The organism is Labedella populi (assembly GCF_004078655.1).
Taxonomy (GTDB): domain Bacteria; phylum Actinomycetota; class Actinomycetes; order Actinomycetales; family Microbacteriaceae; genus Labedella; species Labedella populi.
Window position 1 is genome coordinate 112,943 of record NZ_RZNC01000004.1, and the last position, 57,671, is coordinate 170,613.

The following is a 57,671-nucleotide window of genomic DNA, read 5'->3' on the forward strand; positions in this document are numbered from 1 at the left end:
CGGCCGTGAAGTCGTCGAACCGGACCGGGATCGGGCCTGTGGTGGTCGAGCCGGAGATGTAGCCGGTCGCACCGATCTGGCCGGCGGACTGGAGTGCCGCCGTCGAGTCGGTCGTACTCAACTGCCATGCCGTCGGCTCGGTCTCCCCCGACACCCAGGCCTTCGTCGTGATCGTCGTGGGCGAGGTTCCCGTCGCCTCGACCTTCAGTCGGAGGGTCGTGCTCGGAGTGACGGCGAGTCCCGGGACGTTCGACTGGGAGATCACGGTGCCGCTGCGCAGGATCTGGAGCAGGACCGCACCGTTCTGGATGCGCACTCGAGCCGAGTAGTACGCCGTGTTCACCTGGCGGGCGACGAGGGAGATGTACGCTCCGCCGCCGTTCGCGACGACCGGCGTCGCGACGTCGGCTGCGAGGGTCACATCGGTGACCGACACCTGGTTGAGGCGGGCGTTGCGGGTGTGACCGGCCGGCAGCGTCATGACGCCGTCGCCCCCCTGGACGGAGAAGGCGGACGCTCCACCCGTCACGGTCCACGGGCCTCCCGTGTCGGCGGTGCCCCACGCGCTCGTCCCGGTCCGCTCGAAGGCATCCGCGGCGATCGTCGATGAGACGGGCGGAGCGGCGACGGTCACGGACTTGGTGGTCTGCGCGGTCGCCCCCGTGTCGTCGGTCACCGTGAGGGTGACGGTGTAGTCGCCCGCGGCGGCGTAGGTGTGGTTCGCGGTCGCGCCGGTCGCTGTGCCCTCGTCGCCGAAGTCCCAGGCGTACGACGCGATCGTCCCGTCGGGGTCGTTCGACGCGGAACCGTCGACGCTCACCGTCAGGCCGGATCCGCTCGCCGTGAAGCTCGCGGTCGGATTCTGGTTCGCGGGAACCGTCGCCGAGACGATGCGGGTCGTCGTCGCGGTCCCCCCGCGGTTGTCCGTCACGGTGAGGGTCACGAGGTAGTCGCCGGCCGAACCGTAGGTGTGGGTGGTCGTCGCCCCCGTCGCGGTCTCGCCGTCACCGAAGTTCCAGGCGTAGGACGCGATGGTCCCGTCGGCGTCGCTCGAGGCCGAGGCGTCGAAGCTTCCCGCGAGGTCGTCCACGGTCGCCGTGAACGACGCGGTGGGCGCCGTGTTCGGAGCCGCCACGGCGACCTCGCGGGTCGTCGTCGCGGTGCCACCGCGATTGTCGGTCACGAGGAGGGACACCGTGTAGGTGCCGCCCTCGGCATACGAGTGGGTGATCGTCGATCCGGTACCCGTCGTCCCGTCGCCGAAGTCCCACATCGAGGACACGATCGTCCCGTCGGGGTCCGTCGACGCCGAGGCGTCGAGTGCGACGGAGAGGTCGGTCGCACCGGCCGTGAAGGACGCCGTGGGGGCGATGTTGGGCGCGATACCGAGGCCGAGTTCGTGGTGCTGCCCGACCTGCTCGGACGTGAGGGGCGCCGCGTAGACGGCCACCTCGTCGATGGCGCCCGCGAAGTACGGCGCGGTGCCGCCCCACGTGGTGTCGCCGCCGATCCGCCAGTAGCCGGTGTAGTCCTGCGCGCCGGTCTGCGGGTTGGTGCCGACGGAGGCGCCGTCGATGAACATGTTCATGCCCGCGTTGGACTGCTGCGCCACGACGTGGTGCCACTCACCGTCGTTGAACGCGGCGCTCGACGTGACCGTATTGGCCTGGCCCGTCCAGGTTCCGAAGGTCAGTCGACCGTCGTTCTCCATGTAGACGTGACGGTCGTAGCCGCCGGAGCCGCCGGTCGGGCTCGCTCCGAAGCCCACGATCTTGCCGCCGCGGGTCGTCGTGGTCTTGAACCAGGCCTCGACGGCATACGTCGTCGGGTTCGAGAACGTCGCGTTGCTCGCGACGCCGGCCTCGTTCCAGCCCCACCACTCCTCCGTCGGGGCGAAACGCGCCGCGGTGTCGGCGTTGCCGCGGAGCGCGCCCGTCACACCCTTCTCGACGAGTCCCGTGTACGTGCCCGGGTTGCCGAACGGACCGGAGTCGACGGCCTCCGAGCCGCTCGACTCGCCCAGCCGGTAGTAGAGCGTCGGGTCGAGGGCGAAGACGGAGGCGCCGTAGGCGTCCGTCGGGGCGACCGGGATCGTGGACGCGCGTCCCGAGGCCACGAAGTGCGCATCGATCTGCTGACGCGTCAGCACACTCGAGTACACCGCGACGTCGTCGATCGCACCGGCGAAGAACTTGCTCGCCGGCTGGTTCGGCCAGCCGCCGACGTTGTCGCCGCCCACCCGCCAGTAGCCGGTGAAGGCTTGGCCTGCCGTGGTGTCGGCACGCGATGCGACCTTCTTCGAGTCGACGTAGAGTTGCATCCCGGCGGGACCCATGCTCGCCACGACGTGGTGCCACTGATCGTCGTTGTAGCTCGCGCCGCTCGTCACGACCCGCGTGTTGCCCGTGTAGACACCGAAGTTGATGCGGCCGGAGTTGTCCATGTAGACGTGCCGGTCGTAGGAGGTCGAGTCGCCGGTGCGGTTGTTGCCGAACCCGATGATCTTTCCGCCGGACGTGCTCGTCGTCTTGATCCATGCCTCGGCCGTGAACGTGTTCGGGCCGGGCTGGACAGCCGTCGAGACGCCGAATGTGCCGTCCGTCCCGCCGAAGGTCGTCGCGGTGTTCGGCGATGATGCATCCTGACCGGCCGTGCCGCGCGTCGTGGTGCCGGAGAGCGTCACGTCGTCGCCGGCCGCCCAGTCGTATCCGACCGTGCCGGAGGACTCGCCGAGCGGCCAGAACGAGGCCGGGTTGTCGTCGAGCACCTCTTGCGCGTAGTCGCTGATCTCGCCGTCCTCGGCGATCGTGACGCTCACGAGGTTGCCTTGCGTCGCGTTGCCGTACGGGTCCGTCACCCGGATCCGATACGTATAGGTGGCGCCGGGAGTGAGCCCCGTGTCCGTGAAGGACATCAGCGGTCTGGTGTAGAAGTTCGACGACGCCGTGGTCGTGTAGACGGGGTTGTTCGTCTGGCTGTTGCGGATCACAGTGTACGTGAGTTCCGCGTTGTCACGATCGTGATTCGCCTGCCAGGCGATGCGGGCCGTGCCGCGGCTGAACGAGACGACGTTGGGGACGAAGTCGGCGCTGTTGAGGCGCGGACCGTCGTCGTTCGGCGCGATGTCCTTCGTGGCGAAGCGGACGAGGCCCTGCTGACGCACACCGTTCACGGTCGTGAACTCACCGCCGTAGAGAACGTACTTGCCGGCGACGAGGACATCCCATGGGCCCTGCGATGCACCGGAGGCCTGACCCGTGTTGAAGGTCGGGAACCAGTTGAGGAGCGTCGGGGACGGGGTGCCGTTGAAGTTGTAGTAGCCGTGGGGGTCGGCCGTGAGCGTCCCCGTCGTGGCCTTCGTGAAGGCGATGGCGCGGTAGAAGGACCACGGGTCGGTCTGGGGGAAACCCCCGACGTTGCCGCAGTAGTGGGCGTGACCGGCGGTGTAGACGACGTCGTCGGCCGGCGAGACCGAGTAGCTGTCACCGTGGCAGTCCTCCACCCACTGCAGCTCGCCGCCGTTCCAGTCGGCCTTGAAGGTGCCCTCGAGGTTTCCGCCGGAACCGAAGACGTAGCCGGTCCCGTAGACACTCGTGCCATCGGACGCGAGGGAGTTGATGTTCGCGTCCTCTCCGCCGTTGCGGATGAGGTTGTTGATGGCCCATGGCAGCAGGCCGCCGGTCGTCGTGTCGACGGCGGCGAGCCCGTAGCCGGGGTTGCTCGAGCCGTTGACCGTCGTGAACGCTCCACCCAGGACGATCTTCGATCCGTCGGGCGACATCGTCATGGCGGCGACGCTGCCGCCGACGGCCGCGGGGGCCCACGGTGTCATCGCCCCGTTCGAGGCGGCGAACGCCGCCGCCCCGAAGCGGTCCTGACTGTTGATGGCCGTGAACGCTCCACCCGTGTAGACCGTCGTGTCGGTCGCGACGATCGCGTTGACGCGGCGCGTGACGTTCGGCTTGAAGGTCGTCACGAGAGCGCCGGTCGCGATGTCGAATGCCGCGATGTACGTGCGCGTGACACCGTCGACCTGCGTGAAGAGACCCCCGACGTAGAGGCGCTTGCCATCCGGCGAGGCCGCGACGGTGCGTGCCTGCTGGTTGAACTGCGGCGCGAACGGCAGCAGGGCGCCCGTCGTCAGGTCGTAGGCCAGGAAGTTCTTGCGAGCCACCGTGTTGACGCCCGCGTTCGAGCCCGCGGGGCGCGCCGTCTCGAACTTGCCGACGACATAGACGGTGTTGCCGACGACGGTCTGGTCCCACACGACGCCATCGATCTGGGGCGCGGGGAGCGGGTCACTCGATACCGTTTCGGGCGTGCCGGCAGGCGGGCGGGTGTCCGCGACCGCTGGCTGGAGGGAGAGCATGCTCAGCACGATCGCGGACACCGTGACGCCGACGAGCGCGATCAGTCGCGCTCCCCGGCGGCTGCGGGGCTCGAATGTTGAGGCTTCAGGGACCGGCAACGATGGGGTCATGAAAATCTCGCGTCTCTGGATAAGCGGGTGCACCGACTAGCGGGGCGATGGCTCAGAGAACTGAGGGCCGCTCACATCGGGTGTGGCTAAATGCTAGCTTCCCTCACGTTTTTTCATCCCCCCCCATTCGGGGCTGAACACGGCCCCCGAGCGGGGACGGAGTACGTCCTGCGGCCACGGTCACCGCACCGCCGCCGCGCCGACTCCCGCCGGCCCCAACGGGCGACGACAAGGCTCGCAGCGAGGACGAAAGGGGCGGGTGCGTCGACGTCCGTCGACCCACCCGCCCCCGCTCACCCGGGTGCTCGTCCTATTGCGGTGCACTTCCCTCGAAGACGACGGCCGGCTCCGCCGCCGTGTAGTCGACCGTTATCCGTACGCGGTCGCGGTCCTCCGTCGGGACGTTGTAGACGAACGTGCCGGTGGCCGTCTCTCCGGGAGCAACCTCGGCGGGGAGCGCAACACCGCCGGGCTCGGCGAGCTCGATCGCGGGGATCTGCTCGTCTCCGTAGAACACGTTGGTGACGGCACTGATGAGCGGATACGCCTCGTCGCTGTCATTCGTGAACGTGACCGAGAATCGCAGCGACGGGCCGGCAATCTCGCCCGGCATTGACGCCTCACCCTCGACGGACTCGAGATCCGACATCGAGACGGTGACGCCGTCGTCGATGGGGGCCTCGTCGCCGAACTCGAGGATGTCGTCCGTCACCTCTCCATCGGCGGCGGGCTCCTCGGACGCATCCGTGTCCGCGCTCGCGCTCGCGCTCGGCCCGGGGTCGTCGGACGCCTCCTCGGAGGGCTCGGCCGACGCCGTGGGCGGCGCACCCGGAGCCGGGGAGTCCGCCGACGTGACCGACCAGACGACGAGCGCCGCGACGAGCGCGAGCACGACGACGGACACGAGGATGACGAGCGCCCGACGTCGAGAGCGCGCCTCGCCGTCCTCGGCGACCGGGCTCGGATCGATCGGATCGTTCACGGGGGTCTTGTCACTCATCGTGCATCTCCGATCTGGGGGGCGTCGAGCGCCACCATGTCTCTGAACCATTTGACTGCGGCGAGCAGGAGGAAGCCCGCGTTCGCCGCGAAGAGCAGCGTATAGACGCCGAAGAACACGAGGTGCGCCCCGAGCAGCGCGAACACGAGGCAGAGGAACCCGTAATCGGTCGGGATCACCAGGAATGATCGCAATCGCGATCCGCCACCCGTCTCGGCCGTCCCCTTTCGGCCGCGCACGTATTTCAACTGGTCGTTGAGGATCATCGCGAAGAATGTGACGTTCGCGACGATCGAGAACCCGATCGGGACGAGCAACCAGGCCTCGGACGAGAGGTCGAAGAACCGGAAGGCGGCGATGAGCACGGCGAGGTGCAGGCTCGAGATCTTGAGCGCGTCGACGACGTGGTCGAGCCACTCCCCCGCGGCGGAGCCGCCTCCGCGCAACCGGGCGACCTGGCCGTCGGCGGAATCGAAGGCGTAGCCGATGGCGAGGAGGAGCCAGACGAGCACGCCGGACCACCACGCGGGCGGGACCGTCGCGATGATCGCGATACCCGAGAACGTGAAGGCCGCGCTGACGGCCGTCACGGCGTTGGGCGTCATTCCCGCGAGATAGGCGCCGGCCGCGATGAGGCGGCCCACACGGCGGTTGACGTAGATGGAGTACGCCGGCGCCCCGCGCGCCGCGCCCTTCTGCGCGGAGGCCAGTCGCGCGACGGTCGCGCGGTATCCCTCCACGGGTCGCTCTGTCGTGGTCATCGATCACTCCCTCGTCCGCTCGGCGCACGGCGGTGCTCCGAGTCAGGCCAGACTACCCGCGCGAAAAGCCGTTTAACGAGGATCCCTCATTTCATACTCCCCCCAGTTCACGGGGTTTTCTGGCCCCGGCGCCGCCGAGTGGCTATCATCGTGAGTGTCCCTCACCTGAGGAACACTCGACTTCCCGGCGCCTCTTCGACGCGCCGTCATCTCACGAGAGCAGGGGGTGCAGCGTGGTCCGAATCGGATACGCGGCCGGTGCGTTCGACCTCTTCCACGTCGGCCACCTCAACATCTTGAAGCACGCCAAGAGCGCGTGCGACTACCTCATCGCGGGCGTCGTGAGTGACGAGCTCCTCATCTCCCGCAAGCGCGTCACTCCGGTCATCCCACTCGCCGAACGCATGGAGATCGTCGGCAACATCCGCTACGTCGACCAGGTCGTCGCCGAGGACCTCTCCTCGAAGATGGAGATGTGGGAGCGGCTGCGCTTCACGACGTTCTTCAAGGGCGACGACTGGCGCGGAACGCCTCAGGGCCTCGAACTCGAACGCCAGTTCGCCGAGGTCGGCGTCGAGGTCGTCTACTTCCCGTACACGATGTCCACGTCGAGCACGGCGCTGCGTCGCGCTCTCGCGTCGCTCGAAGCCGGCGCGGTCGTCGCGGAGCCGGTCGCCGCGCGAGGCTGATCGACTAGGAGCCGACGGCCCTCCGCTCCCGGTACGCGTTGACGTTCATGCGGTTGCCGCAGTTGCCGACGTCGCAGTAGCGCTTCGACCGATTGCGCGACAGATCGACGAGCACGGCGTCGCAGTCCGAGGCCGCGCATACTCGCATCCGCTGCCACTCATCGGCACGGACCACGTCGACGAACGCCATCGCCGCCTCGACCTGCAGCCGCGTCACGACCGGGGCCTCCGGCTCGGTCGCGTGGATGTGCCAGTCGAAGCCGTCGTGCCGCCGCAACTGCGGCAGCGCAGCCCCCTCCTTCAGGAGAGCATTGATCTCGTCGACCGCCTCGTCGCGCGCGCTCGTCCAGATCCCGCGCAGGCGAGGACGGAGGGCACGCACCGCATCGAGCTCCTCCGTCGAGCCCGACCGCGATCCGGTGAACTCCTGCTCGTCGAGGAAGGCGAAGAGGTCGGCGGGCGCTGCGAGTTCGTCGTCACCCGAGGACGACGCGCCCGGCACCGTGTTGACGAGCGCGGCCGCGCACGCGAGCGAGAGTTCCGTGTCATGGGTGAAGATCATGTTGACTCCTGACAGCCGGGGGTCGTAGTGTCAGGATCATCTTAGCCTTTCACTCCTGACAGGACTCCCATGCGCTCGACGACAGCACCCACGGCCGGCATCCTCGTCGGGCTCGTCTCGGCCCTCGCTTTCGGCGCGAGCGGCCCCTTCGTCAAGACCCTCCTCGAGGCCGGGTGGTCGCCCGGATCGGCGGTGTTCCTCCGGACGCTGGGTGCGGCGATCGTGCTGCTCCCGGCCGGGCTCGTCGCCCTCAGGGGCCGGCTCGCACTCGTCCTCAGGGAGTGGCGGCTCATCGTGGGATTCGGCATCATCGCCGTCGCGGGAGCGCAACTCTGCTACTTCGCTGCGGTCTCCCGCATGCCGGTCGGCATCTCACTGCTCATCGAGTACCTCGCTCCAGTGCTCCTCGTGATCGCGGCTTGGGCGCGCAGCCGGCGGGCGCCGTCGCGACTCACGGCGATCGGGTCGATCGTGAGCATCGGTGGGCTCGTGCTCGTCATCGACATCGCCGGCGCCACACCGGATCTCCTCGGCGTGCTCTTCGCCCTCGGCGCGGCCGTGTGCCTTGGCGGCTATTTCGTGCTCTCGGCGCGCCCGACAGAGTTGCCGCCGGTCGCGCTCGCAGCCGGCGGCCTGCTCGTCGCGTCGGTCGCCCTGGGTGCGGCCCTCCTGATCGGGGTGCTGCCCGTGTCAGCCCCCCTCGTCGACGTCCGACTCCTCGGCGCGATCGTGCCGTGGTGGGTCCCGATGCTCGTCATCGTACTCGTCGCCACGGCGTTCGGCTACGTGTCGGGAATCGTCGCGGCGAGCCGAATGGGCGAGCGTCTCGCATCCTTCGTCGGTCTCTCCGAGGTGCTGTTCGCCGTGCTGATCGCCTGGCTGCTGCTCGGCGAGGTGCCGACGCTGATTCAGGCGATCGGAGGCGCGCTCATCGTGGCCGGAGTCGTGCTCGTACGCCTCGACGGCAGCCGGGCGGCGACGGCCGTCGTACCGGAACCCGTGCCGCTCGCGCGGCTGCTCGACTGACCCCGAACGTCGGAGCCGGACCGCGCCTCAGCGTGCGATGCCCGAGCGAGCGGGCTTCGCGAGTGACTTCTCCTCGATGGGGGCCGCGCCGGAGTCGCGGAGCGCGCGCTGGTAGTCGCGCGCCTCGTTCTGACGCTCGGCCTCGGCTCCCGACGTGATGGCCGCTCGCACGTGGCGCTGCTCGTAGCCGAAGGCGTGCACGAGGTCGAGGGCGTGCGGGCGGAGCCGCGCGACGAGCCGATTCATGTACGCATCGACGGCGGCCGCCCGTTGCGGCGACAACCGGCCGTGGATGAGATACCACGAGAGGTGCTTCTCGAGGAGCGAGAGCCCGAAGAGATCGCGCAGCCACGTGAGCACCCTCCGCGAGTTCTCGTCCTCGATCGTCTCGAGAGCATCGGTGAACGCCTCCCACTCGAGCAGTTCGCCGTGAGCCCTCGCGGCCTCGATGAGTTCGTTCTGGTGGGCGTTGAAGAGTGCGGCGGCCTCCGACTTGCCGAGGCGGCTCGCCGGCCGGAGCTGCTGCGCGACCTCCGCGATCATCGTCTCGACGCGATCGGTGAGCAGCTCCCGCTGCACTTGCGCCTCCCGCAGCTGTCCGACGGACCGACGCACCCGGCCGAAGTCCTTGATGGTCTGGCCGAGCGACCGCAGGCCGGAGCCGTGATAGGCCCGATCGGCCGCCTGCTCGACGACGTAGCGGGCGAGCGCACCGACATCGGCTCCGCGGAACCGCTTCGAGTAGTCCGACAGCAGGCGCTTCGCGACGAGCTGCAGCAGCACGTTGTTGTCACCCTCGAAGGTGACGTAGACGTCGAGATCGGCACGGAGTCCGGTGAGGCGGTTCTCCGCGAGGAAACCGGCCCCGCCACACGCCTCGCGGGACTCCTGGATCGTGTCGAGGGCCGCCCACGTGGAGAGCGGCTTGAGCGCGGCGGCGAGCGTCTCGAGGTCTTGACGGTCGACGTCGGTGTCGGCGGCTCCGCTGAAGACCGCGTCGAACTTCACGAGCAGCTTGTCGTGCGCGAACGTGTGGGCATACGTCTGGGCGAGGCGCGGAAGCAACCGGCGCTGGTGGCGCTGGTAGTCGAGCAGCACCTCCTCGTCGGTGTCCGATCCCGCGGTGAACTGGCGTCGCTGCGAGCCGTATTCGATCGCGATCTGGAGGGCGAGCGCCGACGCCGCCGTCGCGGCTCCGTCGAGGGACACCCGGCCCTGAACGAGCGTGCCGAGCATCGTGAAGAAGCGTCTGCCGGGACTCTCGATGGGCGAGCTGTACGTGCCGTCAGGGGCCACGTCGCCGTACCGGTTGAGGAGATTCGTTCTCGGGACGCGGACACCCGTGAAGTGCAACCGGCCGTTGTCGATGCCGTTCAATCCCCCCTTGAGACCGTCGTCCTCTCCGCCGATCCCGGGCAGGAACGCACCGTCCTCTCCTCGGATCGGGACGTAGAGCGCGTGTACACCGTGGTTCACTCCCTGCGTGATGAGCTGGGCGAACAACACGGCGGCCCTGCCGTGTACGGCGGCGTTGCCGAGGTAGTCCTTCCAGGCACCGCGGAACGGGGTGTCGATGACGAACTCCTCCGTCTCGGGGTCGTACGTCGCGGTCGTGCCGATCGAGGCGACGTCCGAGCCGTGGCCGGTCTCCGTCATGGCGAAGATGCCGGGGACTTCGAGCGACATGATGCCGGGGAGCCAGGCGTCGTGGTGCGGCCGTGTGCCGAGGTGGAGGACCGCGGCACCGAAGAGCCCCCACTGGACCCCCGATTTGATCTGGTGGGAGGGATCACCGACGACGAGCTCCTCGAAGCCCGCGATGTTGCCGCCGTGATCGTCACGGCCGCCGAGGTGCGTGGGGAACGCGCGATGCACCTGCCCGTTCTCGACGAGCCGACGCAACTGATCGAGTGTGCGCTCGCGGTGCTCGGGATACGGCAGTCCCTCGATCTTCTGCATTTCGGGCGTCGCGGCGAAGTCGCGGGAGGCGAGACGTTCCTCGGGCCACGTCCCGAGGAGCAGGCGGCGCACGGCGCCGATGTTGATCCGTGCTCCGCCGTGTGCATCGACGGAGCGCGTGTCGATGGGTCCGGTGTCGACGCGCTCCGTCACGTCGGGCGCCTCGGCGGCCTCGGCGTTGGTGTCCGTTCGATCGACTGCGTTCGACATCGACTCTCCTCGTCGTCTCGTCGCGGCAACGTCCGAGACGGCGGGCGGATGGGCCCGGCCGTCACGACGTGCGCGCGTGTCCCCTCACGCTACGAAGGAGCGCGGCGGAGTGGAAACGAGCCGTCCCCGGGTCACAAACCGGACGCCGGTGGGACCGCCGGCGTTTGTGTGAAGCCACAAGACGGCCTCGGTCGAGCGGTCAGTCGGAGTCCGACACCGGAGCTCGAGCGTGCGCGTCCACCACGGCCACGAGCGCCTCCCCGAAGCTCGCCCGCTTCTTCTCGCCGATACCGGAGATGCCGTCGAGCTCGGCCACGGAGCGCGGTCTTGCCAGGGCGACGGCGCGCAGTGTCGCGTCTCCGAAGACGATGTACGCGGGCACCCCGGCGGCCTTAGCCTCCTCGGCTCGCCACGAGCGCAAGGCCTCGAAGAGCTCCCGGTCGGCGACGTCGAGGTCGGCGGCGGCGGGGCGGACCGCCTTCGACCGCGTGACGCGGGCCGTCTCCGTCCGCATCGGGACCACGCGTGAACCGGAAAGCACCTCGCCGCTCGCCTCCGTGATGACGAGCGTGCCGTACTCGCCGTGCGTCGCGAGCAGGCCGGCTGCGAGCAGCTGCCGGACGACGCTCCGCCACTGCTGATCGGTGAGATCGGCGCCGATCCCCCACGTCGCGAGCGCGTCGTGGCCCTGCTGGCGCACGCGCTGTGTCTCGGTGCCGCGCAGGATGTCGATGAGGTGCCCGGCTCCGAACTGCTGGTTCCGCTCTCGCTTCAGCCGCACGATCGTCGAGAGGAGCTTCTGTGCCGGGACGGTGCCGTCCCACACCTCGGGCGGGACGATGCACGTGTCGCAATTGCCGCACGGCGTCGACTCCTCCCCGAAGTAGCGGAGCAGGTTCACGCGACGACAGTCGACGGTCTCGCAGAGGGCGAGCATGGCGTCGAGGTGCGCCGACAGGCGACGCCGGTGTGCGAGGTCGCCCGGCGACTCGTCGATCATGCGGCGCTGTTGCACGACGTCGTTGAGACCGTACGCGAGCCACGCGACGGACGGCTCGCCGTCGCGGCCGGCTCTGCCCGTCTCCTGGTAGTAGCCCTCGACCGACTTCGGCAGGTCGATGTGCGCGACGAAGCGCACGTCCGGTTTGTCGATCCCCATGCCGAAGGCGATCGTCGCGACGATGACGACGCCGTCCTCGCGGAGGAACCGCGACTGTACACGCGCGCGCTCCGACGCCTCGAGCCCCGCGTGGTAGGCGAGGGCGTCGATGCCGTTGGCGCGGAGGAACTCCGCTGTCTTCTCGACCGTGTTGCGACTGAGGGCGTAGACGATTCCGGCGCTGCCGGACCCCTCGGTGCGGATGAACTCGAGGAGCTGCTTGCGGACCTCGTTCTTCGAGACGATGCGGTACTGGATGTTCGGCCGGTCGAAGCTCGAGACGAAGTGGCGTGCTCCCCCGAGCGAGAGTCGTTCGGCGATCTCGCGGTGCGTCGCGGCCGTCGCCGTCGCAGTGAGCGCGATGCGCGGCACGTCCGGCCAGCGCTCCGCAAGCTCGCCGAGCGCGAGGTAGTCGGGCCGGAAGTCGTGCCCCCATTGCGACACGCAGTGGGCCTCGTCGATCGCGAAGAGCGAGACGCGACCGCGTTCGAGGAAGCGCTTCGTCTGTTCGGACGACAAGCGCTCCGGCGCGATGTAGAGGAGGTCGAGCTCGCCGGCGACGTACGCGCGCTCGACCGCCTCACGCTCGTCCCGGCCCTGAGTGGAATTGAGGAACTCCGCCCGGACGCCGACGGCGCGCAATGCCTCGACCTGATCGTGCATGAGGGCGATGAGCGGGGACACGACGATGCCCGTCCCCGGCCTGAGGAGCGAGGGGATCTGGTAGCAGAGGCTCTTGCCACCACCCGTTGGCATGAGCACGACCGCGTCGCCGCCGACACTCACATGCTCCACGATGGCCTGCTGGTCGCCTCGGAACGACTCGTACCCGAAGACCCGGTGCAGCACCTCGCGAGCGGTCGGTGCATCCGGGGTGATGGTCGTCTCCACGCCCTGCACCCTACCCGTCTCCGCCGACATCACCGAGTCGGGCGACGACGGCTCGGGAGCGGCGTGTGACCCGCTCGTCGGGGAGCGACGGAGCCAGCGGGCCGACCCGACGCGACGCGTAGGCTCGATCCCGTGATCACCGTCGCGCTGGGTCTCGTGGGTGCGCTCGTGTACGGAGCGGCCGACTTCCTCGGCGGAGTCGCCGCGCGCCGGATGCACGTCCTGCTCGCCACGGCGCTCTCCGCCGGTGCCGGGCTCGTGGTCCTCGCGACAGCCTCTCTCCTCGTGCCGGGGGCGTGGTCGCCCGGGGCGGTGTTCTGGGGCGCTCTCTCGGGTCTCGCCGGAACGGTCGCCGTCGCACTGCTCTACGCGAGCCTCGCGATCGGTCCGATGAGCATCCTCTCTCCGCTCACGGCCGTCGTCTCGGCCGTCGTCCCCGTGACGTGGGGCCTCGCCGGCGGCGAGACGCTCGGCCCTCTCGCGATGGGCGCGGCGGCACTCGCGCTCGTCGCCGTCGTCCTCGTCGGCTTCGTGCCCGAGGAGGGCGCCGTGCGTCCGTCGGGGCTCGGTCTCGCCCTCGCGGTCGGGTCCGGCGTGATGATCGGGGCCTTCCTCATCCTCATCGACCGGACCCCGGCCGAGTCGGGGCTCGTCCCCCTCGTCGTCAACCGCATCGTGAGCACGGCCGTGATGTTCGCGGCGTTCGGCCTCACGATCCTCACTGCGCGGATGCGCGCGCGCGGGCTGGGCACGATCCCTGCGGCGAGCGCCGCGCCGGCGGGCGCTCGAACGGCCGGGCTCCCGACCGGACTCCTCCTCGCGCTGGGGTGCGGCGTGCTCGACGCGACCGCCAACGCCGTCATCCTCATCGGCCTGCGCGTGGGCGAGTTGACCATCATGAGCGTGCTCGTCGCCCTGTACCCGGCCGGCACGATCCTCCTCGCCGCACTCGTGCTGCGGGAGAGGGTGGCCCCGGTGCAATGGACGGGCCTCGTCCTCGCCCTCTCGGCCGCGGGAATCCTGGCCGTCGCGTGAGCGTTTCCCCGAGAGGGACCTGGTGCGAGAATCGGACGACGACGGACCGATGTCGGCACGGGGAGACGAGGACGGCATGAGCGACCAGACCACCGACACCCCGAGGGGTGAGACCCGCATCGTCGAGGACGTGCACGCCAGACGCTACGAGCTCTGGGTGGGTGACGACCGCGTCGGGTTCTCGGCCTACCGGCGGGAATCCGGTCGCGTGACGTTCACCCACACGGTCGTCGACCCGGCCTTCGAGGGCCACGGCTACGGCAGCGCGATCGCGCGCGCCGTCGTCGCCGACGCCCGGGAGCGCGGCGAGACCATCGTGCCCCGTTGCCCCTTCATCCGCTCGTGGCTCGAGAAGCACCCGGACGCCGCATCGGACGTCGACTGGACGGATCCGTCCTGATGCGATCGTCGACCTCCCGCCGACGGACGGGCCGGTGAGGACGGTGGACCGGTGACCCGACTCGACGCCGAGCTCGCCGACGCGCCGCTCTCCCGCGAGGCGGCGCCCGGGCCCCTGCTCGATCTCCTCGAAGCGCGCGAGGTCCCCCTCGGGGGCGTGCGCGGTATCACCGTGCACCGGACCCTGCCGCAGCGAGCGCTTCCGATGGTCGGTGCCTGGTGCTTCCTCGACCGCTTCGACCATACGAGCGCGGTGATGCGTGTGCTCCCCCATCCCCACACCGGCCTTCAGACCGTGACCTGGCCGCTCGAGGGTGACATCCGGCATCGCGACAGCGTCGGGAGCGACGTCGTCGTCGCGCCCGGGCAGCTCAACATGATGACGGCGGGCCGTGGGATCTCCCACTCCGAGTTCTCGATCCCCGAGGAGCCGTCGGAGATGCACGGGCTGCAACTCTGGACGGCGCTCCCCGCAGGGGTTGCGGACACGGACCCGTTCTTCGAGCAGCACACCGACCTTCCCGTCTATCGCACCCCCGGCCTCGCCGCGACCGTCATGCTCGGCAGCCTCGGCGGTCGCACGTCTCCCGCGACCATGTTCTCGCCGTTGCTCGGGGCCGACGCGACGATCGACGCCGGCGCACGCGTGACCCTCCCGCTCGATCCGGTGTTCGAACACGCCGTGCTCGTGCTCTCGGGGGCGCTCGATATCGCCGGGACGACGGTCGAGTCCGGTCCGCTCCTCTTCCTCGGCACGGACCGGTCGGAGCTCGAGATCGCGAGCACGGATGGAGCCCGCTTCGTGCTGCTCGGCGGCGAGCCCTTCGACGACGACCTCGTGATGTGGTGGAACTTCGTCGGACGCAGTCACGACGAGATCGTCGCGGCCCGCGAGGACTGGGAGTCGGGGACGGGCCGGTTCGGTTCCGTCTCCGGTCACGGAGACGAGCGCATCCCCGCCCCGCCACTGCCGACGGTACGACTCACGCCGCGGCGGCGCCGGGCCTGATCGCTCCCCTTCCGAGCAAGAGTACGGCGACCGCGAGGAGGACACTCCCGAGGAGCGCGATCGGCAGGGCCATGAACCACTCCATCACCACGAACGGCGGGATGAAGGCGAGCACCGTCGCGACGGCGACGACGGCCGGAGCGGGCGTCTCTCCGATCATGCGTGGCGCCTCCCAGCGCGCGACGAGGAACGACACGGCGAAGACCAGCCCGAGGACGACGATGAACGCGACGGGTCTCGACCACCACCAGGCCGGGCTGGCTGGCGCCGGAGAGGCCCCCGGCACGAGGAGCGCGGCCCCCGAGACGATGAGGACGACCGGGAGGTGCCAGAGGTAGACGGTCATGAGGCGCGTCCCGAGGACGAAGACGACGGCACGAGCGGCGTGCGTGTTCATGAGGTGAGCGAGAGCGGGGCGGAGGAGCCGGAGGACGCACGCTTGCGCGACGGCGAGCGCGACGAGCGGAAGTGTCGGAGGGTTCAGGTTCCCGAGCATGTCGACCGAGTACGGTCCCTGATCGGTCAGGGGCACGAGGGACACGTACGCGAGCGTGGCGACGAGGACCAGGACCCACGTGCGACGAGCGGCGAACCACCCGTCGGCGTACCAGAACCCGATCTGCTGGACGAGCAACCAGACGAAGAAGAGGTTGAGGAGCCCGATCTCGGTGACACCCGTCGCGAACCGCGCGGCATCGACGGTGACCACTCCCGCGAGCAGCACCACGAGGGTCGCCCGCGGCGCACGCGCGTGCCATCCGACCATCCACGGGACGAGCGCCTGACACAGCGTGTAGGCGGCGAGGAACCACAAGGGTGACGCCGCACCGATGACGGCGACCTCGACGAGAGCGGGATCGACGCCGAGCAACCGGGCGCCCCCGATGACGGCGGCGTAGAACACGAAGAGCGGCAGGGCCGGCTGGGCGAGCCGGAGGACACGGTTCCGGACGTAGTCGGCCGCGGTGCCTCCCCGCCGACCGAGGCTCCGCCAAGCCGTGATCGAGGCGAAGCCGCCGACCACGAAGAACAGCGGCATGATCTGGCCGACCCATGTCGCCAGCGCGAACCACGGCTGCGCCTCGAGCGGTCGCGAGACCTCGATCGACCCGTCCGCGCCCGCCCCGACTCCGACCATGAGCAGGTGGATGACCACCACGAGGAGCACGCAGAAGACGCGCGCGAGGTCGAGCGTGAGGTCCCTCTTCGACAGGTCGATCGACGATGCGCTGCTCGCTGCCGGCGGTCGGGCGGGCGACGATCGGAGGTCGTCGGTCTCGCTCATGAGGTCAGCATAGGAGGATCGGCGGCAGCGGGACGGGACCATCCCCACCGCTCGTGTCGGAGGGGAACCGTCATCGGCCGCGCGGCTCGCGTTCTAAGGTATGCCTTACTAAACTCGATCATGGGGCCGATCGGCTCCCGATGGCACCGGGCATACGAGCACGAACGCGGAGCGCAGCGCGACATGACCTTCTTCAGCACTCGACTGCTGCTCACGTGCGCCGCGATCGGAGTCGGTGGCGGCCTCGTTTTCGGCATCGTCGGCTACCTCCACCCCGTCGTGCTCGTCACGGTCCCCATCCTCTACGGCGCCCTCATCGGCGTGTACTTCTTCCCCGGCGTCGTCGCCCAGAGCCTTCTCCGCCGTGGCGGCGTCGCCCTGCTCACCGGGACGATCGCCGGGCTCGCGGCTTCCGCCGTCGATCCCGCCAACCTGTGGCGGCACGTCGGCGTTGGCGTCCTGATCGGTGCTTTGCAGGAACTGCCCTTCGCCCTCTCGGGCTACCGGTACTGGAGGGGCTGGGTCTTCGGGCTCGCCGCCGTGGTCGCGGGACTCGTCATGGGCGCTTTCGTCCTCGTGCTCGTCGGCCCCGACCACTTCGCCCCGCTCGCCGAGACCGTGTACATCGCATTGTTCGTGCTGAGCCCTCTGCTCGTGACCTGGCTCGCACGCAGGGTCTCAGACGGCATCGACTCGACGGGCGCTGCACGCGGCATCCAGGGCGAGATCGACCGTCGACGTCGGGGGGCCGGCGCGACGCCGCTCGCCATGGTGGCGGCGTGAGCGCCGCTCTCGAGTCGACGGCCGGATGAGCGAGGAGAACCCGGCGACTACCCGGCCGGCCATCGAGGTCGACGCCCTCCGGATCCGGCATCACGGCCGGGAGACGTGGACGCCCGACGGGGTGAGCTTCTCGGTCCGGGCCGGTGAGGTGATGCTCGTCCTCGGTCCGAGCGGATCCGGCAAGTCGACCCTCACCCTCGCTCTCGACGGTCTCGTGCCCCACGTCGTCGCGGCCGACGTCGAGGGCTCCGTGCGCGTGGGCGGCCTCGACACGGCGTCGCACTCGGTCGCCCGGATGAGCGAACACGTCGCGATCGTGTTCCAGGACCCGGATGCGCAGATCGTGACCGGGAGCGTGCTCGACGAGGTGTGCTTCGCACCCGAGAATCAGCTCCTCCCCATCGACGTGGTGCTCGCTCGCGCGGAGGCGGCCTTGCGGCGGGTGGGGCTGTGGGAGCGACGGGACGAGGATCCGGCTGTGCTGTCGGGTGGCGGCCGGCAACGGCTCGCGATCGCCGCCGCGCTCGCGGCCGGCGGTGAGGTGATCGTGCTCGACGAGCCCACAGCGAATCTCGACGCAGCCGGGGCCGAGGACGTGTACGACTCCCTCCGGGAGGTCGTGGCGGACGGATCGCGCTCGGTGGTGCTCGTCGAACACGACCTCGACGCCGCCGTGACACTCGTCGACCGCGTCGTCGTCCTCGACCGGCGTGGAGCCCTCGTGCTCGACGGTCCGGTCGACGTGGTCCTGCGCGAGCACGCGGTCGAACTCGAGCGCTTGGGCGTGTGGCTGCCGACGGCGACGACCGCCGCCGTGCGCCTGTCCCGGGCCGGCGTGCCGTTCGAGCGGTTACCGCTCACTCCCGCCGAGCTCGCGGTGGCGCTCGACGCCGTCGCGGAACTCCCCGCGCCGCTCGCGCCGGTCGTCGTTCCGACTCCCGCCGACGCCGCGGTCACCACCGACACCACCGCCGTCTCCGTGCGTGGCCTGACCGTCTTCCGCGGGCGGGGGCGAGGCCGCGTCCCGGTCCTCCGCGACGTCGATCTCTCGATCCGGAGCGGCGCGTTCACCGCCGTGGTGGGCGTCAACGGCGCGGGGAAGACGACGCTCCTGCAGGCGATCGCGGGCGTCGTACGACCGCCGCGAGGGACCGTCTCCCTCGCGGGCCTCGACCCGGCCGCGGCCCGCGCGGCGGCCCTCAGCAGGCATGTGGGATTCGTCTTCCAGAACCCGGAGCATCAGTTCATGACCCATACCGTCCGCGACGAACTCGCGTACGGTCCGCGCGCGACGGGTCGGGAACCGGCTCAGATCGATGCGCAGGTCGACGAACTGCTCGACCGCTTCGGTCTCGCCGAGGCCGCCGACGTGAACCCGTTCCTGCTCTCGGGGGGCCAGAAGCGCCGGCTCTCGGTCGGAACCGCCCTCATCGGCGGAGCCGGCGTGCTCGTCCTCGACGAACCCACGTTCGGTCAGGACCGCGAACGGGCCGACGAACTCGTCGACCTGCTCGCCACTCTCCAGGCCACGGGCACCACCGTCATCGTCGCGACCCACGATCTGCAGCTCGTGGCCGAGACCGCCACGAGCGTCGTCGTGCTCGCCGACGGCCGCGTGATCGCGCACGCGCCACCCGACGCCGTCTTCGAGGACGACGACCTGCTGGTGCGTGCCGGCCTTCGCCGCCCCGCTCTGTCACGCGCCATGCGGCTCCTCGAACGTCATCCCGACTGGCGAGGGATCACGGCGCTCTCGCGGCTTCCGGGACCTCCACGGTGAGGCCCGGCACCGAACGATCGCGCGGCTACCTGCACGGCCTCAACCCGCTCGTCACGGTCGTCGCCCCACTCCCCGCCATGATCGCGGTCATCGTGTCGCGCGACCTCGCCACTCCTGTCGCCTTCCTCCTCCTCGGTCTCGGCCTGATCCTGACGGGGGCGCATCCCTCGACGCGGACGACAGCGCTCCTCGTCCTCGTGCTGCCCGCCGCGATCGCGATCGGCACCGTCGGTTTCGGCGTCTGGACGGATCCCGCGCGCGTCGATCGCTCCGTCGTGCTTCTCGATGCCGGGGCCTACCGTCTCTACGAAGGCTCCCTGCTCGCGGGGCTCGCGGCTTCGCTCCGTCTCGCCGCGCTGCTCGTCCTCGCGCTCCTCGCCGGCCTCTCGGCGACCGGGCCGGACTTCGTGCGCTCGACCGTGCAGTATCTCCGTCTCCCCTACCGGATCGCCTACACGGCGCTCGCCGCGTACCGTTTCGTTCCGCGATTCCGGCGCGATCTCGAGCTCATCCGGCAAGCACACCGTGTGCGCGGCCCGGGAGTGCGCCGCGGCCCGGGCTCAGCGATCTCCCGAGTGACCGCGTCGGTCGTCCCCCTGCTCGCCGGCGCGATCCGGCACGCGGAACGCGTCGCGCTCGCGATGGACGCGCGCGCCTTCGGCGCGCACTCGACCCGGACTGAGCGCCATCTCGTCCCCCTCCGCGGTCGCGACGCCGTGTTCGTCACGCTGTCGTGGGCCGTGACGGCAGCGATCGTCGTGATGCTTCCCGCGCACTGACCCCGCCGGCGCCCGCCTCGAGCGATCGGATCAGGCGAGCCCGCTCCGCCGGTTGTCGAGCACCGGCAGCGTCATCCGGGCGTCGGCGACGGCGGCGACGTCGACATCGACGACGAGCAGCTCCGGCTCCGCGCCGAGGCGGTGCAGCACCTCCCCGAACGGCGAGACGACGACGCTGCCGCCGACACCGGTCGGCGCCGACGGATCCACGTCGACCCCGACCGTCCCGGGGTCCGCTTGCCCCACGGCGATGACGGCGCTCGTCGTGTCGAGAGCCCGCGCGCGGGCGAGCAACTCCCACTGCGCCAGCTTGCCCGGCCCGGCTCCCCACGACGCGCTCACCACCTGGACCCGCGCTCCCGCGTGCGCCAACGCCGTGTAGAGATCGGGGAACCGGATGTCGTAGCAGGTCGTCAGCCCCACGGTCTCCCCCGCGACGGCGATCGTGACCGGGTCGTCTCCCGCTTGGACCCCACGCGACTCGCGGAAGCCGAACGCGTCGAAGAGGTGGATCTTGTCGTACCCGACACGGCCGCCGGGACCCGCGGCGAGCAGCGTGTTCCGCACGCGCCCACCGTCGCCGGGCGTGAACATGCCGACGACGATCGTGACGCCGAGGCGTTCGGCGAGCTCGTGCACGGACCGGGCCCACGGGCCGTCGATGGGTTCGGCGATCTCGCGAAGCGGGTGGCCGAACGCGCGCATCGTCGCCTCGGGGAACACGACGAGATCGGCTCGCTGCTCGGCGGCGCGCTCGGAGTACTCGGCGACGGTCCTCAGGTTGGCGTCGGTGTCGGCGGTGCTCACGATCTGGGCGAGCGCTACGCGCATGCTGTCCTCCTCGATGGTCCACACCACGCTAGCGCGGCATCGACACGGGAGGAGGATGCAGATCCTTCGAACATATGTTCTAATGGTCCGCATGAGATGGAGCGAACAGGGACTGCGGGTCGAGGAGCCATCGACACTCCCGGGCCTCGCACGGATCAACACGGTCGTGCGCAGCGTCACGACGCCAGAGTTCGCGGGGGTCACCTTCCACGAGATCCTCGCGAAGTCCGCGCTCAACAAGGTGCCGAGCGGTTCGGGGATGCCTTTCGGCTGGACCATCAATCCGTACCGGGGCTGCAGCCACGCGTGCGTCTACTGCTTCGCGCGACCGACGCACACCTACCTCGACCTCAACGCGGGCACCGACTTCGACACCCAGGTCATCGTGAAGATCAACGTCTCCGAGGTCCTCGAGCGCGAACTGCGCAAACCCTCCTGGCAGCACCACCCCGTGGCCCTCGGCACGAACACCGACCCGTATCAGCGTGCCGAGGGGCGGTACGAGCTCATGCCGGGCGTCATCTCCGCTCTCGCTTCGTCCGGTACTCCCCTCTCCATCCTCACGAAGGGCACGCTGCTCCGCCGCGACCTGCCGCTGCTCGCGGACGTCTCGCGCCAGGTGCCCGTCGATCTCGCGATGTCGATCGCGATCTATGACGACGACCTGCAGAAATCCATCGAGCCGGGCACACCGAGCGCCGCTGCGCGTCTCCGTACCGTCACCGCGGTCCGCGAGGCCGGGCTCGACTGCTCGGTGTTCCTCATGCCGATCCTCCCCTGGCTCACGGACTCGACGGCCCACCTCGACGACGCCCTCCGGCGCGTCAGGGACGCCGGTGCGACATCGGTCCTGTACTCGGCCCTCCACCTCAAGCCCGGGGTGAAGCCGTGGTTCATGCACTGGCTCGAGCGCACGCACCCCGAACTGGTGCCGCGCTACCGGGATCTCTACGCGAGCGGTTCCTATGCACCCGCCGCGTATCGGAAGTGGCTCGCGCAGCGCATCCGACCTCTCATCCGGGCCAACGGGCTCGACGAGGGACGAGAGGAACCGACGACGGGTGGCGTCCGTTCGAGCGCACTCGGCCAGTTCCGTGACCCCGACGGCGAGCGGCGACCGGCGCGCTTCGCGAGCGAGGATCGACGCACCGTGCCCTCGGCGCTCAACATCCCCGTCGCGTCCGTGGCGTTCGAGTCCGCAGACGAACCGACGCTCTTCTGAACCCCCTGGTGGGCACTCGCTCTGCACGGGCGTGACGAGCGCCGGAGGATGTCGTGGGCATCTCCCCAGGCCCCCTCCTAGGCTGGCTCAGCGACCTCTTCGATTGAGGCCGGAGGCTCCGTCGGGGAGAACCGACGGAGCCGTCGCCGGATGTCAGCGCGTGGCCAGCTCCTCGAGGAGATCGTCGCCCGGTTGCGTCTCCTCGAAGTCCGCGTCGATCTCGGCCCGCTCCAGCAGCTCGCTCATGCGGCGCTGACGGCTCCGTGTGATGAGTGTCACGACGGTGCCCTCCTTGCCGGCGCGACCGGTACGGCCGGAGCGGTGCAGGTACGTCTTGTACTCGTCCGGCGCGTCGGCCTGCACGACGAGGGTGATGTCGTCGACGTGGATGCCGCGCGCGGCGACGTCCGTCGCGACGAGCACGTTGACGCGGCCGGACGTGAGCTTCTCGAGATTGCGGGTGCGGCGTGCCTGGTTGAGGTCGCCATGCAGTGCCACGGCGAGGATTCCCGCGTCCTCGAGCTGATCCGTGAGCCGCTCGGCGTACGCCCGTGTACGGGCGAAGACGAGCGTCTTCTCCTCGCGGCTCGCGAGGCGCTCGATGACGGCGTCCTTGTCGCGGTGCTCGATCACGAGCACGCGGTGGTCGATCGTCGAGGACGCCTGGTCCTCACCGGCGACCTCGTGGACGCTCGGCTTCTTGAGGAACTCGTCGACGAGCGCCGCGACGCCGCGGTCGAGCGTCGCCGAGAACAGCAGCTTCTGGCCGCCGTTCGCGGTGCGGCGGAGGATCCGCTGCACCGGCTCGAGGAACCCGAGATCGCACATGTGGTCGGCCTCGTCGAGCACCGTGACGGTGACCTCCGACAAGTCGAGCCGACCCTGCTCGATGAGGTCCTCGATGCGACCGGGCGTGCCGATCACGATGTCGACGCCGCGCTGGAGCGCACCGACCTGCCGCCCTTGCGGCACGCCGCCGTAGATCTGCGTCGTGAAGAGGCCGACGCTGCGAGCGATCGGCTGCACCGTCCCGTCGATCTGCAGCGCGAGCTCGCGCGTCGGGGCGAGGATGAGCGCGCGGGGCTTCCGGCCCATCTGGCGCTTCTTGCCTCCGCCGTTCTCCATGAGCTTCTCGACGAGCGGGGCTCCGAAGGCGATCGTCTTGCCGCTGCCGGTCCGCCCCCGCCCGAGCACGTCGCGGCCCGCGAGCACGTCCGGGATCGTCGCGGCCTGGATCGGGAAGGGCGTCTCGGCACCGAGCTCGGCGAGGGCACGCGTGATGTTGCCGCCGAGGCCGAGGTCGGCGAACGTTACGCCGTCGACATCCGCCGCCTGGATCGCTTCGGCCTCGAGACGCTCGAGCACGACATCGTCGGTCGGCGTGTAGTGCCGGTCGTCGTCACGGCGCGGAGAGAAGGAGCGGTCAGAGCGCCCGTGCCCGCGATGCTCCCGGAAGGTGCGGTCGTCGCGACGCGGGCGATCGCTGCGCGCGAACCGGTCGTCCCGGCGGGGCCGGTCGTCCCGCTGAGGGCGCTCGTCCGTCGAGAAGCGGCTCGAGCGACCCGCCGGGCGCTCGTCGCGCGCGGAGCGGTCGATCCGGGCCGGGCGCTCGTCACGAGCAGGACGCTCGTCACGCGCGAAGCGGTCGCCGCGGGAGGGGTGATCGCCGCGTGCGGGCCGGTCGTCGCGGGCCGGTCGGGAGTCACGACGGGGACGGTCGTCACGAGAGAAACGGTCGTCGCGCGCAGGACGCTCGTCCCGGGCGGGGCGGGAGTCCCGAGAGAAGCGGTCGTCCCGGGCCGGGCGCTCGCCACGAGCAGGACGCTCGTCACGCGAGAACCGATCGCCACGAGCAGGACGCTCGTCCCGTGCGAAGCGGTCATGACGGGCGGGTCGCTCGCCCCGCGGGGAACGGTCGTCGCGCGAGAAGCGGTCGTCGCGCGCCGGGCGGTCGGAGCGCGACGGGCGCTCGTCACGGGAGGAACGGTCGTCGCGACGCGGGCGGTCGTCACGCGAGAAGCGGTCGGCGCGCGCCGGTCGGTCGGAGCGCGCATCGCGCTCTCCGGCACGGGCAGCTCGCTCGTCGGCGTTCCAGCGGGCCTTGACCGGGGCCTCCTCCTCGCGGAAACCGCGGTGCTTCGGGCTGCGACTGCCGGGACGGGCCGACGAGCGCTTCGAGGCGTAGGCGGGGTCGAAATTGCGGGCGGGGCGACCGCCGGCGGGCTTCTTGTTCTTGGGCATCGTGTGCCTTCCAGGATGGGGTCGCGTCAAACAGCGTCGTCGAGACGTGGCGGAACGCCACGCTCGAACACCCGGGCAGTCGATGGCCGGGGACCGTTCACTCGATGTGATCTCACCAGCGTTATCGCTGGGAACCGGTCCTCCGGACGAACAGTGACGCACGCGGGGATGAGAAGCCGCGCCGTCCAGAAACCGACCTCCCTACGTTACAGCATCGGGGCGAAAAGGTCACGCCTCCCTCCGTTTCCGCCATACCGCGATTCATCCGCTTCCCGCAAGGCCCCTCCTCATGTACCCGGGTACCCCTAGCGTGGGTGTCGCGGTCGAGGTTCGACCGCCCGCGGTGGTGCCACACGACGGCCCGCCGCTCCAACATGGAGGTGTGACACATGGGATTCCTCGGATTTCTCCTGCTCGGATTGATTGCCGGCGCGATCGCGAAGCTCATCCTTCCGGGCCGGCAGGGCGGCGGATGGCTCATCACGCTCGTTCTCGGCGTCGTCGGAGCTCTGCTCGGTGGTTTCATCGGCGGCCTGCTCTTCAACCGCGGTCTTGAAGAGTTCTTCGACCTCGGAACGTGGCTCCTGGCGATCGGCGGCGCGATCATCGTGCTCCTGATCTACGGTGCGGTCACGAACCGCAACAAGCGCTAAAGCGTCTCGCGATACACGAAGCGCCTCCCCGGTCCGCCGGGGAGGCGCTTCGTCGTCGTTCGGGCGTGGCGCCGCCGATCGGCCGCTCCGGCGGGGACACGCCTCAGCGAGCACCGACGATCGTGTCCACGATCCCGGGGTCGATCCCGTCCACCCGCGCCGGGTCCCACTGCGGCGCGAAATCCTTGTCGACGACCTGCGCGCGCACCCCCTCCGCGAAGTCCGGCCGCGCAAAGAGCCCCAGCGAGACCGACAGGTCGCGCGCGAGCACGCGTTGGAGATCGTCGTCGAGCGCCGCGAGTTCGATGGTGCGGAGCGTGACGGCGAGGGCCGTCGGAGACATCTTCTCCATCGTCTCGGCGGCTTCGACGGCGGCCGGCTCCCGTCGCGATCGCAGGGCCGCGAGGATGGTGGCGACGGAGTCGGCGTCGTACGACGAGTCGATCCAGGCGCGTTGGGGAAGAAGTTCCGAGGCCGGAGGGGTCACCGCGACGCGCGCGACGACCGTCGCGGCGTCCGCGCCGGGGACGATGAGGCCGTCGACAAGCTCGAGCAGATCGCGCGACGGGACGAACACGTCGGCGAACCCCGTCGCGACGGCGTCCGCGCCGCTCATCGTCGCGGCCGTCAACCCCACGTGCAGCCCGACGAGGCCGGGGGCCCGGGCGAGGAGCAGCGCTCCTCCGACGTCGGGGGCGAGCCCGATCCGCACTTCGGGCATCGCGATACGGGAGCGCTCGGTGACGACACGGAGAGCGGCATGCCCTCCGAGGCCGACGCCTCCTCCCATCGTGACGCCGTCCATGATCGCGACGAGGGGCTTCGGGTATCGGGCGATCTGCAGCACCGTCGCGTATTCGAGCTCCCAGAACGCCCGGGCCTCGTCGGCGCCGGCCTCCGCGATCATCCGCACGTCGCCGCCTGCGCAGAAACCGCGGTCACCGGCACCGTCGAGAAGCACGGCCTCGACGGCCCGATCGTCCTGCCAGGTGACGAGCGCATCGGAGAGGCGGGTGAGGATGGCGGGCGTGAGCGCGTTGATCCGCGCGGGCCGGTCGAGCGTGATGTGGCCGAGTCGGCCCTCCACACGGATGTCGACACCGTCGTCTGTCATGTGCCCAGAGTATTGCTCCGGGCACGAGGCGCGAAAACGGCGGCCGTCATGCGCCCGAAACGTGTGGTGCACGATGCTGGACACCATGGCACACCAACCGATCACGGTCTCGATCGAGCGCGCGGTCGATCCCGCTCGCATCACCGAGGCCACAGCATGGGTCCAGACCGGGATCCAGCTCGCGAACAAGTACCCGGGCTTCCTCGGCTCCGGGTGGGTGAGGGCGGGAGAGCAGTCCGCCACCTGGCACATGCTCTACCGGTTCTCGGACGAGGCGACCTTGACGGCGTGGGAGGGCTCACCCGAGCGACAGTGGTGGCTCGGCACCGGCCGCGACTTCGCGCGGGAGTCGCGGGTCGAGCGCCGCACCGGGATCGAAGGGTGGTTCGACGACCCTGTCGCGAGGCCCACCGAGTCGCCCGGTGACGTGGCGTCGCACGAGGGGGCCGTCCCGCCGCGGTGGAAGCAATCGGTGAGCATCTGGCTGGGGTTCTTCCCCGTCAATCTCCTCTTCAGCCTGCTCGTGGCCGCCGTTCCGGGGTGGGACGACCTCGCGGTGTTCTGGCGCGTCCTCATCACGACGCTCGTCCTCACGCCGATCATGACGTTCTGGGTTCTCCCGGCCGTCACTCGGCTCATCCGACCCTGGCTGCACGCCCGCTGACAGGGCGGCGGCCGGATCGGGCCGACTTGCCCCCGGACTAGGATCGCTCCATGGATGCGATGTCGCGCACGCTCGAGCGGCGAACGGTCGCGGCGTACGCGGTGGGCTCGATCGCGACGGGCGGCTTCGCCACGCTCCCCGGACTCGTGCTCGTGTACTACCTCACGGACTCGCTCGGCGTCACCGCCATCGCCGCAGGGGCGATCGTCACGATAGCGAAGGTCTGGGACGTGCTCATCGATCCGGTCATCGGTGCCCGCAGTGATCAGAGCCTCGCCCGCACGGGGAGCAGGCGGCGGCTGATGATGTGGGGAGCTCTCTGCCTCCCCGCCGTCTTCGCCCTGACCTTCGCGGCGCCGCCGGGCCTCGGCCCGGTCATCGGCGGCCTGTGGGTCCTCGTCGCGTTCGTCCTCTGCGCCACGGCGTTCAGCCTCTTCCAGGTGCCGTACGTCGCCTTGCCCGCCGAGCTCGTCGCTCGCTACGACGAACGGACGCGCCTGCTCACGTGGCGCGTCGTTGTCCTCATCGTCGCCGTCCTGCTCTTCGGGGCGGGCGGTCCCGTTCTCCGCGATCTCGGGGGCGACGAGGCGAGCGGATACCTCCTCATGGGCGTCGTCGCGGGTGTGCTCATCGGCTGCGGCATGTTCGTCGCCTCGCGTGTGGCACCCGTCGACGTCGCCCGTGCCAACGTCCGTCCCACCGCATCGCTCGCGCAGAACTATTCCGGCGGTGTGGGCGCCCTCCGAAGGAGCCGAGCGTTCCGGACCCTCCTCGCCACCTATATGCTCCAGGGACTCGCGACGGGTCTCATGCTGACGGGGGCGCAGTACGTCGCGACGTGGGTCCTCCATTCGGAGCTCGCCGTCACCCTGCTCTTTGTCGCGCTCATCGGCCCGGCCCTGCTTCTCGCTCCGGCGTGGGGCGCTCTCGCCCGACGCGTCGGGAAAGAACGGGCCTTCGTCCTCGCGAGCGTGGTCTTCGCGGTCGCCGCATTGCTCCCGCTGGGCCTGCTGTGGACGCCGGGACCCTGGGTCTACGCGCCCATCGCCCTGGCCGGCACCGCCTATGCCGGGATGCAGACGCTCCCCCTCGCGATGCTGCCGGACGTCATCTCCGACGACGCCCGCCGCACGGGCGTCCGGCAGGCCGGCGTGATCGGCGGACTCTGGTCGGCCGGGGAGACCGCCGGTCTGGCCTTCGGCGCCACGCTCCTCACGGTGACTCTCGCTCTCACGGGCTACGTCGAGTCGACGGCGTCCGACACCGTAAGCCAGCCGGACTCGGCCGTCGTCGGGATCGTGGTGGCGTTCAGCATCGTGCCGTCGGCGATCGTCGCGGCGAGCCTCCTGACGTTGAGGCGGTACCCGCTCCGCCGCCTCGACGTCGACGGGCCGCTGACGCACGGTGCGGACGGCGCCCCGGCCGTCTCCCGGGAGCAGGGACAGTGACGACGGACGTAGGCCCGGACGACGACGTGGGCCGGGACGACGTGGCGCGGACGACACCTCACGCGCCGTGCTCGATCGGCTGACGCATGACGCGTCGACTCGCGCGGTCCGCTCCGTCGAGGTCGAGTTCGTCTCAGCCGGCGATCGCCTCCGGCAGTGCCGTCGTCGCGACGAGCAGATCCTCGACGACCGTGCGGTAGTCCTCGATCATGCGATCGCGGCCGAAGCCGGCGCGAGCCTCGATCGCGGCCTCCCTGAGCTCGGGACGCCGTGCGAGCACCGCGTCCCACGCGGCGGCGACGTCGGACTCGTCGTGCGTCGTCACGACGCCGATCCCCTCGATCCGCCGGGCGGCGTCACCCACATCGGTCGTAACCGGGGTGGCGCCGCACGCAGCCCCCTCGACGAGGCAGAGCGGCGAGGCCTCACCGAATGCGCTCGTGAGCGCCACGACGTCCGCGATCTGGAAGAGCGAGGGCATGTCGTCGCGGATGCCGAGGGCGTGCACGCGGCTCGACGGTGCGACGCCGGACTCGGCGGCGAGCGCACGGAAGGCGTCGTTGGCCCATGTCATGCCCGCACCGCAGAGGACGTAGTGCGCGTCCTGACGGCGAGCGGCGTGCACGGCGAGGGCACGGAGGAACAGTCCGGGGTTCTTCATGGCGTCGAACCGGGCGGCGAGCATCACGACGGGAGCATCGTCGGGGATGCCGACGCGTGACCGCGTCGCGGCCGTCTCCTCCGCGGTCCCGGGGCGGAACCGCCGAGTGTCGATGCCGTTGTCGATGACGTAGCGGCTGCTCGCGCCGACACCTGCCCGCGCGTAGGCGTCACTCGTCGACTCCGCGCACGAAACCGTCGCCGTCACGAGACCGGTCGCGGTCGCCTCGACGAGCCAACCGAGTGTCTGACCCGAGTGGAGCGGATCGGAGCGGTGAAGACACGCCGCCACCGGAACGTCGGGCATGAGTCCTCGGTCCTGGAGGGCGAGCAGGACACCGATGGGCTGTTCCTTGAGCGAGAGCACGACGTCGGCGCGACCGACGGCCTCGCTCGCGACGCGGAGCTCCTCGTCGGTGAACGATGACCGCTCGGGCGGCTGGGCGCCGGCGACTCGACCGAGGGTCCGGATGTCGACGCCGGCGGCCGTCAGACCGCGGTACCGGGGGTCGTCCTCCATGAGCTGCACCGTGCCCTCCCGCCCGGCCGACGAGGCGATCGACAGGACACTGTGCTCCTGATCCGCGGCCGCGTGCAGACCGGCGATCAGGTCAGAGTGGAGGATGCGGGCGCCTCCCGCGAAGAATCCTTCGTAGAGGGACAGGACGCGGAGGGGACGGGTCATCGAAAGGCCTCTCGGGTCTGGAGCGGTGCGGCGCGGACGCCGAGTCCCCTTATGCTCCGATCCCCGGATCGCGATGTCGATAAACGGCACGTGTGCAGCGGGTGAACAGCCGTCCCCGCCTGCTCCGTCCCGCCGCCTCCCGCGTCCTCACGAGCGTGGAACACTCGGTCGTCGAGCGCCCCACGCTCGCGCCACCGAGCCGCTCGTCAGGCGGAACGCGTCGCGCGGCGGCTGCGGCGCTCGGCGCGCGCCTCTCGGCGAGCCGGACGGCGTTCGCGTGCCCCCTCGACGAGGTTGTAGAGGCTCGGGAGCACGATGAGTGTCAGCAGCGTCGACGACACGAGTCCTCCGATCACGACGATCGCGAGCGGCTGTGAGATGAATCCGCCGTGACCCGTGATTCCGAGCGCCATCGGGATGAGGGCGAAGATCGTCGCGAGCGCCGTCATGAGGATCGGACGCAGCCGTCGGAGGGAACCGTGTTCCACGGCGTCGGGCACGGTCATGCCGCGACGGCGGTACTGGTTCACGAGGTCGACGAGCACGATCGCGTTCGTGACGACGATGCCGATGAGCATGAGCACACCGATGAGCGACGGCACGCCGAGCGGCACGCCCGTGATCACCTGCAGACCGATCGCTCCCGTCGCCGCGAAGGGGACCGACACGAGCAGCAGCAGCGGCTGCCGCAGCGACCGGAACGTCGCGACCATGATGATGTAGACGATCAGGATCGCGGCGAGCGCCGCGAGGAGCAGTTGCGAGAACGCGCTCGACTGATCCGAGGCGACGCCGCCGAGGCTCGCCGACGCTCCGCCCTCGAGATCGGCGGCGTCGACGGCCTGCTGCACCTCGGCGCTCGCCGTCCCCACGTCGTCGCTCGCCGGCGTGACACTCACCGTCGCCGAGCGAAGGCCGGAGACTGTCGTGATGGAGGCCGGCCCGTCCACCTCCTCCACGGTCGCGAGCGTGTCGAGGGCGACGACGCCGGTCGGCGTCGGAACCTCGAGAGCGGCGAGCTCGTCACGCGTCGCGGGCGGGTCGTCACTCGCGATGTAGATGGAGAGCGAGGTCTCGTCGATCACGATCGACCCGACGGTCTGCGGCTGCATGGCGCCGGAGACGATGGCGCCGAGCGCGACCTCCGAATAGCCGGCGGCCGCAGCGTCCTCCCGGTCGACGGACACGGCGATGTACGGCCGCGTCTCGCTCAGGTTGTCCGTGACCTCCGCGACGACGTCGAGGTCGCGGACGGCCTCCGCGATCTCGTCGGTCGCCATGAGCAGCGCGTTTTCGTTCGGGGCCGTGACATCGACTTCGATGTCGCTCGAGCCGCCGAAGCCGCTCGAGACCTGCACGCTGATCTCCCCGACACCCTCGATGCCGTCGAGCTCCTCGCGCACGTCGGCCTGGAGCGCGTCCTGATCGGCGTCCTCGTCCGTCGTGATCGAGTACGTGACGGTGCCTTCGCCGCCGCCCCCGAAGAGCGCCTGGATACCGCTACCGCCGGAGCCCATCGAGAGCTGCACCGTGTCGACGCCCTCGGTCTCGAGGATGGTGCGCTCGACGTCGGTCGACGCTGCATCCAGCTCGTCGAGGCTCGTGCCGACCGGCAGGGTCTGCGTGACGCTGAAGGTGTTCTGGCCGGCGCTGCCGAGGAAGTTCGTCTTCATGAACGGCACCGCGAAACCCGTCCCGACGAGGACGAGAAGGGCGAGCACGAGAGTCACGGAGGAGTGCTTGAGGGTCCAGCGGATGATCGGGAGGTACCCGCGCTGCAGGAGCGTCGGGTGCTCCGCCTCGTCGTCGGGAGTCGTCTCGCCACGGCGAGCGCGACGGCTCGCGGGGGCCCCCACACTCGCGAGCACGGATTCGCGGGCCACGGCGGGGGCTGATGCACCGGGTTCGGTGGAGGCCGCTTCGGCCTCGGGGGCGCCCTCGTCGACGGCGGCCACGGGCGCCGGAACGGCGACGGGCTCGGGCGCGTGCTCCGGCTCAACGCGCTCCGGGTCGGTGTGCTCCGGGTCGGTGTGCTCCGGCTCGGGGGCATGCTCCGGCTCAACGTGCTCCGGCTCGGTGCGCTCCGGCTGGACCGGATCGACGGCGGCGACGATCCACCGCGGCTCGACGATCGCCGGTGAAGCGGCGACGCCGGCCGGGAGCGAGCCGTTCGAGGTTCCGGTCCCGGCGGCGTCCTCTTCGTGCTCGCTCCCATGAGCGGCGACTCCGCGGCTCTCGGCCGGTTCGGCCGGTTCGGCCGGTTCGGCCGCAGCCTCCGTCGCCGCCTCGGGCTCGAAGTCCACGGCGTGCGCCGCCGTGGTGGGAGGGGTGCCGGTCGGTGCGAGCTCGACGGCGCCGTGTGTGGCGGTGGAGGAGGAGAACGCGTCGGTGCCCTCCGACGCGACGGGCTCCGTCGCCTTCCGGGTCTTCGGGGCACGCAGGAACCAGTAGGCGAGGACCGGCACGATCGTGAGCGAGACGAGCAGCGAGGCCAGGAGGGCGATCGTCACGGTGAGCGCGAAGGGACGGAAGAGCTCTCCCGAGATGTCGCCGACGAAGGCGAGAGGGAGGAAGACCGCGACCGTCGTGATCGTCGACGCCGTGATGGCGCCCGCGACCTCGCGCACGCCGCGGAGGATCGCAGTCGTCCGCCCCTCGGCTCCGCTCTCACGACCCACGAGCGCGAGGTGCCGCTTGATGTTCTCGATCACGACGATCGAGTCGTCGACGACACGACCGATCGCGATCGTGAGACCACCGAGGGTGATGATGTTGAGGGTGTAGCCGGTCGCCTGCATCCCGATGAAGGTGATGAGCACGGAGGTCGGGATGGAGATCGCCGTCACGAGGGTCGCCCGGACCGAGAGCAGGAAGACGAGGATGACGATGACGGCGAAGCCGAGGCCGAGCAGGCCCTCGGTCGCGAGAGCCTCGATCGACTGCTGGATGTACGGAGCCTGGTCGAACACGATCGTGAGCGTCGCGTCCTCCCCGAGCGTCTCCTCGAGATCGGGGATGATTGCCCGGACGGCGTTCGAGACGTCGACCGTGTTGGCGTCGGGCAGCTTCGTGACGGCGATCGTGAGCGCGGGTTCCCCGTCGACGCGTGAGATCGAGGTGACCGGGTCGTCGGTGAGCTCGACCGTCGCCACGTCGCCGATCGTGCGGGGCTCGCCGACGGCGGTCTGCCCGACGAGCGGGATGCCCGCGACGTCGTCGACGCTCTCGAGCCGTGATCCCGCCTGGACGGCGAGCGTCCGACCGCCCTCCGTGATCTCCCCCGCCGGGATGAGGACGCCGTTCTGGTCGAGGGCGTCGGTGATGTCGGTGCGACTGAGGCCCGCCGCGAACAGCTGCTCCTGGTCCGGGACGATCGTGACCCGCTGGCCCGTCTCCCCGGAGAGCGTCGCATCGCGCACGCCGTCGAGTTCTCGGATGTCCGCGAGCACCGAGTTGTTGATCGCCGCCGAGAGCTCGTCCGTCGATCCGCCTCCGGTCGCGGCGATCTGGATGACGGGGAAGTCGTCGATGCCGCCCGTCAGGGTCTGCGGATCGACGTCCTCCGGGAGCTGCGACGACAGCCTGTTGATCGCGAGCGTCACCTTCTGCTCGGCGCTCGCCAGATCGGTGCCGTAGGCGAACGTCACCGAGACGAGACTCAGGTTGGTGCTCGACGTCGCCGTCGTCGATTCGACCCCCGCGACGCCCTGGACCGCCGTCTCAATGGGCGTCGAGACGTCCTCCTCGACGACGGCCGGGGCCGCTCCCGGGTATGTCGTGACGATCGCGAGTTGCGGGAATTCGACGCTCGGTGCCAGCTCCTGCTTGAGGCTCGTGAGCGCGATCCCGCCGAACACCGCCGCCACGATCGTGACGAGCGCGATGAGCGCGCGGTTCTTCATGCTGAGGACGGCAAGGATGTGCACGGGGGTCCCTCGATACGGCCTGGGTCAGGCGATGCTGTGACAGCGGTCGATGCGTCCCACCGTCAGGGGACGGTGTGGGCGGCGCTCGGTCCGCACGCTCCCGATTCTTCCACAGCGTGCGTTCAGCGGACTGAGGGGCTGCTGTGCAGACGGCGGCCCATCGCCGCCGTCACACGACGGCCGCGAGGTCGGGCATGGCGGGGACGGGGTCTCGGACGAGGGAGCCCCACGCCCGGCGGAGCGCCTCGACCCCCCGTTCCGTCTCGGGGAGCGAATAGGTGATCGGGATGCGCAGGAACCGCTCGAAGGCGCCGTCGATCCCGAACCGGGGCCCGGCGGCGATGACGAGGCCGTGCGATCGCGCGGCGAGTGCGAGTTGGGAACTGAGCGGCGCACCTATCCCCACCCAGACGGCGAGCCCGCCACGGACGTGTGGCACGTCCCAGTTCGGGAAGTGCTCCGCGAGGAGCTGCTCGAGGCGCAAGCGTGTTGCTCCGAGCTGGGCCCTCCGCAGTTCGATCACGTCGTCGAGTCGCGGGAGGAGCTCCATGCTCACGAGCTGCTCGAGGATGGGGGTGCCGAGGTCCCCGACGGAACGAGCGACGACGAGCTTTCGGATGGTCTGGCGGTCCGCCCGGATCCACCCGATGCGCAACCCGCCCCAGACGGTCTTGCCGAGCGAACCGATCGTGACGATGCGGGCGCCCTCCGAGTTGTCGGTGGCGAACGGCCGGTGAGGCCCCGTCCGGTCGATGGAGAGGTCGGCCGTGGTCTCGTCGATCACGAGGATCGTCCCCGTCCGGGCCGCCGACCTGCGGACCGCTGCGCGAGTGCGCTCCGACATCGATGCGCCCGTCGGGTTGTGGAAGTCCGGCATGAGGTAGGCGAGCACCGGATTCGTGCGCTCGAAGGCCTGCGTGATCTCGGCGTCGTTCCAGCCGGACTCGCTCGAGACCGTCACGGGCACGAGTCGCGCCCCGACGGCCCGGAGCGCGTCGTGCGCGTGCGGGTAGCTCGGCATCTCGAGAAGGGCACGGTCGCCGCGTGCGACCATCGTCCGCGCGAGCAGACCGATCGCGTGTTGCGCCCCGAGGGTCACCATGATCTCGTCGGGCGACGTCGGCAGCCCCGTGTCGCTGTAGCGTTCCGCGATCGCCCGCCGCAACTCCGGCAGGCCGACCGGATCGTAGTCGAACTCGCTCAGGTAACGCTGGAGCCGGGCGGCAGCGGCAACGGAGGCCTCCGCCACGATCGCGGATGCCGGCATCGCCGCTTTGCTGAAGTCGAGCGCGCCGTTCTCGCGCAGCGGCACGACGTCGGGCGAAGAGCCCGGGAGCCGCGCGACACTGCCGGAGCCGCGCAGACTCTCGAGGTAGCCGCCCTCGCGCAGCTCGCGGTACGCCGCCGTGACGGTCGTCCGGCTCAGTCCGAGCCGCTCGGCGAGATCGCGTTCGGCCGGCAGGCGCGTGTCCGTCGGCACCCTCCCATCGAGGATGAGGAGCCGCACCCGGTCGGCGAGACCCCGGTAGGCGGCATCGGACCCCCGCCAGTCGCCGAGGAGAGCCGAGAGGGCGCGCGCGGTGATGTGAACATCGGCCATGCGGCCACCGTAGTCGGATTGGCCTCTTGATCCAAGGCCAAAAGCCCAATTGGATATTCGACATGACCCGTCGTATCGCCCAGCTGCTCGTGGGTCTCGTGCTCTACGGCATCGCCGGAGCCCTCATGATCCGCGCCGTGCTCGGAGTCGACCCCTGGACGGTCCTCGCTCAGGGACTCTCCGTGCGGACGGGGCTCGGGATCGGCATCCTCACGAACACCATCGGTGTGCTCGTCCTGCTGCTGTGGATCCCCCTGCGGCAGAGGCCCGGGGTGGGTACGGTCCTCAACATCCTCATCATCGGGCCGTCGATCGAGCTCGGCCTCTGGCTCGTCCCCCCGATGACGGACTCGTGGGCGCAGATCCTCGTGTTCGCCGCCGGTCTCCTCCTGCTCGCCGTCGCGAGCGGCCTCTACATCGGGGCCCGGATGGGACCGGGTCCGCGGGACGGACTCATGACGGGACTCCACCGGCGCTTCGGTATTCCGATCTGGGTCGCTCGCACGAGCGTCGAGGTCACCGTCCTGACGATCGGCTGGATCCTCGGCGGGAACGTCGGCTTCGGCACGGTCGCGTTCGCACTCCTCATCGGCCCGCTCTGCAACGTCACCCTGCCGCTCTTCGCGATCCGCGCGCCGGAGGCCGGCCCGGCGGACGCCGCGTCCGACCCGACCCCGACCGTTCAGGTCCCCGCGGCGACGCCGCCGGCGGCCTGACGGTCGACGGCGAGCCGATTCACGATATATCTTGACTCGCCGGATCTCGCGACATATCGTGACTTCGACGACACGATCCTCCGGTGGAAGGCGGCACGACCATGGCACTCGAGCAGTGGATGATCAGGGTGGGAGAGACGCGGGTCATCGACCTCGCGGTCGTACGATCCCTCAAAGTGAGCCTCATCGGCGGACAGATCGACATCATCGGCCACGACGAGCCGGGCGCTCGGGTGGAGGTGCACTCGGTGACGCAACGCGACCTCAAGATCGCGATCGACGGCGACCGCCTCGAAATCGACCACCCGCAACTCCGGTGGGACAACGTCGTCGACCTCCTCGGTGCGTTCGGGCGGAACTCCGCGAAGGCCTCCATCAGCGTGCTCGTCCCCCGGACCGTCGCACTCACACTCGGCTCCGTCTCGGCGGACGCGCTCGTCACGGGTCTGTCGAACGACATCCGACTCAGTACCGTCAGCGGCGAGCTCCAGACGGACGGCCTCGAGGGCGACCTCGTCCTCCACAGCGTCTCGGGCGAGCTGAGTGCACAGAACCACAGTGGTCCCGTCTCCGTCGATTCCGTCTCGGGTGACATCACACTCTCGGGCATGCTCGACCGGATCAAGGTCGACACGGTCTCGGGGGACGTCTTCGCCGACGTCGACGGTCGCTGCAACCGCATCCGGGTGAACAGCGTCTCGGGTTCCCTCACCGCGCGCATCGACCGCGCCCTCGGTGCCGCGTACACCGTCAACACCGTGAGCGGCACGCTCCAGCTCGACGGCCAGGTCATCCGCGGGATGCGCGGCCGCGGCTACCAGGACACGATCCCGGGAGACGGCGGCGCGGCGGTCGAGGTACTCGCGAACACGGTCTCCGGCAACGTCTCCGTCATCCGCCGCGACGCGCGCGCGGGGAACCCCCGGACGGGCGCGACGCACGGTGCGAACACCGACGGCTGGGGCTCCCCCGACGCCGCCCCGGGCGAGGACGACGTGCGATGACGCCGCCCGTCTTCTCCCACGGCAGCCTGAGGCTGTACCTCCTGAAGCTGCTCGCCGAGGCGCCTCGTCACGGGTACGAGCTCATCCAGGCGCTCAGCGACCGCTTCGGCGGCACCTACAGCCCGAGCGCCGGCACCATCTATCCGCGCCTCGCGAAGCTCGAGGAGGAAGGCCTCGTCACGAAGTCGAGCGACGGCCGGAAGACCGTCTACAGCATCACCGACTCCGGTCGTGCGGAGCTCGCGGGGCGTGAGGACGAATTGGGCCGGGTCGAGTCGGAGGTCACGGACTCGGTCCGTCGACTCGCGCACGAGATGCGCACCGACGTCACCTCGGCTATGCGGAGCCTCAAAGCCGAGCTCGCCTCGGCCGCTCGCGAGGCCCGGACCGCCGGCACCCGCGTCCCTCCTGTGGCTTCCACTCCCGCGGACGATCGCAGCGCCTCACGGCTCGCTCTGCACGAGGCGGAGCTCCTGCTGAACGCGTTCCGGCACGACGCCCGGTCGGCGTTGCGCACGCACATCGCGTCGGGTCGGTCGTTCACGGCCGCACAGCTCGCGGAGGTCCGGTCCGAGCTCGACCGCGCCGCCGCGGCCCTCCACCGCCTCCTCTAGCCCCCTCTCCCCCCTAAACACTTCCTGTGTGCACGAAAATTCGTGCACACAGGAAGTGTTTAAGGGGGGTAGTGAGGGGGCGGTCAGGGGGCGAGGTAAAGCTTGCGGAGGGTCGCCGTGACGGTCCAGCGCGTCCGGGTCCCCGCTTCCAGCCGCACCAGGTCGCCTGGCGCGAGCGTGAGCGACGCCCCCACGTCGAGAAGCTCGACCGACGCGGAACCCGTGAGCACGACGAAGATCTCATCGCTCTCGGTATCGGTGGCGACACCGGACTCCATCTCCCACACCCCGACCTCGAGCCCACGGAAGCCGCCGAGTTCCCGAAGCCGCGTGGGCGGAGCCCCCTCTCCCGCGTCCACCGAATGGAGGTCGAGGGCGGTCAACGAGAGCACAGAATTCGGTGCGATGGCAAGGTCGGACACGGGCTACCTCCGAGGCGTCGGGACAGGTCGAGCTAACGGTATCAGTGGCCCGATTGGGGCTTCACGAGCGTTTCCGTCGAAAGAGGCCGATTCGTTTACCGTTTCGATTGTGTAAATCTCTCGGCCGAGGGTATTCCCTTTCCGAGTTGCAGCCCCCAGAATTCCGGTACTGCGCGAAACGCTCGAACCGTGCGTTCCGCCGACGGAAAGGTCTCGTATGCACCACGGTCGCACTCCCGACGCGATCCTCATCACCGGTGGAAGGGTGTTCCTGGACGGTCATGTTCAGGAGTCACCCGTAGCACTCGTCGACGGAAAGATCGCAGCGATCGGCGGAGACGCCGTCGACGCTCTCGATCACGCGCCGTCGGAGACGATCGACGCGGCCGGCGGCCTCGTCGTCGCCGGTTTCCAGGACTCGCACATCCATCCGCACCACGCCGGTAACACCCTCGTCACGTGCGACCTCTCCGCGGAGGACACGGTCGACGGATATCTGGACCGCATCGCCGCCTACGCGGCGGCACATCCCGACCGCGAGTGGATCACCGGCGGCGGGTGGGGTATGGACCTCTTCCCCGGCGGCATCCCGACGAAGGACCTCCTCGATCGCGTCGTGCCCAACCGTCCCGTCTACCTGCCGAACCGCGACGGTCACGGCGCGTGGGTCAACTCCCGAGCCCTCGAACTCGCCGGGGTGACGCGCGACACCATCGACCCGATCTCGGGCCGCATCGAGCGCGACGCGGACGGCGACCCGATCGGCTGCCTCCAGGAGGGGGCGATGGAGCTCGTCTCCGCGCACGTCCCGCCGCTCGGAGACGACCTCGTCGACGAGGGCTTCCTCCTCGCTCAGCAGCAGCTGTTCGCGTGGGGCGTCACGGCATGGCAGGACGCCATGGTCGAATCCGGCGACCGCGGGCTCGACAACCTCGCCTCCTACCGCCGGCTCGACGCCGACGGCCGGCTCCTCGCCCGTGTCGTGGGAGCGCAGTGGTGGGAGCGCGAGAAGGGCCTCGACCAGATCGAGACGTTCGTCGCGAACCGGGACGCGGCCGTCGGCGAGCGCTTCAGCGCCGGCAGCGTCAAGATCATGCAGGACGGCGTGGCCGAGAACTTCACCGCCGCGATGCTCGAGCCCTACCTCGACGGCTGCGGCTGCTCGACGCAGAACGCGGGCAAGAGCTTCGTCGAACCGGGCATGCTGACGGAGGCGTCCGCCGCCCTCACCGCGGCCAGCCTCCGCGTGCACTTCCACACGCTCGGCGACCGAGCGGTGCGCGAGGCGCTCGACGCGATCGAGTCGACACCGGGCATGGTCCGCCCCTTGCTCGCCCACCTCCAGGTCATCCACCCCGGCGACATCGCGCGCTTCGCTGGGCTCGACGCCGTCGCGAGCATCCAGCCGCTGTGGGCGCGCCACGAGTCCCAGATGGACGAGCTCACGATCCCGTTCCTCGGCGCGACCCGCTCGGCGTGGCAGTACCCCTTCGCGAGTCTCCGCCGAGCGGGCGCGACGCTGGCCCTCGGCTCCGACTGGCCCGTCAGCACCGCGAATCCCCTCGAGATCATCCATACGGCGGTCACGCGCTGCCCTCCCGGTATGAGCGCGAATCCGCTCGGCGGCGAACAGGCCATCTCCCTCTCGGACGCCGTCGTCGGCTACACCGAGGGCAGCGCGTACGCGAACGCCGACGAGCACCGGACGGGACGCATCGCCGTCGGCTACGACGCCGACGTCACGATCCTCGACCGCGACATCTTCTCCGCCCCGACAGCGGAGATCGCCGACGCCTCCGTGGCGTACACGATCGTCGGCGGACGCGTGGTGTTCGAAGCACCCACAACGGGCGGAAACGCCTGATGGAAGGACGACGATGACGACACACCTGGTCGACGAGGCCCGAGCCGGAGAGGTGACGCTCCGCGGAGTCTCCCGCGTCTACGGGAAGAACTACGCGGTGCGCGACCTCGATCTCCACGTCGAGGCGGGCGAGTTCATCTCCCTGCTCGGTCCGAGCGGGTGCGGGAAGACCACGACGCTGCGCATGATCGGCGGCTTCGAATACCCCGACTCGGGATCCATCTCGATCGCGGCGAAGCCCGTCGAAGCATTGCCGCCCTACAAGCGCCCGGTCAACACGGTCTTCCAGGCCTATGCCCTGTTCCCGCACCTCTCCGTCGCCCAGAACGTCGCCTACGGGCTCCGGTACCAGAAGACGCCGAAGAACGAGGTCCGCGAGCGCGTCTCCGAGGCCCTCCAGATGGTGCGGATGGACTCCTTCGCCGAGCGGATGCCGGCGCAGCTCTCGGGTGGCCAGCAGCAGCGAATCGCGCTCGCCCGCGCTCTCGTGAACCGCCCAGCGGTGCTCCTCCTCGACGAGCCCATGTCGGCGCTCGACCGCAAGCTCCGCGAGGAGATGCAGATCGAGCTGAAGCTCCTCCAGCAGCAGCTCGGCACGACGTTCGTCTTCGTGACGCACGACCAGGAGGAAGCGATGACGATGAGTGACCGCATCGCCGTCATGAATTCCGGTCGCCTCGAGCAGATCGGCCCACCCGACGCGGTGTACGACGCTCCGTCGAGCGCGTACGTCGCCGGCTTCATCGGCCAACAGAACTTCTTCACGGGAGCGCTCGCGGGCGGGCCGGGAGCCTGGAGCGTCACGATTCCCGGCGGCACCGTTGTGTCGACCCGAGAACCCGCCGGCTCCCCCGTAGTGGGCGCCGCGACGGAGGTCGCCGTCCGACCCGAGCACGTGACGATCTCCGCCATTCCCCTGGGCGGACCGAACGAGATCCGCTCGACGCTCATGAGCGTCAGCCAACTGGGCTCCGCCCTCCAGATCGTCACCATCACACCGGATGGGCTCAAGATCATGGCCCGGACGCCGCGCGGAGTCGACCTTCCGTCGACTCCCGGAGTCGACGTCTACTGCTCTTGGCCGGCCGACGCCGTCCACATCTTCCCCACCACCCCTGCAACCGAAAGCGAGTGACCATGTCCGACAAGCCCGTACGTGTCCTCCTGCCCGAATCGATGGCGAGCGCCTTTTCGAAGGGCCTGTCGCGCCGTGCCCTCCTCGGCGGAGCCCTCGGTCTCGGCGTCACCGCGACGCTCGCGGCCTGCTCGACCGGCGGCGGCGGAGGCGGCGGCTCCGCGAGCGGCCTCAACATCTACACGTGGGGCGAGTACGACGACCCCGCGGTCCTCAAGGACTTCACCTCCGAGTTCGGGCCCTCGATCACGATCGACAGCTATGGCTCGAACCAGGAGATGATCTCCAAGCTCGTCACCGCGAGCGGCACGAGCGGCTACGACCTCTGCGTCCCGACCCACCAGTACATCCCCCAGATGGCCGCGTCGGACCTCCTCGAGGAACTCGACCACTCGAAGCTGCCGAACATGAAGAACCTCGACCCGGCATACATCGACCAGGACTTCGACCCGGGCAACGTCTACTCGGTTCCGAAGGACTGGGGCTCCACCGGCTACGTCTACGACACGACGGTGATCACGCGAGAACTCTCGACGTGGGCGGACTTCTGGGACGCCGCGCAGAACGAGGCGAGCGGCAAGCTCTCCCTCCTCGAGGATCCGGGCGAGATCGCGTACTCCTATTTCCTCGCGAACGGGATCGATCCCAACACGACGGACGAAGGCCACCTCGAGGACTACCGCGTCTTCATCACGGAGACGATCGCTCCGCACGTGCAGGCGTTCGAGTCGTACCCGAGCGGCACGATCGCCCAGAACGGCCGCGTGCTCGCTCACGCGTGGAACGGCGACGCCCGCCAGGGCATCCTCAACAACGAGGACCCGGCCCGCTACAGGTACGTCACGCCGACCGAGGGCGGCAACCTCTGGCAGGACAACTGGGCCATCGTGAAGGGCGCGCCGAACGCCGACGCCGCCCACGAGTTCATCAACTACGTCCTCGACCCCGAGGTGTCCTTGCAGGAGCTCATCTACATCGGCTACCACACGGCCGTCCAGGGCATCGAGGAGGCGGCGACGGAGGCGGGCGTCGAGCTGCCCGAACTCATCTTCTTCACGCCGGAGCAGGTCGACAAGCTCGTGTTCGCCAAGCTCACCGACGCCGAGCAGACGATCGTCTCCATCTACGACGAGCTGACGGCGGCGGCGGGACAGTGACGGCGGTCGCCGCACCGCCGCAACGGGCACGGCGGCGGTTCACGGGTTCGGTGGGGCTGCTCGCCCTGCCGATCGCGGCGTGGCTCGTCTTCTTCTTCATCGTGCCGTTCGGGCTCATCCTCTGGTACAGCTTCGGGGAGAAGCCGAGCCTCTACGTCACCCACTCGAACGACGTGCTGTCGCTCGCCCGGTATGTCGAGGCCCTCGACCCCGCGTTCCTCACAACGTTCTGGCGGACGACGCAGATCGCGATCGTCGGCACCGCACTGTGCCTGCTCATCGGCTTCCCGATCGCCTATTGGATGGCCGTGAAGCTCTCACCACGAGCCCGCGGGATCGTGCTCGCCCTCGTGCTCGTGCCGTACTGGACGAACTTCCTCGTGCGCACGATCGGGTGGCAGATCACATTGAGCCCCGAGGGTTTCCTCTCGGACTTCCTCAACGCGGTCGGCGTGCTGAACGGTCCGCTCCAGGTCCTCTACACGCAGCAGGCGGTGCAACTCGGAGTCGTCTACAACTACCTGCCGCTCATGATCCTGCCGCTCTACGTCGCGCTCGAGCGCATGGACCACCGTCTGCTCGAGGCGAGCCGCGACCTCGGTGGGAACTGGTGGTCGAGCTTCTGGCGCGTCACGATCCCGTTGGCCCTCCCGGGCATCATGTCGGGACTGCTCCTCGTCTTCGTGCCGCTCATGGGCGACTACATCACGCCGAGCGTGCTCGGCGGCGCCTCCGGCAGCATGGTCGGCCAGATGGTCGCCGGGCAGTTCCAACGTGCGCAGAACTGGGCGCTCGGCTCGGCGATGGCGATCTGCCTCATGCTCGCGATCCTGCTCGTCGTCATCCTGTTCGGCGTGCTGTTCAAACTCATCGGCGTCGCGCTCGCGCGATTCCGGCATCTCGGCGACCTGAACAGGACGGGGGCGATCTCATGACCGCGACGGTGGAGCGACCGACCGAGCCTGTGACGGAATCGAGCGACGCGCCCGTGGCACGGCGGCATCGGACCCCCCTCGGCGACGTGGTCCTCGGCATCTGGGGAGTCGCGGGGCTGCTGTTCCTCTTCTTCCCCGTACTCGTGATCGTCGCGTACTCGTTCAACACCGGCAGGCAGCTCCAGTCGTGGCAAGGCTTCGGCCTCGACTCCTACGTGAACGCCTTCAACAACCCCACGATCGTCGCGACGATCCAGGTCTCGTTGGTCGCCGCGGCCGGATCGGCCGTGGTGTCGACGGTCCTCGGTTCCTTCGCGGGCGTCGCGCTCGCGCGGCGCGGCGGTCGGTGGGCCGTGTGGCTCGTCGCCCTTCTGGGCCTCGCGATGGTGACTCCCGAGATCGTCAACGCCGTCTCGCTGCTGCCCTGGTTCGTGACGCTCGGCGCCGACTGGGGGCTGTCCATTTTCAACCTCGGACAGGTGAGGCTCGTGATCGCGCACTCGCTCTTCGCATGTGCGGTCGTCACGTTCATCGTGCGGGCGCGGATGTCGGGACTCAACGAGTCGCTCGAGGAGGCGGCAGCGGATCTCGGGGCTCCCCCGATCCAGCGGTTCTGGACGATCACCTTCCCGCTCATGCGGCCGGCGGTGATCTCGGGGGCGCTGCTGTCGTTCACGCTGAGCCTCGACAACACGGTGCTGTCGAGCTTCGTGTCGGTGGCCGGATCCACGCCGTGGCCCGTCTACGTCTTCGCGTCCCTGCGGTCGACGCTCCGACCGGAGATCGCCGCGATGTCGACCGTCATGCTGCTGCTGACCCTCGCGGTCCTCGCGCTCGTGGCGATCGTCCTCGGCCGGGCGAGCAGGAGGACGGGCGATGGCAGCGGCCTCGCCCAGACCCTCGCGGGCGGCTGACCCCCTCCCCCCTCCCCCTCTCTCCCCCCCTGAACACTTCCTATGTGCTCGAATTTTCGTGCACATAACAAGTGTTCAGGGGGGAGAGAGGGGGGTGGGTCAGGAGTCGAAGCCGAGGCCCAAGGCGTCGAGGGTCTTGAGGAGGAGGTTGCGGCGACCGCCGTTGTGGTCGGCGCGATCGAGCGACCAGCGCGTGGCGTTGACGCCGATCGTCGCCGCGGGCTCCGGAGGGAACGGGAGCGGGCGCCGCCGCACCATCTCGAGCCGTGTGCGCTCCGTCTCCTCGCCGGAGAGGAGGTCGAGCATGACATCGGCGGCGAAACGCGTCGCCCCCACCCCGAGGCCCGTGAAGCCCGCGGCACAGGCGACGCGGCCGCCGAGCGCCGCCCCGAAGAACGCCGAGAACTGCGTACTCGTGTCGATGACCCCGGCCCACGAGTGCGTGAACCGAATGCCTTCGAGTTGCGGGAACGTCGTCAGGAAGTGCGAGGCGAGGCGCTCGAACGATTCGGGTCGCTTCTCGTACTCGGGGCGGATCCGGCCGCCGGCATGGTAGACGGCGTCGTATCCACCCCAGAGGATGCGGTCGTCGGCCGACTGCCGGTAGTAGTGGAACTGGTTCGCGAGGTCGCCGATCCCCTGCCGCCCGTTCCAGCCGATCTCGGCCTTCTGTTCCGGAGTCAGCGGCTCCGTCATGAGTACGTAGTCGTAAACCGGCACGGTCATGAGCCGATTGCGGACGAGCAGTGAGGGGAAGGCGTTGGTGCCGAGTGCGACCTGTTGAGCACGGATGGTGCCACCGGCCGTCCGCACCTCGACGCCGTCGCGCGCCCGTTCGAGTCCGCGGACCATGGTGTGCTCGTGGATGGTGCCGCCGAGTTCCACCACCACCCGCGCGAGTTCGGCCGCGAGCTTCGCCGGATTGACGAGCGCCGAGTCGCGCGGCGGAACGAGCAGTCCCGCGAGATACGTCGGCGAGTTCACGAGTCCGCGCACCGCGTCCTCCCCGAGGAAACGGGCTCCGTTCTCGCCGTCGGACGCCGCGAGCCAGTCGACCTGGTGCGGCTCCACCGCGACGGAGAGGTAACCGGTGCGCTCGAAGTCGCAATCGAGCCCGTAACGCGCGACCGTCTCCTCGATCCCGTCGAGGTTCTCGATCCCGAGACGCTCGAGCTCGTCGAGTTCGTCCGGCCAACGACGCTCCCCGTTCTCCCGCCCGTGGGTGAGGCTCGCCTCGCAGAAGCCCCCGTTGCGGCCGGAGGCCGCCCAACCCACGGTCTTCGCCTCGACGACGGTCACACGGAGCGACGGCTCGCGCTCGAGGGCGCGGACCGCGGTCCAGAGCCCTGTGTAGCCCCCACCGACGACCACGAGATCGGCGGTCGTGTCTCCGACGAGCGCCGGGTGCTCGACGCGATCACCGAGGTCGTCGAGCCAGAAGACGGAGTGCCGACTGTGGGCGAGCGCGTGCTCGACGGCGGAGCGGCGTGGAGGCCGCCTCTCGAAGACGGTGTTTCCCATGGCTGTGCACCCTTCCCTTCCTCGCCCGTAGCGGGCTTCCCGACGTCGTCCCCACCCGCCCGCACCGGACCGGGTCGGGTCGGCGCGCCGCACGCAGGGAATGGGGGGGTCGGTCGCGCGGTCGCGTACCGTCGACTCTAACGATTTCCGCTGTTCGGCGCGATGATTCCTACGGATCCGCTTGCCGGTGTCCTTCACAACTGACAATATGGCGACATGAGTGCGCGAGATGGCCGGACGTCCCTTGACGACACGTCGAAGGCCATCATCGAGCAATTGCAGGACGACGGCCGGCGCTCCTACGCCGAGATCGGCAAGGCGGTCGGACTCTCCGAGGCCGCCGTTCGGCAACGGGTCCAGAAGCTCGTCGACGGCGGGGTCGTGCAGATCGTCGCCGTCACGGACCCGCTGCAGCTCGGCTTCCTCCGACAGGCGATGATCGGTATCCGCATCTCCGGGGACACCCGGGTGATCGCCGACGCCGTCGCCGACATCCCCGAGGTCGACTACGTCGTCCTCACCGCCGGGAGCTTCGACCTCCTCGTCGAGATCGTGTGCGAAGACGACGAGAAGCTCCTCGACCTGCTGAACGAGAAGATCCGCAGTCTGGACGGCGTGCTCTCCACCGAGACGTTCGTCTACCTCAAACTCCGCAAACAGCTCTACAACTGGGGGACCCGATGACACTGTTCCATTCCGACACCCGCGCCAGCTCGACGGGAGCCCTCGTGACGTACGACACCGACGCCCTCAACGCGAAGGCCACGGATCACTTGTGGATGCACTTCGCGCGGCAATCGTCTCTCGCGAAGGGGACCGTCCCGATCATCGTCAAGGGCGAGGGACACCACATCTGGGACAGCAACGGCAAGCAGTACTTCGACGCACTGTCGGGGCTGTTCGTCGTCGCCGCCGGGCACGGCCGACGTGAGTTGGCGGAGGCGGCCGCGAAGCAGGCCGAGACCCTCGCGTTCTTCCCCATCTGGGGCTACACGCACCCCGGGGCCATCGAGCTCGCCGATCGCCTCGCCGACTACGCGCCGGGCGACCTCAACAAGGTGTTCTTCGCGACGGGCGGCGGCGAGGCCGTCGAATCGGCGTTCAAGCTCGCGAAGCACTACTGGAAGCTCCAGGGCAAGCCGATGAAGACGAAGGTCATCTCGCGCGCCGTCGCCTATCACGGGACCCCTCAGGGCGCCCTCGCGATCACGGGCATCCCCGCGATGAAGGCGATGTACGAGCCCGTGACCCCCGGAGGTTTCCGCGTCCCGAACACGAACTACTACCGGGCCGACGAGATGGGCTTCCAGGGCACCGAAGAGGAGTTCGGCCTCTGGGCCGCCAACCGCATCGAGGAGATGATCGAGTTCGAGGGCGCCGACACCGTCGCCGCCGTCTTCCTCGAACCCGTCCAGAACTCGGGCGGTTGCTTCCCGCCGCCGAAGGGCTACTTCCAGCGCGTCCGGGAGATCTGCGACAAGCACGACGTCCTGCTCGTGAGCGACGAGGTGATCTGCGCCTTCGGCCGGATCGGCCACATGTTCGCGTGTGACGCCTACGGCTACGTCCCCGACATGATCACGTGCGCGAAGGCCCTCACGAGCGGCTACTCGCCGCTCGGCGCGACGATCGTGAGCGACCGGATCTATGAGCCGTTCGCACACGGCCAGACCTCGTTCGCGCACGGCTACACCTTCGGCGGCCACCCGGTCTCGACGGCGGTCGCGATGGCGAACCTCGACATCTTCGAACGCGAGGGCCTCAACCAGAACGTGCTCGACAACTCGGCGTACTTCCGCTCATCACTCGAGAAGCTCCTCGACATCCCGATCGTGGGCGATGTCCGCGGTGACGGCTACTTCTTCGGGATCGAGCTCGTGAAGGACAAGACGACGAAGGAGACGTTCGACGCCGACGAGTCGGAGCGCCTCCTCCGCGGTTTCCTCTCGCGCGCGCTCTTCGACGCCGGTCTCTACTGCCGCGCGGACGACCGCGGCGACCCCGTGATCCAGCTCGCTCCGCCGCTCACGACGGGGCCGCGGGAGTTCGACGAGATCGAGCAGATCCTCCGGAACGTCCTGACCGAGGCGTCGAACCTGCTCTAGAAGTTCGGGTGGGACTCCACCCGTCCCGTCGGCCTCCGCTCCTCTCCCCCGGTTCCCCTTCGACAGGCTCAGGGACCGGTGGTCACCGCTTCCGAGCCTGTCGCCGTTCACGATCCAGGCAGCCGAAAAGGACGACATGACCACGCGCCCGTACCGCGAGACCTCCTTCTGGTTCGACGCCCTCGTGGCGGAGGGGGCCGACGACTTGACGCCGCGGCCATTCGCTCCGGACGGGCTCGACGTCGACGTCTGCATCGTCGGCGGCGGGCTCACCGGCCTGTGGGCGGCGTACTACCTCACCGAGAACGACCCGGGGCTCTCCGTCGTCGTCATCGAGAAGGAGATCGCCGGCTTCGGAGCCTCGGGGCGGAACGGCGGCTGGTGCTCGGCGCTCTTCCCCCGCGAGACGTCGTCGCTCGTCGCCGAGTACGGGCACGACGCCGCGCGACGGATGCGGCAGGCCATGGTCGACACGGTCGACGAGGTGGGACGTGTCGTCGCCGCAGAGGGTATCGACTGCGACTTCTCGAAGGGCGGCACCGTCTCGTTCGCGACCTCGGAGGTGCAACGAGGGGCCGCACTCGCCGAGGTGGACGCGAACAATGCGTTCGGCGTCGACCGGCGCGAGTTCTGGGACTTCGCCGGGCCGGGGTCCACCAAGCCCCACCCGGAGAAGGCCGTCGCCGCGTCCTTCAACCCCGACTGCGCGCGCATCCAGCCGGCGAAGCTCGTCCGGTCGCTCGCCGACGTCGTCGAAGCCCGCGGCGTGCGCATCTTCGAGCAGACGGCGGCCGTGTCCTGGAGCGAGGGCGAGGTCGTCGCCGAGACGCCCGTCGGGCGGACGACGGTGCGCGCGGGGTCGATCCTGCTCGCACTGGAGGCGTACGGCTCGCAGCTGCCGGGCATCGGCCGCCGTGTCATGCCGCTCTACTCGCTCATGATCGCGACCGAACCGCTCGACGACGCGTTCTGGGACGGCGTCGGCATCGAGCACGGCCAGACGTTCACCGACTACCGGCACTTGCTCATCTACGGCCAGCGCACGGCCGACAACCGCTTCGCCTTCGGCGGCCGCGGTGCCCGGTACCACTGGGGCTCGACGATCTCGGAGGCCTACGACCGCGTCGACCGGGTCTTCGATCACCTCCACCACACGCTCGTCGACCTGTTCCCGGCGGCGACCGATGCGGCCGTCACCCACTCCTGGGGCGGACCGCTCGGCGTCCCGCGGGACTGGCACGCCACGGTGACCTACAACCGTCGGACCCGCGTCGGCCTCGCCGGCGGCTACGTCGGCGACGGCGTCGGCACGACGAATCTCGCGGGACGCACGCTCGCGGACCTCGTGACGGGCACCGACTCCGACATCGTCTCACTGCCTTGGGTCGGGCACGTCTCGCCTCGCTGGGAGCCGGAGCCGCTCCGTTTCGCTGGCGCCAACCTCGGCCTCGTCGGCACGACGCTCGCCGACGTCGAGGAGGCGGCGACGGGCCGACCCTCGATCGCCGCTCGCCTGCTCGCTCCGCTCACCGGGCACTGACCCCGACATGCTCGGGGAGCTCCGCTCGGCTCACCCCTCCCTGCTCGAGAAGCGGATCGAGTGGCAGACGACGTGCGGGCCACTCACACCACTCCCTCCAGGTCGCGCTGCGCCCGGCGCCCGAGGAGTACGACGGTGACGAGCGCCACGACGAGCCAACCGCCGCCGAGGTTCCGCGGTGCGGCGAATCGCAGCAGGTACGGCGCGAGTTCCGACGTGCCGTCGGCGAGTTCCGTCACGACGTTCCACGCTCCGAAGGAGTAGAGGGCGGCGCCGATGCAGAAGACGACGACGTACCCGATGCTCGCGACGACAGTGAGCATCGTCAAACGACGCGTGAGGGGACGGCGACGGGCGATCGTCACACCAGCGATGACGATCGTGACGAGGATGCCGAGGTCGGCTGCACGAGTGAGGATCGTGCCCAGAGGAGCCCGCCGGTCGAGAAGCCGGTGACGTTGCTCACGGTGAGCCAGGCTTCGGTCGCGGCCCCCTGCTCGACGACGGCGCCACCGCGGGCCGCGATGGCGCCGGCCGGAAGCTCACCGTTCATCAGGGGATGGAGGGTGATGTCCTTGTTCGCAAGGATGGCGGAGACTTCCTCCGTGACCACCACCGCGAAGACGAGGACGCCGAACGCCGCCATGACGGCGAAAAGGACACCCATCATGCGGGGGGTCCAGGAGGTTCTCGTCGTGCTCGGTTGACGCATGCCCCGACGATAGGCGGTGGTTATCGTCGGCATCGCTTATCGATGGTGCACCTGTGGACGATCCGGCGCACGGGCGGGTCGCGCGAGCCGCGGGAACGGGCTGGCAAGCGGAACCGCACGGGAGTAGAGTCGCGGCTCGTGACTACAGATGGACGCGCCCCCGTGACCGAGGGCCGCTCCCCGAAACGCTGGATCATCGGCGACCCCCTCCCGTCCGAGAAGCTCGACGCACAACTGCTTCCGAAGAAGCTCGCGCTGCCGATCTTCGCGTCGGACGCACTCTCCTCCGTCGCCTACGCGCCGCAGGAGCTGCTCATGATCCTGCTCCTCGGCGGACTCGCGTTCCTGTCGTTCGCGCCGTGGATCGCGGCCGCCGTGATCGTACTGCTCGTCGTCGTCGTCCTCAGCTACCGTCAGCTCATCAAGGCGTACCCCTCGGGCGGTGGCGACTATGAGGTCGCCCACAAGAACCTCGGCGAGAAGGCTGGCGTGGTCGTCGCGTCAGCGCTGCTCGTCGACTACGTCCTGACGGTCGCGGTCTCGGTGGCGTCCGGTGTGGACAACATCATCTCGGCGCTTCCCGCTCTCAACCCGCTGAGGGTCGAGCTCGCCGTCGGTTTCGTGGTCCTCCTCATGGCGGTGAACCTCCGGGGCGTTCGTGAGTCGTCGCGCGCGTTCGCGATCCCCACCTACCTGTTCATCGCGAGCGTCGCGCTCATGATCATCACGGGACTCACACGAGCCCTGCTCGGCGACGCTCCCGTCGCCTCGAGCGCTGGATACATCGTTGAGGGCGACGACCTCAGCCGCGCCGCGTTCATCCTGCTCCTGCTGCGCGCGTTCTCAAGCGGCTGCAGCGCGCTCACGGGCGTCGAGGCCGTCTCGAACGGCGTGCCGGCCTTCCGCCAGCCGAAGGTACGGAACGCCCAGCAGACGCTCGTCATCATGGGCGGTACGGCGATCGTCCTCTTCGCGGGCCTCACGGCGCTCGCCCTCATCGCCGGCGTCCACTACGCGGAGGACGCGTGCGACCTCGTCGGCTTCGCGAACTGCGAGACGGCGCCGCAACCGAGCCTCATGGCGCAAGTCGCCGCCGCGACTTTCGGCGCCGGCAGCATCCCGTTCTTCATCATCCAGGCGGCCACGGCGTGTGTCCTCCTCCTCGCCGCCAACACCGCCTTCAACGGCTTCCCGCTCCTCGGTTCCGTGCTGGCCCGCGACGGCTACGCGCCGAAGGCCCTCAACACCCGCGGCGACCGGCTCGTCTTCTCGAACGGCATGATCGTGCTCGGCCTCGCGGCGAGCGTCATCCTCGTGATCTACCAGGCGAGCCTCACGCAGCTGATCCAGCTCTACATCATCGGCGTCTTCATCTCGTTCACCCTCGGTCAGCTCGGCATGGTGAAGCATTGGCGGAGACTGCTGCGCGAGGGGACGGACAATCCCGGCGGCGTCCGCGTGAGTCTCGCCATCAACACGTCGGGAGCCGCTCTCACCGCGAGTGTGCTCATCGTCGTGACGATCACGAAGTTCACCCACGGCGCATGGCTCGTCTTCGTCCTCATGCCCGTGCTCTTCATTCTCATGATCGGCGTGAACCGCTACTACCGCGACGTCGAGCACGAGATCCGCGTCGAGGACTGCCCGACGTTCGGTGCTGAGGGCGACCACGCCATCATCCTCGTCGGGAAGCTGCAGAAGCCCGTGCTCAAGGCGATCGACTACGCGGTCGCCGCGAAGCACGCGTCGATCGCCGCGCTCCACGTCGCCGTCGACGAGGCGTCGACGGCGAAGCTCGTGAGGCAGTGGGCCGAGCTCGGCATCGATGTGCCCCTCGTCATCGTCGAGTCGCCGTACCGTGCGTACGCGCACCCGGTCATCGCCTACATCGAGGCTCACCGGAAGAAGCACGGCCCGGAAGTCGTGACCGTCTATCTGCCGCAGTACATCGTGGGCCACTGGTGGGAGTCGTTCCTGCACAACCGGCGGGCGAAGCGCATCAGCCAGCAGCTCATGCTCGTCCACGGTGTGACGATCGCGCTCGTGCCGTGGTTGCTCGACTCCTCGGAGCTCATCTACGGGCGCCGGTCCCGCCCGCTGCCCGGTGAGGAGCGCCGCGGAGAGTACCGCTCGGACGACGCGAGGCCCCGCTCCCTCGAGAGCTGACCGGCGGAACAGGCGCCGACTGACCGGTCCGACGGCGGCGCCGACTCGCTCGGAGCAGGGATTTGGGCCCCTGCCCCGAGACGAGGGCGTGACCGATTGCCCTCGAAAGGATGGCCGCCGGTCGGTGAACCGTCCCGAGAGGGAGTTCAGGGATCCCTCGCGGTCCGGCTCCCGCTCCTCCCCTCCCAGGGAGTGGGCTCGACCGGGGTCGAGACGGAGAGGAGCAGCTCCTCGACGGCGTCGGGATCGCGACCGGTGTCGACGAGGAGACGACGGTCCCATCCTCGACCGCCCCTCGTCCGCCGCGGCTGCCGCAGGCCGTTTTTGGTCCGTACAGTGGTCCCCCCGATTCGGGAGCCGGTCCGATGGGTTGACGAAGGCCCCACCGTCGAGCGGCGGGGCCTTCGTCATCGCGGGAGGAGCACGGCGACGACGAGCGCGGCGGCGGCGCCTCCGCTCGACGCGAGCACGGCGAGCCGGTAACGCCGCGACCGATGCACCCGGTCGGCGCGGACCTCCCGCCGGGGCGACACGTACGTGGAGCGGTGCCGACGGGGCGTCGGCGTCTCGTGGATCGTGGCCATCTGCTCGTTCCCTTCATCGGCCTCCTCCGCGCGCGGAGGAGAACCCCACCCGGGCCGAGAGGGGGGACCCGGCCCGGGTGGTGGTCGGTCAGCTCATCGGAGCGTCGGAGCTCGGACGGGCGTCGTCGAGCACGAGCCGACGCCGACGCGCCACCTCGACCGCGAGCGTGCCTCCGAGGATCAGCAGGATGACGAGAGCGAGGCTTCCCAGACCGAGTTCCCCACCCGTGATCGCGAGGGGCGGCGGTGCGATCGTCGGGTTCGACGTGCACAGCGGGTTGCCCGAGACGCACCGCTCCTCCGGCTCGCCTCCACTCAGTCCCAGGAAGTTGTCGAGGATGTGATTCCCCTGGCGGTCGTACGCCATGACGGTGACGCTGTACCTGACCGTCGCCGTGACACCGGCGGCGAGGGTGCCGCCGATCGCCAGGGTGTCGTCCTCGAGCTCGAGCTCGAGCGACGGGTCGTCGCTCGACGGCCCCCGGGTGAGAGTCGCGTCGTCCAGAACATCACCGAGGTGATCCGTGTAGTCGACGACGGCCGTGCCTGTTCCCGTGTTACGGAAGGTGAGCGTGTAGTCGAGCACCTGCCCCTGACGCACGTCCGTTCCCGTCTTCGGATCGACCGACTTGGTCGCGGCGATCTGCCCGATGGGGTGGACGGTGCAATCGGCGTCCTCTCCGGCGACCGGTTCGCAGGAACCGTTCTCGCCGGGCGGGTCTCCCGGGAGGACGAGCCAGTTACCCAGCACATGGTCGCCTTGCTCGGCGAACGGCCGCACCGTCACCGTGTAGGTGACCGTGACGGATTCACCGGGCTCGAGCGAACCCGCGATGTGGATCCGGCCGTCGCTCGGCTCGGACACCACGAGCGAGTCGCTCGACGCCGCCGGCGCCGCCGTCAGATCAGCGTCGTCAAGGACTCCCGTGAGGACATCGTCCTTCGACACGTCACCGGTCGCTGCCCCGTCGTTCCGGAAGTGCAGCGTGTAGGTGACCTCCTGACCTGCGGCGATCGGTGTGCCCGAAGCGGGGTCCGCCGACTTCGAGTCCACGATCCGGGGAACATAGTTCTCCGTGCAGTCGCCGTCCTCGCACTCAGTGTCGGGTCCCGGCGGCTCCTCGTCCGTGTCGAACAGGAAGTTCGTGAGGACGTCGTCGCCGCGCTCGGCGTCCGGCAAGACCGTGAGCGTGTACGTGACCGTCACCGTCTGGTCGGGCTCGAGACGTCCGCCGATCACCAGTTCGGTCCCGTCGAGCACTGCGGTCACGTTCGGGTCCGAGACCGTCGGTCCGTCCGTGAACTCGGCATCGTCGAGGACATTGTCGAGGTAGTCGATTCGGTGCACGGCCCCCGCCGCTTCACCCGAGTTCGTGAGGTTCAGCGTGTAGGTGAGCACGTCTCCGGGCAGCACCGCCGATCCACTGGCGGGGTCCACGGACTTCGACGAGTCGATCTGCGGCAGTGGCGTGACGGTGCAGTTCGCATCGTCCTCCGCGCACTCCGTCGGGGGCTCCTCACCAGGCTGGAGGAGGAAGTTGCTCGCGACGTTGTCGCCGCGCTCCGACTCCTCCTTCACCGTGACCACGTAGACGACCGTGACCGTCTGGCCGGGGGCGAGAGTTCCGGTGACGGAGATGGCGCTCCCGTCACGCGTCGCTGTGAGTGCACCGTCGGAGGAGACCGGTTCGCTCGTGATTGTCGCGTCGTCGAGCACGCCCGAGAGGTCGTCGACCTTCTCCACCTCCACGGCGGCCTCCGACTGGTTGTCGAACGTCAGCGTGTAGGTGAGCTGCGTCCCGGCCTCGATCGGGTCACTCGAGGCGGAGACCGCCTTCGACGTGCCCAGTCGACCGATGGGCGTCACCGTGCAATCCGGTTCCTCCGCGTCCGTCGGCTGGCAGACCGGGTCGGTCGGCGGCGTCGGAGGGTCCTCCGGGTCGTTCTGCACGAGGAAGTTCGACGCCGTGTCGTCGCCGCGCAGGTCGTCCGCCTTGATGGTCACGGTGTAGACGACCGTGGCCGACTCGCCGGCTACGAGCGACCCCGTGACGGCGATGGTCTCGCCGTTCCGGGTCACCGTGAGGGTGTCGGACGTCGGCTCGGCCGTCACATCCGCGTCATCGAGCACGTGGGTCAGGAAGTCGACCGCATCCACGTCGACCACACCCCTTCCGCGGTTCTCGAAGTGCAGCGTGTAGGTGAGTTCGGTACCGGCGGCCACGGGCCTCCTCGACGCCTCGACCGTCTTCCAGTCGTGGAGCTCGCCGACGTAGGTGACGGTGCAGAGGGGGTCTCCCTCCTCGCACTCCTCCCCCGGCGGCGGCGGGATCTCGCCCTCGGGAACGAGCACGTTGCCCATGACGTTGTCGCCACGTTCGCCGTCCGGCAGGGCCGTGACCTCGTAGCGCACCTCGACGGTGGAACCGGCCGCGACGGTGCCGACGACGGTGATGATGTTCCCGTCGAGCGTCGCCGATCCCGTCGGCGAGGAGAAGGTCGGTGCACTCGAGACCGTTCCGTCGTCGAGGACTCCGCTGAGGTCGTCGGTGTACTCGATCGCGGCGTCGACCGCGCTCGTGTTCCGGAACGTCAGCGTGTAGACGACGACGTCACCGGCCTTCACCGTCGATCCGTCGGAGGGCGACACCGACTTCTCGGCGTCGACCGTCGGGAGGGGCGTCTCCGTGCAGCGCTCGGGCGAACATTCTCCGCCTCCCGTGGGCAGGAGCGTGTTGTCCGCCACGTTGTCGCCGCGCCCGGACTCGGGGTTCACCGAGACCGTGTAGACGACCGTGACGGTCTCGCCGGCGGTGAGGGTGCCCGTGATCGTGAACGCACCGTCGGCGATGTCCGACACCGTGAGCGAGTCCGAGCTCGCCGCGGGGGCGTCGACGATCGTCGCGTCGTCGAGGACGCCCGCGAGGGTGTCCGTCTCGTCCACGTCGGCCGACGCGTCACTCGCGTTCGTGAAGGTCAGCGTGTAGGTGAGGATCGCCCCGACGCCGATGGGCGTCGCGTCCGCCTCGACCGTCTTCGTGGCGGTGTAGCTCCCGATGGGGGTGGTGGTGCAGTCGGGCTCCTCTGCATCCGTCGGTTCACAGATCGGCTCGGTCGGCGGGGTCGGCGGGTCCTCCGGATCGTTGCGCACGAGGAAGTTGCTCGCGGTGTCGTCGCCGCGAGCGCCGTCGGCCTTGATCGTGACCGTGTACGTGACGGTCGCCGACTGACCGGGCTCGAGCGAACCCGCGACCGTGATGGTCTCTCCATCGCGCGTCGCAGTGAGGAGTTCGGAGGTCGGTTCCGTCGTCACGTCGGCGTCGTCCAGAACGTGAGTCAGGAAGTCGATCGCGTTCACAGCGATCGATCCCTCCCCACGGTTCTCGAAGTGCAGCGTGTAGGTGAGCTCCGTTCCGGCGGCCACGGGTGTCTCGGACGCCTCGACCGTCTTCCAGTCGTGGAGTTCGCCGATCGGGTTCTCGGTGCAGAGAGCGCTGCCCTCCGCACACTCCGTCGGCGGCAGCTCAAGACCGGGGACCAGGAAGTTGCCGAGGTCGTTGTCGCCGCGCTCGCCGTCGGCGCCCACGGTCACCTCGTAGGTGACGGTGACCGTCGCACCGGCCGCGATCTCACCCGTGACGGCGATCGTCTCGCCATCGACGACCGCGGAGACCGCGGCGTCGGACGATACGGGGGTTGCCGTGATCGTTCCGTCGTCCAGGATGTCCGCGAGGTGATCGGTGTAATCGACCGTCCCGGTGGCGTTCCCGTCGTTCGTGAACGTGAGCGTGTAGGTGAGCACGTCACCGGCCGCGACGCTCGACCCCGAAGCGGGATCGACGGACTTCACCGCCTGGACGTTCGGCAGCGGGGTGCTCGTGCAGTTCGGGTCGCCCTCCACGCACTCGCCTGGCGGGGTGACGCCGTTCTCCACGAGGAAGTTCGTCGCGACGTCGTCGCCGCGGTCCGCCTCCCCCTTCACCGTCACGACGTAGGTGACCGTGACGGTCTGGCCGGGGGCGATCTCGCCGGAGATCGACAGCACGCCGTCGATGATCGGCGAGACCGTGACGGCCGGGTCGGACACGACGGGGAGCGAGGTCACGTCGGCGTCGTCGAGCACGCTCGACAGGTCGTCGATGTGATCGACGGTGACGGGTGCCTCCGACTGGTTGTCGAACGTCAGCGTGTAGGTGAGCGTCGTGCCCGGCACGATCGGGTCGGACGAGGCCTCGACGGCCTTGCCCGTGGTGAGCTGACCGATCGGGGTCGCGGTGCAGTCCGGTTCCTCCGCGTCCGTCGGCTGGCAGATCGGCTCGGCCGGCGGCGTCGGCGGGTCGCTCGGGTCGTTCGGCACGAGGAAGTTCGCCGCGATCGAGTCGCCGCGCTCCCCGTCACCCTTCACTGTGACCGTGTAGACGACCGTGGTCGACTCGCCGGGTGCGAGAGTGCCGGTGATCGTGATCGCCTCGCCGTTCCGCGTCGCCGTGAGGGCGTCCGAAACCGGTTCGGCGGTGACGTCCGCGTCGTCGAGCACGTGGGTCAGGAAGTCGACGCGGTCCACCTCGACGTCGCCCTCGCCGCGGTTCTCGAAGTGCAGCGTGTACGTGAGCTCGGTGCCGGCGGCGACGGGCGTCGCGGACGCCTCGACCGTCTTCCAGTCGTGCAGTTCACCGATGGGGTTCTCCGTGCAGAGAGCACTGCCGTCCACGCACTCCGTCGGCGGCAACTCATCACCCGGGACCAGGAAGTTCCCGAGGCCGTTGTCACCACGCTCACCATCCGCGCCCACCGTGACCTCGTAGGTCACCGTGACCGTCGCACCCGCAGCGATCGTGCCCGTGATCGCTATCGTCTCGCCGTCCAGGGTCGCGGTCAGACCGGCGTCGGACGGCGTCGGGCCACCCGTGACGGTCGCGTCGTCGAGGATGCCGGCGAGGTAGTCAGTGTAGTCGACCGCGCCCGTCGCGTTCCCCTCGTTCGTGAACGTGAGCATGTAGGTGAGGACGTCACCGGCGGCGACGCTCGAACCCGAGACCGGGTCGACCGACTTCGCAGCGTCCACGTTCGGCAGCGCTGTGCTCGTGCAGTTCGGGTCGCCCTCGACGCACTCGGCCGGGGGTTCCTCACCGGGGTTCAGCAGGAAATTGTCCGCGGTGTCGTCACCGCGGGCGTCCTCCGCGTTCACCGTCACCGTGTAGGTGACCGTGACCGTCTCACCCGCCGCGACGACGCCCGTGATCGTGATCGTCCCGTCCGTCACCCCGGACGCGGTGATGCTCGCGTCGGACGAGACCGGCTGTGCGGTGATCGTCGCATCGTCGAGCACACCCGACAGGTCGTCGATCTTGTCGACCGAGACATCGGTGGCGGTGTCGTTGATGAACGAGAGCGTGTACGTGAGCGTCGTTCCTGCGACGATCGGGTCCGA

General features: G+C 69.5%; 43 protein-coding genes (2 of these 43 running past the window's edge). 24 read left to right on the forward strand and 19 right to left on the reverse strand.

Annotated elements, in window-relative coordinates; all coding sequences use genetic code 11:
* The 3 genes from ELQ92_RS12065 to ELQ92_RS12075 all read right to left on the reverse strand — a co-directional run.
* A protein-coding gene (locus ELQ92_RS12065; RefSeq protein WP_243695008.1) for a PKD domain-containing protein crosses the window boundary here: on the reverse strand, positions 1-4,480 show its 5' portion. 917 nt of this gene lie to the left of the window's left edge; 4,480 of the gene's 5,397 nt are visible here — the first part of the coding sequence; the start codon lies at positions 4,478-4,480; its stop codon lies beyond the left edge, outside the window.
* Between the two features lie 310 nt (positions 4,481-4,790).
* Positions 4,791-5,480, reverse strand: coding sequence for a hypothetical protein (locus tag ELQ92_RS12070; protein ID WP_128499319.1), 690 nt, complete (start codon positions 5,478-5,480; stop codon positions 4,791-4,793).
* Entirely contained in the window at positions 5,477-6,241 is a 765-nt protein-coding gene (locus tag ELQ92_RS12075; RefSeq protein ID WP_128499321.1) for a CDP-alcohol phosphatidyltransferase family protein, read from the reverse strand. Before ELQ92_RS12075 ends, ELQ92_RS12070 begins: the two co-directional genes overlap by 4 nt.
* 233 nt (positions 6,242-6,474) lie before the next feature.
* On the opposite strand from ELQ92_RS12075, the gene ELQ92_RS12080 reads away from it, so the two are divergent.
* Positions 6,475-6,930 (forward strand): FAD synthase family protein, encoded by a 456-nt coding sequence (locus ELQ92_RS12080; RefSeq protein WP_128499323.1) that lies wholly within the window; start codon positions 6,475-6,477, stop codon positions 6,928-6,930.
* Between the two features lie 4 nt (positions 6,931-6,934).
* Here ELQ92_RS12080 and ELQ92_RS12085 read toward each other — a convergent pair whose 3' ends face one another.
* The gene (locus ELQ92_RS12085; protein WP_128499325.1) at positions 6,935-7,492 is read right to left on the reverse strand and encodes a CGNR zinc finger domain-containing protein; all 558 of its coding nucleotides are present in this window, start codon (positions 7,490-7,492) and stop codon (positions 6,935-6,937) included.
* A 69-nt stretch (positions 7,493-7,561) separates the two neighbouring features.
* On the opposite strand from ELQ92_RS12085, the gene ELQ92_RS12090 reads away from it, so the two are divergent.
* Complete coding sequence (locus ELQ92_RS12090; RefSeq protein ID WP_128499327.1) at positions 7,562-8,518, forward strand: EamA family transporter; 957 nt, start codon at positions 7,562-7,564, stop codon at positions 8,516-8,518.
* A gap of 27 nt (positions 8,519-8,545) precedes the next feature.
* On the opposite strand, the gene ELQ92_RS12095 is transcribed toward ELQ92_RS12090, so the two are convergent.
* The gene (locus ELQ92_RS12095) at positions 8,546-10,687 is read right to left on the reverse strand and encodes an acyl-CoA dehydrogenase family protein (protein WP_128499329.1); all 2,142 of its coding nucleotides are present in this window, start codon (positions 10,685-10,687) and stop codon (positions 8,546-8,548) included.
* 199 nt (positions 10,688-10,886) lie between these two features.
* Positions 10,887-12,767: a DNA helicase RecQ gene (gene recQ, locus ELQ92_RS12100; RefSeq protein ID WP_128499331.1), complete on the reverse strand. Its 1,881-nt coding sequence runs from the start codon at positions 12,765-12,767 to the stop codon at positions 10,887-10,889.
* 102 nt (positions 12,768-12,869) lie between these two features.
* On the opposite strand from recQ, the gene ELQ92_RS12105 reads away from it, so the two are divergent.
* The 3 genes from ELQ92_RS12105 to ELQ92_RS12115 all read left to right on the forward strand — a co-directional run bounded on the left by ELQ92_RS12105 (position 12,870) and on the right by ELQ92_RS12115 (position 15,180).
* Complete coding sequence (locus tag ELQ92_RS12105) at positions 12,870-13,772, forward strand: EamA family transporter (RefSeq protein WP_128499333.1); 903 nt, start codon at positions 12,870-12,872, stop codon at positions 13,770-13,772.
* A gap of 76 nt (positions 13,773-13,848) precedes the next feature.
* A complete protein-coding gene (locus ELQ92_RS12110) occupies positions 13,849-14,172 on the forward strand; it encodes a GNAT family N-acetyltransferase (RefSeq protein WP_128499335.1) in 324 nt (107 codons plus the stop codon).
* A gap of 51 nt (positions 14,173-14,223) precedes the next feature.
* Positions 14,224-15,180, forward strand: coding sequence for a pirin family protein (locus ELQ92_RS12115; RefSeq protein WP_128499337.1), 957 nt, complete (start codon positions 14,224-14,226; stop codon positions 15,178-15,180).
* Here the strand turns inward: ELQ92_RS12115 and ELQ92_RS12120 are convergent.
* On the reverse strand, positions 15,155-16,465 hold the full coding sequence (locus ELQ92_RS12120; protein WP_128499339.1) for an acyltransferase family protein: 1,311 nt from the start codon (positions 16,463-16,465) through the stop codon (positions 15,155-15,157). The genes ELQ92_RS12115 and ELQ92_RS12120 overlap by 26 nt on opposite strands.
* A gap of 183 nt (positions 16,466-16,648) precedes the next feature.
* Between ELQ92_RS12120 and ELQ92_RS12125 the strand changes: the two genes are divergently transcribed.
* Genes ELQ92_RS12125 through ELQ92_RS12135 form a run of 3 tightly spaced genes read left to right on the forward strand, consistent with a single transcriptional unit; the run spans position 16,649 to position 19,807 of the window.
* The gene (locus tag ELQ92_RS12125; RefSeq protein ID WP_166426779.1) at positions 16,649-17,248 is read left to right on the forward strand and encodes an ECF transporter S component; all 600 of its coding nucleotides are present in this window, start codon (positions 16,649-16,651) and stop codon (positions 17,246-17,248) included.
* Between the two features lie 25 nt (positions 17,249-17,273).
* Positions 17,274-19,028 carry an ABC transporter ATP-binding protein gene (locus tag ELQ92_RS12130; RefSeq protein ID WP_128499343.1) on the forward strand — a complete coding sequence of 585 codons (1,755 nt, stop codon included), beginning with the start codon at positions 17,274-17,276 and terminating at the stop codon, positions 19,026-19,028.
* Entirely contained in the window at positions 19,025-19,807 is a 783-nt protein-coding gene (locus ELQ92_RS12135; protein WP_128499345.1) for an energy-coupling factor transporter transmembrane component T, read from the forward strand. Before ELQ92_RS12130 ends, ELQ92_RS12135 begins: the two co-directional genes overlap by 4 nt.
* Before the next feature lie 30 nt (positions 19,808-19,837).
* Here ELQ92_RS12135 and ELQ92_RS12140 read toward each other — a convergent pair whose 3' ends face one another.
* The gene (locus ELQ92_RS12140) at positions 19,838-20,638 is read right to left on the reverse strand and encodes a carbon-nitrogen hydrolase family protein (protein WP_128499346.1); all 801 of its coding nucleotides are present in this window, start codon (positions 20,636-20,638) and stop codon (positions 19,838-19,840) included.
* 91 nt (positions 20,639-20,729) lie between these two features.
* Here ELQ92_RS12140 and ELQ92_RS12145 point away from each other — a divergent pair, with 91 nt between their 5' ends.
* Entirely contained in the window at positions 20,730-21,860 is a 1,131-nt protein-coding gene (locus ELQ92_RS12145) for an Rv2578c family radical SAM protein (protein ID WP_128499348.1), read from the forward strand.
* 153 nt (positions 21,861-22,013) lie between these two features.
* Here ELQ92_RS12145 and ELQ92_RS12150 read toward each other — a convergent pair whose 3' ends face one another.
* Positions 22,014-24,101, reverse strand: coding sequence for a DEAD/DEAH box helicase (locus ELQ92_RS12150; protein WP_128499350.1), 2,088 nt, complete (start codon positions 24,099-24,101; stop codon positions 22,014-22,016).
* A gap of 389 nt (positions 24,102-24,490) precedes the next feature.
* Here ELQ92_RS12150 and ELQ92_RS12155 point away from each other — a divergent pair, with 389 nt between their 5' ends.
* The gene (locus ELQ92_RS12155; protein ID WP_128499352.1) at positions 24,491-24,754 is read left to right on the forward strand and encodes a GlsB/YeaQ/YmgE family stress response membrane protein; all 264 of its coding nucleotides are present in this window, start codon (positions 24,491-24,493) and stop codon (positions 24,752-24,754) included.
* A 103-nt stretch (positions 24,755-24,857) separates the two neighbouring features.
* Here ELQ92_RS12155 and ELQ92_RS12160 read toward each other — a convergent pair whose 3' ends face one another.
* Positions 24,858-25,868, reverse strand: coding sequence for an enoyl-CoA hydratase/isomerase family protein (locus ELQ92_RS12160; RefSeq protein WP_166426780.1), 1,011 nt, complete (start codon positions 25,866-25,868; stop codon positions 24,858-24,860).
* 85 nt (positions 25,869-25,953) lie between these two features.
* Between ELQ92_RS12160 and ELQ92_RS12165 the strand changes: the two genes are divergently transcribed.
* Both ELQ92_RS12165 and ELQ92_RS12170 read left to right on the forward strand, forming a co-directional pair.
* Entirely contained in the window at positions 25,954-26,532 is a 579-nt protein-coding gene (locus tag ELQ92_RS12165; protein WP_128499356.1) for an antibiotic biosynthesis monooxygenase, read from the forward strand.
* 50 nt (positions 26,533-26,582) lie between these two features.
* A complete protein-coding gene (locus ELQ92_RS12170; protein WP_128499358.1) occupies positions 26,583-27,980 on the forward strand; it encodes an MFS transporter in 1,398 nt (465 codons plus the stop codon).
* A gap of 133 nt (positions 27,981-28,113) precedes the next feature.
* Here the strand turns inward: ELQ92_RS12170 and ELQ92_RS12175 are convergent, their stop codons facing one another.
* From ELQ92_RS12175 to yczR, 3 genes are all read right to left on the reverse strand, one after another.
* Positions 28,114-29,325, reverse strand: a complete 1,212-nt coding sequence (locus ELQ92_RS12175) for a glycosyltransferase (protein WP_128499360.1) — start codon at positions 29,323-29,325, stop codon at positions 28,114-28,116.
* Between the two features lie 206 nt (positions 29,326-29,531).
* The gene (locus ELQ92_RS16625) at positions 29,532-33,251 is read right to left on the reverse strand and encodes an efflux RND transporter permease subunit (RefSeq protein ID WP_243695010.1); all 3,720 of its coding nucleotides are present in this window, start codon (positions 33,249-33,251) and stop codon (positions 29,532-29,534) included.
* 169 nt (positions 33,252-33,420) lie between these two features.
* The gene (gene yczR, locus ELQ92_RS12190; RefSeq protein ID WP_128499362.1) at positions 33,421-34,851 is read right to left on the reverse strand and encodes a MocR-like transcription factor YczR; all 1,431 of its coding nucleotides are present in this window, start codon (positions 34,849-34,851) and stop codon (positions 33,421-33,423) included.
* A 62-nt stretch (positions 34,852-34,913) separates the two neighbouring features.
* On the opposite strand from yczR, the gene yczE reads away from it, so the two are divergent.
* The 3 genes from yczE (at position 34,914) to ELQ92_RS12205 (ending at position 37,185) form a co-directional block, all read left to right on the forward strand.
* Positions 34,914-35,567 carry a membrane protein YczE gene (yczE, locus tag ELQ92_RS12195; RefSeq protein ID WP_128499364.1) on the forward strand — a complete coding sequence of 218 codons (654 nt, stop codon included), beginning with the start codon at positions 34,914-34,916 and terminating at the stop codon, positions 35,565-35,567.
* A gap of 101 nt (positions 35,568-35,668) precedes the next feature.
* On the forward strand, positions 35,669-36,571 hold the full coding sequence (locus ELQ92_RS12200; protein WP_128499366.1) for a DUF4097 family beta strand repeat-containing protein: 903 nt from the start codon (positions 35,669-35,671) through the stop codon (positions 36,569-36,571).
* Entirely contained in the window at positions 36,568-37,185 is a 618-nt protein-coding gene (locus ELQ92_RS12205; RefSeq protein ID WP_128499368.1) for a PadR family transcriptional regulator, read from the forward strand. Before ELQ92_RS12200 ends, ELQ92_RS12205 begins: the two co-directional genes overlap by 4 nt.
* Before the next feature lie 83 nt (positions 37,186-37,268).
* Here the strand turns inward: ELQ92_RS12205 and ELQ92_RS12210 are convergent, their stop codons facing one another.
* Positions 37,269-37,607 carry a cupin domain-containing protein gene (locus ELQ92_RS12210; RefSeq protein ID WP_208004365.1) on the reverse strand — a complete coding sequence of 113 codons (339 nt, stop codon included), beginning with the start codon at positions 37,605-37,607 and terminating at the stop codon, positions 37,269-37,271.
* 217 nt (positions 37,608-37,824) lie between these two features.
* Between ELQ92_RS12210 and ELQ92_RS12215 the strand changes: the two genes are divergently transcribed.
* From ELQ92_RS12215 to ELQ92_RS12235, 5 genes are read left to right on the forward strand one after another with little or no spacing between them, the layout of a single operon-like run.
* Positions 37,825-39,471, forward strand: coding sequence for an amidohydrolase (locus ELQ92_RS12215; RefSeq protein WP_128499370.1), 1,647 nt, complete (start codon positions 37,825-37,827; stop codon positions 39,469-39,471).
* Positions 39,472-39,484: 13 nt separating this feature from the next.
* The gene (locus tag ELQ92_RS12220; RefSeq protein WP_128499372.1) at positions 39,485-40,606 is read left to right on the forward strand and encodes an ABC transporter ATP-binding protein; all 1,122 of its coding nucleotides are present in this window, start codon (positions 39,485-39,487) and stop codon (positions 40,604-40,606) included.
* A gap of 2 nt (positions 40,607-40,608) precedes the next feature.
* The gene (locus ELQ92_RS12225; RefSeq protein WP_128499374.1) at positions 40,609-41,763 is read left to right on the forward strand and encodes a polyamine ABC transporter substrate-binding protein; all 1,155 of its coding nucleotides are present in this window, start codon (positions 40,609-40,611) and stop codon (positions 41,761-41,763) included.
* Entirely contained in the window at positions 41,760-42,698 is a 939-nt protein-coding gene (locus tag ELQ92_RS12230) for an ABC transporter permease (RefSeq protein WP_128499376.1), read from the forward strand. The genes ELQ92_RS12225 and ELQ92_RS12230 overlap by 4 nt, the downstream gene beginning before the upstream one ends.
* The gene (locus tag ELQ92_RS12235; RefSeq protein ID WP_128499378.1) at positions 42,695-43,612 is read left to right on the forward strand and encodes an ABC transporter permease; all 918 of its coding nucleotides are present in this window, start codon (positions 42,695-42,697) and stop codon (positions 43,610-43,612) included. The genes ELQ92_RS12230 and ELQ92_RS12235 overlap by 4 nt, the downstream gene beginning before the upstream one ends.
* Before the next feature lie 99 nt (positions 43,613-43,711).
* On the opposite strand, the gene ELQ92_RS12240 is transcribed toward ELQ92_RS12235, so the two are convergent.
* The gene (locus ELQ92_RS12240) at positions 43,712-45,133 is read right to left on the reverse strand and encodes an NAD(P)/FAD-dependent oxidoreductase (protein WP_128499380.1); all 1,422 of its coding nucleotides are present in this window, start codon (positions 45,131-45,133) and stop codon (positions 43,712-43,714) included.
* Between the two features lie 216 nt (positions 45,134-45,349).
* Between ELQ92_RS12240 and ELQ92_RS12245 the strand changes: the two genes are divergently transcribed.
* The 3 genes from ELQ92_RS12245 to ELQ92_RS12255 all read left to right on the forward strand — a co-directional run bounded on the left by ELQ92_RS12245 (position 45,350) and on the right by ELQ92_RS12255 (position 48,778).
* The gene (locus ELQ92_RS12245) at positions 45,350-45,817 is read left to right on the forward strand and encodes an Lrp/AsnC family transcriptional regulator (RefSeq protein WP_128499382.1); all 468 of its coding nucleotides are present in this window, start codon (positions 45,350-45,352) and stop codon (positions 45,815-45,817) included.
* Positions 45,814-47,238 (forward strand): aspartate aminotransferase family protein, encoded by a 1,425-nt coding sequence (locus ELQ92_RS12250; RefSeq protein ID WP_128499384.1) that lies wholly within the window; start codon positions 45,814-45,816, stop codon positions 47,236-47,238. The genes ELQ92_RS12245 and ELQ92_RS12250 overlap by 4 nt, the downstream gene beginning before the upstream one ends.
* Before the next feature lie 136 nt (positions 47,239-47,374).
* A complete protein-coding gene (locus ELQ92_RS12255) occupies positions 47,375-48,778 on the forward strand; it encodes an NAD(P)/FAD-dependent oxidoreductase (RefSeq protein ID WP_128499386.1) in 1,404 nt (467 codons plus the stop codon).
* An 83-nt stretch (positions 48,779-48,861) separates the two neighbouring features.
* On the opposite strand, the gene ELQ92_RS12260 is transcribed toward ELQ92_RS12255, so the two are convergent.
* Both ELQ92_RS12260 and ELQ92_RS12265 read right to left on the reverse strand, forming a co-directional pair.
* Entirely contained in the window at positions 48,862-49,107 is a 246-nt protein-coding gene (locus ELQ92_RS12260) for a hypothetical protein (RefSeq protein ID WP_128499388.1), read from the reverse strand.
* A 32-nt stretch (positions 49,108-49,139) separates the two neighbouring features.
* On the reverse strand, positions 49,140-49,490 hold the full coding sequence (locus ELQ92_RS12265; protein ID WP_128499390.1) for a hypothetical protein: 351 nt from the start codon (positions 49,488-49,490) through the stop codon (positions 49,140-49,142).
* Positions 49,491-49,628: 138 nt separating this feature from the next.
* Here ELQ92_RS12265 and ELQ92_RS12270 point away from each other — a divergent pair, with 138 nt between their 5' ends.
* On the forward strand, positions 49,629-51,656 hold the full coding sequence (locus tag ELQ92_RS12270; protein WP_243695011.1) for an APC family permease: 2,028 nt from the start codon (positions 49,629-49,631) through the stop codon (positions 51,654-51,656).
* Between the two features lie 407 nt (positions 51,657-52,063).
* Here the strand turns inward: ELQ92_RS12270 and ELQ92_RS16310 are convergent, their stop codons facing one another.
* Positions 52,064-52,240, reverse strand: a complete 177-nt coding sequence (locus tag ELQ92_RS16310) for a hypothetical protein (RefSeq protein ID WP_166426781.1) — start codon at positions 52,238-52,240, stop codon at positions 52,064-52,066.
* Between the two features lie 88 nt (positions 52,241-52,328).
* Positions 52,329-57,671, reverse strand: partial view of a DUF7927 domain-containing protein gene (locus tag ELQ92_RS12275; RefSeq protein ID WP_128499394.1) — the 3' portion only. Its footprint extends 3,651 nt past the window's final position; 5,343 of the gene's 8,994 nt are visible here — the last part of the coding sequence; its start codon lies off the right edge, out of view; its stop codon occupies positions 52,329-52,331.

Coding starts and splice junctions, on each gene's coding strand:
- ELQ92_RS12070 (WP_128499319.1), bottom strand. CDS start 5,480: ATGAGTGACAAGACCCCCGTGAACGATCCGATCGATCCGAGCCCGGTC.
- ELQ92_RS12075 (WP_128499321.1), bottom strand. CDS start 6,241: ATGACCACGACAGAGCGACCCGTGGAGGGATACCGCGCGACCGTCGCG.
- ELQ92_RS12085 (WP_128499325.1), bottom strand. CDS start 7,492: ATGATCTTCACCCATGACACGGAACTCTCGCTCGCGTGCGCGGCCGCG.
- ELQ92_RS12090 (WP_128499327.1), top strand. CDS start 7,562: ATGCGCTCGACGACAGCACCCACGGCCGGCATCCTCGTCGGGCTCGTC.
- ELQ92_RS12095 (WP_128499329.1), bottom strand. CDS start 10,687: ATGTCGAACGCAGTCGATCGAACGGACACCAACGCCGAGGCCGCCGAG.
- recQ (WP_128499331.1), bottom strand. CDS start 12,767: ATGTCGGCGGAGACGGGTAGGGTGCAGGGCGTGGAGACGACCATCACC.
- ELQ92_RS12110 (WP_128499335.1), top strand. CDS start 13,849: ATGAGCGACCAGACCACCGACACCCCGAGGGGTGAGACCCGCATCGTC.
- ELQ92_RS12120 (WP_128499339.1), bottom strand. CDS start 16,465: ATGAGCGAGACCGACGACCTCCGATCGTCGCCCGCCCGACCGCCGGCA.
- ELQ92_RS12125 (WP_166426779.1), top strand. CDS start 16,649: ATGACCTTCTTCAGCACTCGACTGCTGCTCACGTGCGCCGCGATCGGA.
- ELQ92_RS12130 (WP_128499343.1), top strand. CDS start 17,274: ATGAGCGAGGAGAACCCGGCGACTACCCGGCCGGCCATCGAGGTCGAC.
- ELQ92_RS12140 (WP_128499346.1), bottom strand. CDS start 20,638: ATGCGCGTAGCGCTCGCCCAGATCGTGAGCACCGCCGACACCGACGCC.
- ELQ92_RS12145 (WP_128499348.1), top strand. CDS start 20,730: ATGAGATGGAGCGAACAGGGACTGCGGGTCGAGGAGCCATCGACACTC.
- ELQ92_RS12150 (WP_128499350.1), bottom strand. CDS start 24,101: ATGCCCAAGAACAAGAAGCCCGCCGGCGGTCGCCCCGCCCGCAATTTC.
- ELQ92_RS12155 (WP_128499352.1), top strand. CDS start 24,491: ATGGGATTCCTCGGATTTCTCCTGCTCGGATTGATTGCCGGCGCGATC.
- ELQ92_RS12160 (WP_166426780.1), bottom strand. CDS start 25,868: ATGACAGACGACGGTGTCGACATCCGTGTGGAGGGCCGACTCGGCCAC.
- ELQ92_RS12165 (WP_128499356.1), top strand. CDS start 25,954: ATGGCACACCAACCGATCACGGTCTCGATCGAGCGCGCGGTCGATCCC.
- ELQ92_RS12170 (WP_128499358.1), top strand. CDS start 26,583: ATGGATGCGATGTCGCGCACGCTCGAGCGGCGAACGGTCGCGGCGTAC.
- ELQ92_RS12175 (WP_128499360.1), bottom strand. CDS start 29,325: ATGACCCGTCCCCTCCGCGTCCTGTCCCTCTACGAAGGATTCTTCGCG.
- yczR (WP_128499362.1), bottom strand. CDS start 34,851: ATGGCCGATGTTCACATCACCGCGCGCGCCCTCTCGGCTCTCCTCGGC.
- yczE (WP_128499364.1), top strand. CDS start 34,914: ATGACCCGTCGTATCGCCCAGCTGCTCGTGGGTCTCGTGCTCTACGGC.
- ELQ92_RS12200 (WP_128499366.1), top strand. CDS start 35,669: ATGGCACTCGAGCAGTGGATGATCAGGGTGGGAGAGACGCGGGTCATC.
- ELQ92_RS12205 (WP_128499368.1), top strand. CDS start 36,568: ATGACGCCGCCCGTCTTCTCCCACGGCAGCCTGAGGCTGTACCTCCTG.
- ELQ92_RS12215 (WP_128499370.1), top strand. CDS start 37,825: ATGCACCACGGTCGCACTCCCGACGCGATCCTCATCACCGGTGGAAGG.
- ELQ92_RS12220 (WP_128499372.1), top strand. CDS start 39,485: ATGACGACACACCTGGTCGACGAGGCCCGAGCCGGAGAGGTGACGCTC.
- ELQ92_RS12225 (WP_128499374.1), top strand. CDS start 40,609: ATGTCCGACAAGCCCGTACGTGTCCTCCTGCCCGAATCGATGGCGAGC.
- ELQ92_RS12235 (WP_128499378.1), top strand. CDS start 42,695: ATGACCGCGACGGTGGAGCGACCGACCGAGCCTGTGACGGAATCGAGC.
- ELQ92_RS12240 (WP_128499380.1), bottom strand. CDS start 45,133: ATGGGAAACACCGTCTTCGAGAGGCGGCCTCCACGCCGCTCCGCCGTC.
- ELQ92_RS12245 (WP_128499382.1), top strand. CDS start 45,350: ATGAGTGCGCGAGATGGCCGGACGTCCCTTGACGACACGTCGAAGGCC.
- ELQ92_RS12250 (WP_128499384.1), top strand. CDS start 45,814: ATGACACTGTTCCATTCCGACACCCGCGCCAGCTCGACGGGAGCCCTC.
- ELQ92_RS12255 (WP_128499386.1), top strand. CDS start 47,375: ATGACCACGCGCCCGTACCGCGAGACCTCCTTCTGGTTCGACGCCCTC.
- ELQ92_RS12265 (WP_128499390.1), bottom strand. CDS start 49,490: ATGCGTCAACCGAGCACGACGAGAACCTCCTGGACCCCCCGCATGATG.
- ELQ92_RS16310 (WP_166426781.1), bottom strand. CDS start 52,240: ATGGCCACGATCCACGAGACGCCGACGCCCCGTCGGCACCGCTCCACG.